The sequence below is a fragment of the Halomonas sp. CSM-2 genome (assembly GCF_002119345.1).
In the GTDB taxonomy this organism is placed as follows: domain Bacteria; phylum Pseudomonadota; class Gammaproteobacteria; order Pseudomonadales; family Halomonadaceae; genus Vreelandella; species Vreelandella janggokensis.
Genome location: NZ_NBYR01000021.1, coordinates 1 through 56,427 on the forward strand (window position 1 = coordinate 1; position 56,427 = coordinate 56,427).

General features: G+C 58.5%; 54 protein-coding genes and 2 pseudogenes. 23 read left to right on the plus strand and 33 right to left on the minus strand.

Translation table 11 applies throughout. The features are described 5' to 3' along the window. Nucleotides 1–67: 67 nt before the first annotated feature. The 4 genes from B7L15_RS16325 to B7L15_RS16345 all read right to left on the minus strand — a co-directional run bounded on the left by B7L15_RS16325 (nt 68) and on the right by B7L15_RS16345 (nt 4,727). Nucleotides 68–982, minus strand: a complete 915-nt coding sequence (locus B7L15_RS16325; RefSeq protein WP_369596870.1) for a hypothetical protein — start codon at nt 980–982, stop codon at nt 68–70. Nucleotides 983–1,593: 611 nt separating this feature from the next. Then, a complete protein-coding gene (locus B7L15_RS16330; RefSeq protein ID WP_085919994.1) occupies nt 1,594–1,977 on the minus strand; it encodes a histone-like nucleoid-structuring protein, MvaT/MvaU family in 384 nt (127 codons plus the stop codon). 684 nt (nt 1,978–2,661) lie between these two features. After that, complete coding sequence (locus B7L15_RS16340) at nt 2,662–4,074, minus strand: sensor histidine kinase (protein WP_085919995.1); 1,413 nt, start codon at nt 4,072–4,074, stop codon at nt 2,662–2,664. Then, nucleotides 4,071–4,727 (minus strand): response regulator, encoded by a 657-nt coding sequence (locus B7L15_RS16345; RefSeq protein WP_085919996.1) that lies wholly within the window; start codon nt 4,725–4,727, stop codon nt 4,071–4,073. The genes B7L15_RS16340 and B7L15_RS16345 overlap by 4 nt, the downstream gene beginning before the upstream one ends. Before the next feature lie 252 nt (nt 4,728–4,979). On the opposite strand from B7L15_RS16345, the gene B7L15_RS16350 reads away from it, so the two are divergent. Continuing rightward, nucleotides 4,980–5,645, plus strand: a complete 666-nt coding sequence (locus tag B7L15_RS16350) for a DUF5666 domain-containing protein (protein ID WP_085919997.1) — start codon at nt 4,980–4,982, stop codon at nt 5,643–5,645. 340 nt (nt 5,646–5,985) lie between these two features. On the opposite strand, the pseudogene B7L15_RS16355 reads toward B7L15_RS16350, so the two are convergent. Together B7L15_RS16355 and B7L15_RS16360 are read right to left on the minus strand one after the other, a co-directional pair. Then, nucleotides 5,986–6,208, minus strand: a pseudogene (locus B7L15_RS16355) (IS3 family transposase); the annotation flags it as partial. 244 nt (nt 6,209–6,452) lie between these two features. Next, nucleotides 6,453–7,148 (minus strand): annotated as a pseudogene (locus B7L15_RS16360) (transposase); the annotation flags it as partial. Between the two features lie 86 nt (nt 7,149–7,234). Here B7L15_RS16360 and tnpA point away from each other — a divergent pair. From tnpA to B7L15_RS16380, 4 genes are read left to right on the plus strand one after another with little or no spacing between them, the layout of a single operon-like run. Continuing rightward, nucleotides 7,235–7,525, plus strand: coding sequence for an IS66 family insertion sequence element accessory protein TnpA (tnpA, locus tag B7L15_RS16365; RefSeq protein ID WP_085918256.1), 291 nt, complete (start codon nt 7,235–7,237; stop codon nt 7,523–7,525). Continuing rightward, entirely contained in the window at nt 7,522–7,866 is a 345-nt protein-coding gene (gene tnpB, locus B7L15_RS16370; RefSeq protein WP_085918257.1) for an IS66 family insertion sequence element accessory protein TnpB, read from the plus strand. The genes tnpA and tnpB overlap by 4 nt, the downstream gene beginning before the upstream one ends. Nucleotides 7,867–7,894: 28 nt before the next feature. Next, complete coding sequence (tnpC, locus tag B7L15_RS16375) at nt 7,895–9,547, plus strand: IS66 family transposase (RefSeq protein ID WP_176243714.1); 1,653 nt, start codon at nt 7,895–7,897, stop codon at nt 9,545–9,547. Next, the gene (locus B7L15_RS16380) at nt 9,537–9,806 is read left to right on the plus strand and encodes a hypothetical protein (RefSeq protein ID WP_085919999.1); all 270 of its coding nucleotides are present in this window, start codon (nt 9,537–9,539) and stop codon (nt 9,804–9,806) included. The genes tnpC and B7L15_RS16380 overlap by 11 nt, the downstream gene beginning before the upstream one ends. Before the next feature lie 5 nt (nt 9,807–9,811). Here the strand turns inward: B7L15_RS16380 and B7L15_RS16385 are convergent, their stop codons facing one another. From B7L15_RS16385 to B7L15_RS16410, 6 genes are all read right to left on the minus strand, one after another. Then, nucleotides 9,812–10,516, minus strand: coding sequence for a type I restriction endonuclease (locus tag B7L15_RS16385; RefSeq protein WP_085920000.1), 705 nt, complete (start codon nt 10,514–10,516; stop codon nt 9,812–9,814). 20 nt (nt 10,517–10,536) lie between these two features. Further along, nucleotides 10,537–11,814 carry a restriction endonuclease subunit S gene (locus B7L15_RS16390; protein ID WP_085920001.1) on the minus strand — a complete coding sequence of 426 codons (1,278 nt, stop codon included), beginning with the start codon at nt 11,812–11,814 and terminating at the stop codon, nt 10,537–10,539. After that, nucleotides 11,807–14,329 carry an HsdM family class I SAM-dependent methyltransferase gene (locus B7L15_RS16395; RefSeq protein ID WP_085920002.1) on the minus strand — a complete coding sequence of 841 codons (2,523 nt, stop codon included), beginning with the start codon at nt 14,327–14,329 and terminating at the stop codon, nt 11,807–11,809. The genes B7L15_RS16390 and B7L15_RS16395 overlap by 8 nt, the downstream gene beginning before the upstream one ends. A 184-nt stretch (nt 14,330–14,513) precedes the next feature. Next, the gene (locus B7L15_RS16400; RefSeq protein WP_085920003.1) at nt 14,514–15,803 is read right to left on the minus strand and encodes a type II toxin-antitoxin system HipA family toxin; all 1,290 of its coding nucleotides are present in this window, start codon (nt 15,801–15,803) and stop codon (nt 14,514–14,516) included. Further along, nucleotides 15,793–16,086: a helix-turn-helix domain-containing protein gene (locus tag B7L15_RS16405; RefSeq protein ID WP_085920004.1), complete on the minus strand. Its 294-nt coding sequence runs from the start codon at nt 16,084–16,086 to the stop codon at nt 15,793–15,795. The genes B7L15_RS16400 and B7L15_RS16405 overlap by 11 nt, the downstream gene beginning before the upstream one ends. A 149-nt stretch (nt 16,087–16,235) precedes the next feature. Further along, on the minus strand, nt 16,236–16,715 hold the full coding sequence (locus tag B7L15_RS16410) for an Lrp/AsnC family transcriptional regulator (protein ID WP_085920005.1): 480 nt from the start codon (nt 16,713–16,715) through the stop codon (nt 16,236–16,238). 135 nt (nt 16,716–16,850) lie between these two features. On the opposite strand from B7L15_RS16410, the gene B7L15_RS16415 reads away from it, so the two are divergent. From B7L15_RS16415 to B7L15_RS16425, 3 genes are all read left to right on the plus strand, one after another. Continuing rightward, nucleotides 16,851–17,891: a zinc-dependent alcohol dehydrogenase family protein gene (locus tag B7L15_RS16415; RefSeq protein ID WP_085920006.1), complete on the plus strand. Its 1,041-nt coding sequence runs from the start codon at nt 16,851–16,853 to the stop codon at nt 17,889–17,891. Between the two features lie 209 nt (nt 17,892–18,100). After that, the gene (locus B7L15_RS16420) at nt 18,101–18,676 is read left to right on the plus strand and encodes a histidine phosphatase family protein (protein WP_085920007.1); all 576 of its coding nucleotides are present in this window, start codon (nt 18,101–18,103) and stop codon (nt 18,674–18,676) included. Nucleotides 18,677–18,776: 100 nt separating this feature from the next. Continuing rightward, nucleotides 18,777–19,652, plus strand: a complete 876-nt coding sequence (locus B7L15_RS16425; RefSeq protein WP_085920008.1) for a pirin family protein — start codon at nt 18,777–18,779, stop codon at nt 19,650–19,652. 8 nt (nt 19,653–19,660) lie between these two features. On the opposite strand, the gene B7L15_RS16430 is transcribed toward B7L15_RS16425, so the two are convergent. Both B7L15_RS16430 and B7L15_RS16435 read right to left on the minus strand, forming a co-directional pair. Beyond that, complete coding sequence (locus B7L15_RS16430) at nt 19,661–20,533, minus strand: urea carboxylase-associated family protein (protein WP_085920009.1); 873 nt, start codon at nt 20,531–20,533, stop codon at nt 19,661–19,663. Between the two features lie 59 nt (nt 20,534–20,592). After that, the gene (locus B7L15_RS16435) at nt 20,593–21,204 is read right to left on the minus strand and encodes a DNA-3-methyladenine glycosylase family protein (protein ID WP_085920010.1); all 612 of its coding nucleotides are present in this window, start codon (nt 21,202–21,204) and stop codon (nt 20,593–20,595) included. A 208-nt stretch (nt 21,205–21,412) separates the two neighbouring features. Between B7L15_RS16435 and B7L15_RS16440 the strand changes: the two genes are divergently transcribed. Next, the gene (locus B7L15_RS16440; RefSeq protein WP_085920011.1) at nt 21,413–22,615 is read left to right on the plus strand and encodes an MFS transporter; all 1,203 of its coding nucleotides are present in this window, start codon (nt 21,413–21,415) and stop codon (nt 22,613–22,615) included. Here B7L15_RS16440 and B7L15_RS16445 read toward each other — a convergent pair. Then, nucleotides 22,612–23,307 (minus strand): extensin-like domain-containing protein, encoded by a 696-nt coding sequence (locus tag B7L15_RS16445; protein ID WP_085920012.1) that lies wholly within the window; start codon nt 23,305–23,307, stop codon nt 22,612–22,614. The two genes, B7L15_RS16440 and B7L15_RS16445, sit on opposite strands and share 4 nt — an antisense overlap. 116 nt (nt 23,308–23,423) lie before the next feature. Between B7L15_RS16445 and gmk the strand changes: the two genes are divergently transcribed. The 4 genes from gmk (at nt 23,424) to B7L15_RS16465 (ending at nt 27,054) form a co-directional block, all read left to right on the plus strand. Further along, on the plus strand, nt 23,424–24,056 hold the full coding sequence (gene gmk / locus B7L15_RS16450) for a guanylate kinase (RefSeq protein ID WP_085920013.1): 633 nt from the start codon (nt 23,424–23,426) through the stop codon (nt 24,054–24,056). Between the two features lie 91 nt (nt 24,057–24,147). Next, nucleotides 24,148–24,408: a DNA-directed RNA polymerase subunit omega gene (gene rpoZ / locus B7L15_RS16455; RefSeq protein WP_085920014.1), complete on the plus strand. Its 261-nt coding sequence runs from the start codon at nt 24,148–24,150 to the stop codon at nt 24,406–24,408. Between the two features lie 28 nt (nt 24,409–24,436). Continuing rightward, entirely contained in the window at nt 24,437–26,566 is a 2,130-nt protein-coding gene (locus B7L15_RS16460; protein WP_085920015.1) for a RelA/SpoT family protein, read from the plus strand. Between the two features lie 98 nt (nt 26,567–26,664). Continuing rightward, entirely contained in the window at nt 26,665–27,054 is a 390-nt protein-coding gene (locus B7L15_RS16465) for a RidA family protein (RefSeq protein WP_085920016.1), read from the plus strand. Between the two features lie 68 nt (nt 27,055–27,122). Here the strand turns inward: B7L15_RS16465 and B7L15_RS16470 are convergent, their stop codons facing one another. Further along, on the minus strand, nt 27,123–28,004 hold the full coding sequence (locus B7L15_RS16470; RefSeq protein ID WP_085920017.1) for an SDR family oxidoreductase: 882 nt from the start codon (nt 28,002–28,004) through the stop codon (nt 27,123–27,125). A gap of 182 nt (nt 28,005–28,186) precedes the next feature. Between B7L15_RS16470 and B7L15_RS16475 the strand changes: the two genes are divergently transcribed. Together B7L15_RS16475 and recG are read left to right on the plus strand one after the other, a co-directional pair. After that, on the plus strand, nt 28,187–29,116 hold the full coding sequence (locus B7L15_RS16475) for a hydrogen peroxide-inducible genes activator (RefSeq protein ID WP_085920018.1): 930 nt from the start codon (nt 28,187–28,189) through the stop codon (nt 29,114–29,116). Next, nucleotides 29,113–31,191, plus strand: a complete 2,079-nt coding sequence (gene recG / locus B7L15_RS16480; protein ID WP_085920019.1) for an ATP-dependent DNA helicase RecG — start codon at nt 29,113–29,115, stop codon at nt 31,189–31,191. The genes B7L15_RS16475 and recG overlap by 4 nt, the downstream gene beginning before the upstream one ends. On the opposite strand, the gene yccS is transcribed toward recG, so the two are convergent. The 4 genes from yccS to B7L15_RS16500 form a co-directional block, all read right to left on the minus strand. Next, nucleotides 31,188–33,386, minus strand: a complete 2,199-nt coding sequence (yccS, locus tag B7L15_RS16485) for a YccS family putative transporter (RefSeq protein ID WP_085920020.1) — start codon at nt 33,384–33,386, stop codon at nt 31,188–31,190. The genes recG and yccS overlap by 4 nt on opposite strands. A gap of 202 nt (nt 33,387–33,588) precedes the next feature. Then, on the minus strand, nt 33,589–33,945 hold the full coding sequence (locus B7L15_RS16490) for a hypothetical protein (RefSeq protein ID WP_085920021.1): 357 nt from the start codon (nt 33,943–33,945) through the stop codon (nt 33,589–33,591). Then, entirely contained in the window at nt 33,945–34,256 is a 312-nt protein-coding gene (locus tag B7L15_RS16495; RefSeq protein ID WP_254902965.1) for an HU family DNA-binding protein, read from the minus strand. Before B7L15_RS16495 ends, B7L15_RS16490 begins: the two co-directional genes overlap by 1 nt. 69 nt (nt 34,257–34,325) lie before the next feature. After that, the gene (locus tag B7L15_RS16500) at nt 34,326–35,495 is read right to left on the minus strand and encodes an NAD(P)/FAD-dependent oxidoreductase (protein WP_085920022.1); all 1,170 of its coding nucleotides are present in this window, start codon (nt 35,493–35,495) and stop codon (nt 34,326–34,328) included. 156 nt (nt 35,496–35,651) lie between these two features. On the opposite strand from B7L15_RS16500, the gene B7L15_RS16505 reads away from it, so the two are divergent. The 4 genes from B7L15_RS16505 to phoR all read left to right on the plus strand — a co-directional run bounded on the left by B7L15_RS16505 (nt 35,652) and on the right by phoR (nt 39,186). Beyond that, nucleotides 35,652–36,149 (plus strand): chorismate lyase, encoded by a 498-nt coding sequence (locus B7L15_RS16505; protein WP_085920023.1) that lies wholly within the window; start codon nt 35,652–35,654, stop codon nt 36,147–36,149. A gap of 35 nt (nt 36,150–36,184) precedes the next feature. Beyond that, nucleotides 36,185–37,093: a 4-hydroxybenzoate octaprenyltransferase gene (ubiA, locus tag B7L15_RS16510; RefSeq protein WP_085920024.1), complete on the plus strand. Its 909-nt coding sequence runs from the start codon at nt 36,185–36,187 to the stop codon at nt 37,091–37,093. Between the two features lie 78 nt (nt 37,094–37,171). Continuing rightward, complete coding sequence (phoB, locus tag B7L15_RS16515; RefSeq protein WP_085920025.1) at nt 37,172–37,861, plus strand: phosphate regulon transcriptional regulator PhoB; 690 nt, start codon at nt 37,172–37,174, stop codon at nt 37,859–37,861. 2 nt (nt 37,862–37,863) lie between these two features. Continuing rightward, nucleotides 37,864–39,186, plus strand: a complete 1,323-nt coding sequence (gene phoR, locus B7L15_RS16520; RefSeq protein WP_085920026.1) for a phosphate regulon sensor histidine kinase PhoR — start codon at nt 37,864–37,866, stop codon at nt 39,184–39,186. A gap of 520 nt (nt 39,187–39,706) precedes the next feature. Here the strand turns inward: phoR and cysZ are convergent. The 6 genes from cysZ to B7L15_RS16550 all read right to left on the minus strand — a co-directional run bounded on the left by cysZ (nt 39,707) and on the right by B7L15_RS16550 (nt 45,627). Then, nucleotides 39,707–40,441 (minus strand): sulfate transporter CysZ, encoded by a 735-nt coding sequence (gene cysZ / locus B7L15_RS16525; protein WP_085920027.1) that lies wholly within the window; start codon nt 40,439–40,441, stop codon nt 39,707–39,709. Between the two features lie 82 nt (nt 40,442–40,523). Further along, nucleotides 40,524–41,252, minus strand: a complete 729-nt coding sequence (gene phoU, locus B7L15_RS16530; RefSeq protein ID WP_085920028.1) for a phosphate signaling complex protein PhoU — start codon at nt 41,250–41,252, stop codon at nt 40,524–40,526. Between the two features lie 28 nt (nt 41,253–41,280). After that, the gene (gene pstB, locus B7L15_RS16535) at nt 41,281–42,096 is read right to left on the minus strand and encodes a phosphate ABC transporter ATP-binding protein PstB (protein WP_085920029.1); all 816 of its coding nucleotides are present in this window, start codon (nt 42,094–42,096) and stop codon (nt 41,281–41,283) included. After that, nucleotides 42,090–43,487, minus strand: a complete 1,398-nt coding sequence (pstA, locus tag B7L15_RS16540) for a phosphate ABC transporter permease PstA (RefSeq protein ID WP_254902967.1) — start codon at nt 43,485–43,487, stop codon at nt 42,090–42,092. Before pstA ends, pstB begins: the two co-directional genes overlap by 7 nt. Next, nucleotides 43,484–44,596 (minus strand): ABC transporter permease subunit, encoded by a 1,113-nt coding sequence (locus B7L15_RS16545; protein WP_085920030.1) that lies wholly within the window; start codon nt 44,594–44,596, stop codon nt 43,484–43,486. The genes pstA and B7L15_RS16545 overlap by 4 nt, the downstream gene beginning before the upstream one ends. Nucleotides 44,597–44,697: 101 nt before the next feature. Further along, on the minus strand, nt 44,698–45,627 hold the full coding sequence (locus B7L15_RS16550; RefSeq protein WP_085920048.1) for a PstS family phosphate ABC transporter substrate-binding protein: 930 nt from the start codon (nt 45,625–45,627) through the stop codon (nt 44,698–44,700). Nucleotides 45,628–45,760: 133 nt separating this feature from the next. Between B7L15_RS16550 and B7L15_RS16555 the strand changes: the two genes are divergently transcribed. Further along, nucleotides 45,761–46,174 carry an acyl-CoA thioesterase gene (locus B7L15_RS16555; protein ID WP_085920031.1) on the plus strand — a complete coding sequence of 138 codons (414 nt, stop codon included), beginning with the start codon at nt 45,761–45,763 and terminating at the stop codon, nt 46,172–46,174. 89 nt (nt 46,175–46,263) lie between these two features. Here B7L15_RS16555 and B7L15_RS16560 read toward each other — a convergent pair whose 3' ends face one another. The 4 genes from B7L15_RS16560 to hexR form a co-directional block, all read right to left on the minus strand. After that, nucleotides 46,264–47,358 (minus strand): TRAP transporter substrate-binding protein, encoded by a 1,095-nt coding sequence (locus B7L15_RS16560; protein WP_085920032.1) that lies wholly within the window; start codon nt 47,356–47,358, stop codon nt 46,264–46,266. A gap of 107 nt (nt 47,359–47,465) precedes the next feature. Further along, complete coding sequence (locus B7L15_RS16565; protein ID WP_066316467.1) at nt 47,466–47,945, minus strand: phosphate-starvation-inducible PsiE family protein; 480 nt, start codon at nt 47,943–47,945, stop codon at nt 47,466–47,468. A 65-nt stretch (nt 47,946–48,010) separates the two neighbouring features. Then, nucleotides 48,011–50,209 carry a DNA helicase II gene (uvrD, locus tag B7L15_RS16570; RefSeq protein ID WP_085920033.1) on the minus strand — a complete coding sequence of 733 codons (2,199 nt, stop codon included), beginning with the start codon at nt 50,207–50,209 and terminating at the stop codon, nt 48,011–48,013. Between the two features lie 65 nt (nt 50,210–50,274). Then, nucleotides 50,275–51,129 carry a transcriptional regulator HexR gene (gene hexR / locus B7L15_RS16575; protein ID WP_066316464.1) on the minus strand — a complete coding sequence of 285 codons (855 nt, stop codon included), beginning with the start codon at nt 51,127–51,129 and terminating at the stop codon, nt 50,275–50,277. Between the two features lie 213 nt (nt 51,130–51,342). Between hexR and B7L15_RS16580 the strand changes: the two genes are divergently transcribed. Next, nucleotides 51,343–51,561, plus strand: coding sequence for a PA3496 family putative envelope integrity protein (locus B7L15_RS16580; RefSeq protein WP_085920034.1), 219 nt, complete (start codon nt 51,343–51,345; stop codon nt 51,559–51,561). Nucleotides 51,562–51,676: 115 nt separating this feature from the next. Here B7L15_RS16580 and B7L15_RS16585 read toward each other — a convergent pair whose 3' ends face one another. Further along, entirely contained in the window at nt 51,677–53,020 is a 1,344-nt protein-coding gene (locus B7L15_RS16585; RefSeq protein ID WP_085920035.1) for a sodium-dependent transporter, read from the minus strand. Nucleotides 53,021–53,182: 162 nt separating this feature from the next. Beyond that, nucleotides 53,183–54,037 carry a DUF72 domain-containing protein gene (locus B7L15_RS16590; protein ID WP_085920036.1) on the minus strand — a complete coding sequence of 285 codons (855 nt, stop codon included), beginning with the start codon at nt 54,035–54,037 and terminating at the stop codon, nt 53,183–53,185. Nucleotides 54,038–54,225: 188 nt separating this feature from the next. Here B7L15_RS16590 and hglS point away from each other — a divergent pair, with 188 nt between their 5' ends. Next, nucleotides 54,226–55,578, plus strand: a complete 1,353-nt coding sequence (gene hglS, locus B7L15_RS16595; protein WP_085920037.1) for a 2-oxoadipate dioxygenase/decarboxylase HglS — start codon at nt 54,226–54,228, stop codon at nt 55,576–55,578. A 38-nt stretch (nt 55,579–55,616) separates the two neighbouring features. After that, complete coding sequence (gene aroQ, locus B7L15_RS16600) at nt 55,617–56,054, plus strand: type II 3-dehydroquinate dehydratase (protein WP_085920038.1); 438 nt, start codon at nt 55,617–55,619, stop codon at nt 56,052–56,054. A 30-nt stretch (nt 56,055–56,084) separates the two neighbouring features. On the opposite strand, the gene B7L15_RS16605 is transcribed toward aroQ, so the two are convergent. Next, the gene (locus B7L15_RS16605; protein ID WP_254902968.1) at nt 56,085–56,237 is read right to left on the minus strand and encodes an IclR family transcriptional regulator C-terminal domain-containing protein; all 153 of its coding nucleotides are present in this window, start codon (nt 56,235–56,237) and stop codon (nt 56,085–56,087) included. Between the last annotated feature and the right edge of the window lie 190 nt (nt 56,238–56,427).

The following is a 56,427-nucleotide window of genomic DNA, read 5'->3' on the forward strand; positions in this document are numbered from 1 at the left end:
GCCCAGAAGCGCTGGAAGCGGATCAAGGGGTTCAACAAGCTGGAGCTGGTCGTGAACAACGTCCAGTTCAAGGACGGCGAACCCTTGACCGATCAGTCAGACAGGACTGCCGCCTGACCGGCCATACACAGAATTTGACAATAACTCCCAAACGCCAGGGCACTGGTGACCAGACAAGCAGGTACATGGCGATGACCTCGGCGAAGGTCATCAAGTGGTTATGGGCGTTGGCCGAGGTGAAGACCGGTTTGCGAACCCCACCAAAGAAGCGCTCACGCAGGTCAGCACTGCTCTCAACGTCTGGAAGTAGCGCTTCGCGGCGGTAATAAGTCGCCTCACTTGAATAGAGCTCTTGGCTGTCGGTGACAGTGGAACCTTTGAGCGTTTCGTCGAAAAGACCCAGGCGACGGATCAGCGAGTGAATAGCCACCAGCATGGGGCCTGACACGTCGTCGGCATAGACCTGGTCGCCAGTCATCAGAAGCCAGGCGGGCCAGGCCTCGGGGGACTCTCGGCGCTCTGCCAGCCAGGCATCGGCACGCGCCAGACCGTCTGGACCATCGTAGTGGGGACGGCGGCAGGAGCCATGGAGTAGACGACGATGATCGTTGGTGAGCACGAAGCAGGGGTACTTCGCTCCCTCCTGCAGCAGATGTGGCGCCCAGTCAGCAATGCCACTGTCGCCCTGCTCGGACGCAAGTTTCAGGTCATAGTCGATGCGCACGTCGCTGGGCAAAGGAGTCTTTAAGGGCACGTCTATCAAGTGAAGCCAAGCATGGCGGCCTAGTGGCAAGCGCCTCACTCGCTTGTCGTTCAGGTGCAAACGACGCGGCGGATGTCCATTCGGATGGAGCATCAAACTGAGGTCGAGGGGCCGCACACCTACCAGCCAAACCACCATGCGCTGGGGTGAGATACGTCTGAGCAATGGGCCTGCGAGAACATCTGTCAACGGTCCGTCTGTATTGAAACCTAACGTCATCTAGGCCTCCATAAAGGTTGGGGCAAGCTGGATATCTCCCTGGACACAGTACAGATGCAACGAAAAATCTGTACTCAAAACTGGACCTTTCTTCCAAGTCAGAACTGTTCTCTCTGCTTATCACGGCGATCTCTCATGCTGACCACAGACCCACTACGGTCTTATATGAAGGGCAACTCGTAATCAAACGTCCAGCAATGTCACTAGTCCGATGTCATGCGTGGCCGCTTGTTCAGCGAATCATTAATCGCATTGAGTTCTTCCTGGCTGCATACTGAGAAAGCAGTGCTCTTTAGCAGATAAAATGGTCATTGGGTTGTATATCTAGATCATCATGGAGTGGCTCTGCCTTTGCAGAAAGCTGCCCATAACAAGAGCCATGTAACACCTCTCCAAGTAGATCAGATATTGGATCTTGGTCATTGAGACCGCCGTCCCACTGAGATGGTGGAGGCTGAAATCAACTATACAGGGTTCAGAGGCAGCAGTAGGATCACATTTTTAGCGACAAGCTCTAGCCTAGCTAGTAGCGCTAGTGGAATTTACTGGTTAAATAAGGATTTAGCGCTTACCTGCGTTGAGAGCTAACCCTACTGCACAACAAGATAGGCCTAGCCTCGTTCGTCCACAACCCAGCTCATGACCTCTTCGTTACCATACTCAGCTTTCCACTCTTGAATAACCTTGTGATTCCCGCCTCGAGTTTCGACCACCTCACCTGTGTGGGGGTTCTTGTAGACCTTCAACAGCCGCTTTTTACGACCGCCTTTCGCGGCGCCCTTGGCACCTTTTTTGGGAGCATTAAGACTAGAAGGGTCTAATATTTCACACACATCACGCGCCGCTTTTCCGTATTCAGACATAAGCGCGTACAACCTTTCTTTGAACTCTAGCTCCTTCTTGAGCTCGCTATTACTTTCTAGCTGCTGCAGCTCTTCTTGAAGCTGCTTTAACATTTGCTCCTTCTTAAGGTAATCATTTAAAACTGACGGCATATGATTTACTCCAACGCTTTAATATTGTGCGTGATTTTCCTTCGTTCAATATATGATATCAACCCTGGGGTTGTATTTTTCGACCTTAGAGCTGTGATACGAAAGGCTATTTTCTTTGCGTCTTAACAAACAACGGCAAGACGCTTCAGCTACGAAGGGCATATACGTTTGCTTCAAAAGTACCTCCCCTCGCGAGCGTCATTGTTGGCGCACACGCTGGTATTCAGCACCTTCGAAATCATCCAGAGTCTCCCAGTGTTTCGACAAGTTCTCTGACACGAAGACGTGCCCTTCGATGGCATCCCAGCCTCGTCCAACACTAGGATTGGAAAGCCCATAACGGCACACCAGCCTGCTTCAATAAGGTGGTCTTTGATATGACCGTCTTCCCACTCCCATCCGATCTCTTACATGATGTGTTCGTTGGGACCACCCGGGCCGAGCGTCCCGTAAATGAAGAGGCGTTCCATAAGAAATTCCTAGCAGATGTTGGTAAGGGATGCAGTGATATCATCATGGCAAGACCAGCACGCGCTCCCTATTGAGAGGCGTTTGGGCTAACAGTCCCAGTATCAACAACTGGGAAAGCGTTCGAGTCTTTTGGATCGCGAACAGATCCTGTCGCATCGAGTGTTTGAAGGATGACAGCGACCGTCGGTCTTTGATGGAAGCTGAAAAGTCTCCTCAAATCGTCGAGATCGCCAAGGGCAGGTGAATTCGAAATTCGGTTCCGTCTTTGTCGGGAGAAACGACCTCGGCCCACCCACCATGGGCATTAGCGACTGCCTTAACGATCGCCAACCCCAGTCCGTTGCCACTCTTGCCCGATGCGTCGGGCTCACGATATTGGAAGGGGTCGAAGACTATCTCGCGTTCCTCCAGAGGGATACCAGGGCCCTGGTCGATGACCTGAATAACGGCCTTGTCACGCTGCCTGGTTAGGCTTACGTCAACCCTTCCCTGTGGCGGGGAAAAGCGTATCGCATTGGTCAACAGGTTAGCGATCAGCGTATCGAGCAAAGTGGGATTGCCCTGAACATAAAGGGCTCGATCAACGCCTTGAAAGCGAAGCCGGATATCGGCATTGGATGCATCGACCTCATCGACAATTTGCCGAACCAGATGGCCGAGGTTTAGGGGCTCTACGTCCGGTGGTGGCGCTGCCGGGTCGAGTCGAGCGAGCAGCAGCAACTGCTCGACAAGAGCCGACATATGATCGATAGAGTGTTGGGCCTTGTCGATGGCACCTTGCCGCTTGTCAACTTCCTGGCTTCGATGCGCGACCTGTAGCTGTGCCCGGCACCCTGCTAGCGGAGTGCGCAGCTCATGCCCGGCCGCAGCAGTGAAAGCGCGTTGACGAGTCAATACTTCCTTTACTTTCTTCATTAATCGGTCAAGTGTGATGATCAGTGGGCGCAGTTCGCTGGGAACCTGCGCCGGGTCGATATCCAGTGGGCTGGGTGCCAATGGATCCTGATCGGCGATGACTTTCTCAAGTCGTCGTAGAGGAGCCAAGCCTCGCCAAACCGAAAATACCGCCAGTATAGCGAAGACAGGCAGGAGCCAGATCAATGGTGAGGCAAACTCGCTGTACAGATTGTCGGCTCTGGTCGCGCCATTGGATTGCATGATCGCTACACGGCTGACGAGGCGCTGTCGGCGATCACCTAAGGTAAAAATTCGCCATTCCTGGTCTTCGATGAACTTGTCCTCGAAGCCCGGTGACGAGTCTCGGGCGGCACCCGGGAAGTCGGGTGTGGCTGCCAGAATGCCCTTGTCGAGCGAGATGATCTCGAAGCTAAGCGGTGTCTCCCACCCCATTGTCAGCGGGATCGACAGCACGACTTCTCGAGATGGCCTGATCGTCGGTGCTTGATCGCGGGATGCCCTATCAGGCTCTTGTCGAGTATAGAGATCCAATAGCAGGGTCGCGGTGGTTTTCAGGCGCTGGTCGATATCCTCGGATGCCGTATCCTTCACGGTGCTTGTGGTATTCGACCAGAGCACCACCCAGAGCGTACCCAGCAAAGCCAGCAGCCAAAGGATCAGCCGTGCATGCAAGCCGATAGAGATATGCCGGATGACTCGCGGCTTCATGGCACGACCCGATAACCAAGGCCGCGAACCGTCTCGATACGAGACGCACCAATATGCGAACGCAGCTTATGGATAAGGACATGCAGGCTGTTGCTTTCCGGCCCATCGCCCCAGCCATAGAGGCATGATTCGAGCTGTCCCTGGCTGACGACTCGACCTGGCCGCTCCAGCAACGCCTCAAGCACAACAAATTCGTAGGCCGATAGATCAACAGCCTCGTCACCGCACCAGACCATCTGATCGGCACGATCCAAAACCAGGGTGCCACATGACAGACGGTTATCCGCATGGCCGTTGGCACGACGTAACAACGCGCGCAACCGGGCTTCGAGTTCCGCCAGATCGACGGGCTTGACCACATAGTCATCGGCACCCAGATCCAGGGCGGCAATGCAATCCCGCGTGCCTTCACGGGCAGTCAATACGAGCACGGGCGTGAGATGCTGCGACCGACGCCAAGAAGCAAGGATATCAAGCCCAGAACGTCCAGGTAGGGACAAGTCCAGCACGATGGTATCAAAAGTATCGGTTGCCAACGCCTGTTCAGCCACACGACCATCGTTCAACCAATCGACGGTATGTCCGTCCTGCCGCAACCCCTCGCAGAGGCCATCGCCAAGAATTTCATCGTCTTCCACGACCAGAATTCGCATGTCGTTCACTCTTTAGAGCAGGAGTCTTCAGGATAGAACTTACCTTAGCACTCCAGAGGTGCCCTAGTCTGCCCAACATCGCACCGAACCACTCGCCTCATACTGATAATTCAGCTCAGCAAGCAAGAGATCTTTTTAGCGCTAAGGTTCGGTTAATGTCTGGCCCTGATGCTGTGCTCATGGGTTTTGAACAGGCCCATTACCGAAACGTGAAATCAATGCTTTGTTCGATTAACGTAATGGAGGTTTTTCATGAAAATGCTAAAGACTCGAATGACATTCATGCTCACCATCACAGCCGCGGCCACTATGGCACCGGCCATGGTACTCGCTGCAGAGTCGCCCTACACCAAGCCCGATGATACTTGGATCAACTTGAGCGGTACCGCAGTGGATACAGGCCCCAGCAGCTTCATTCTAGATTATGGCCAAGGCACTATCACGGTCGAGATGGATGACTGGAGCTGGTTCGAAAAAGATGGATATGGACTTATAGAGGGTGACAAGGTCACGGTCTACGGCAAAGTGGATGACGGATTAGCCGAAGCTGCCAAGATCGAGGCTGGAAGTGTCTACGTCGAGAGTCTCGGCTCCTACTTCTATGCCGACAGTGCCGATGAGGAAGATCTACTTTACAACGTCGTGACACCCATCGTTCCTGGATATACGGAGCTCACCGGCACCGTCACCAGTACCAGCGAGTTCGAGTTCACCATCGATACGGACCTCCAACAGATGACTATCGATACCACCTCATTGAGCTACGATCCACTCGATGAAAAAGGGTACCAGCAGATCAACGAAGGTGATCTCGTCACGGTAACCGGTGACCTAGATACCGACCTTATGGAAAACATGGAGCTGATGGCAGATTCTATTGTCATCCTTGATAATCAAGAACAGGATACCAACAGCTAAGTAATCCTCGTTTTTCCATTGAAATGCCCTGTCCATTGGTAGGGCATTTTTGTGTGTAACGCCAGATGGAGTAATGCATCCAACATCTCTCAGAACAACAAATTATGGCTTCTCGTCGTTGGATTTGAAACCTGCCCCTTCACTTGACCAGTATATCCAGCTTACCAAAAATGTAATCCCCGCATTTATAATAGGGGCGATAAGTAGAGTTTCTTTGGGTTACGTCAGTCCCATGGACTAGGAGCTCAAAAACAGCGCTTAACCGCGTGTCCGTTTTTAGCAGGGCAGATCAACCAGCATAGATGCATTACGTACGCACTGAGGTACTCTGAGAAATCTAGGCTAGGGCTTCCTTACGCAGCTCGGACTTGAGGCGTGCTTCGGCATACATTTTCTTCAACCGCCAACTTTCATCCTTGAGCTCTTTCATTCGTTTGATCATGGAGGTATCCATGCAGCCGAATTTGGCTCGCCAATAATGAAAGTTAGTACTGATCATGCAGTATTCACGAAAGAGTTCAGGCATAGGGGACACCACTTTCGGCCTGCTTCAGTATTGCCATGATCTGGCTATCACCTGAATCCGTGAAGCCGGCGCCGACACTTTCCCTATCACCGCCAGCGAGCACTTTTTGATCATTCGCCCCGTGCAAGTTGGCTTTCGCAAGCCCGTTATTGCCAAAACCCACCGTGCTGATCGGTGCTGACGGCCCGTTTTGTCATGCCTTTCCACCCGCCAGGCACGACATATCTGGCGATCGCGTGTCGCTTGGAACTGCTTGTGGATAGAGTGTCGCCGATTGACGGTCAGCATGGCGTTCCTCGTGGATAACGCAGTCGGCTCCGCAGCGTCTTGAGCACCGTCATGCGCCCGATATCCTGCCCGAAGTCGAGGATGATCTGCCGTGCCTTGTGAATCACGAGAGCCGCACGGTGCACCARCTCTTGTAGCACGGTGCGCAGCCGGCGCCGCTTGGCCGGGTGGCGAACCGGGCTCAGCTCGCCGGTCATGCCCAGCTGTCCCATCAGGCGCAGGATGTTGTAGGCCAACTGGGCGAGATGCAGGATCAGATCGTTGGTGGCGAACTTGCCGGACGGCAAGCGCTCCAGGTCGAGATCGGTCTTGATCTCGCTGTGAAACTGCTCATGGGTGGCATGCGCCTGGTAGCGYTTGATCACCGCCTCCGGCGCCTCGTCCAGGCTGGTCCACCAGCCTTCCAACTCATAGTCCGGTTCGAGCAGCAACTGGCCATCGCSATCGGCGGTGCGCTCTACCAGGCGCATCACGCGTTGGACGACGTATTCGGTCTTGTTGTCGTCGTGGATCGAGACGGTCTGCGWCCACAGCGCCTGGCGCTTGCCAGGACGCAGCTCTTCCCAGTAGTCCGCCGCCACCGCCAGCCAGGTATCTCGATCAGCCGTGGCCGAGCCRCGCGGGTTCCATTTGACGACATAGTCGAGCCGGCGCCCCTCGTCGGCAAAGACCTGGCGTTGCTGTTCGAGAGTAAGCGTTCATTCCAGGACGTCCTGCCACCCCGCTGAAAATCGCCCTACAGTAACCTCATATTTTCCAACACGAGGTTACCCCCATGAAAAAGCACCGTACGCCGGAACAGTGGCAGGCCCTGGTTGATCAGCAGCACGCCAGCGGCTTGTCAGCTCCGCAATTTTGTAAACAAGAGAGCATTGGCTATGCCAGCTTCTGCCACTGGCGCAAGCGTTTGTCCGGCCCCTCGGCCAAGGAGTCGGCAGGATCCGGTGACGCCAGCTTTCTGGATTTGTCATCGCTGATGGGGACGTCGCAAACCTCTGGCCCAGGCTGGAACATTGTGCTTAGCCTCGGCAACGGCGTCGAACTGCGGCTGAGCCAGAACGGATGATCGGGCTCGATAGCCAGGCGCGCATCTGGCTGTGCACCGAGCCCACCGACATGCGCAAATCGTTCCGGGGTTTGAGTGCCCTGGTCCGGAATCAGCTCCAACACGATCCACTCAGCGGTCAGTATTTCGTCTTCGTCAATCGCCGCAAGACCCAGATGAAGATGCTGTATTTTACCGCCACCGGTTATTGCCTGTGGGCCAAACGCCTGGAGCAGGGGCAGTTCCGGGTGCCGTTGTCCGCCTCCGGTCAGCGAGCCCTTACCCTGACGGATCTGCAACTGCTGATCGATGGCATCGAAGTGCAAAAATACCGCCAGTTCAAGCGTTTTCGAGGGGTATAGACGGTCAGCTTCCGGTATAATATTGGCCATGAATTCAACGGCCTTCACTCCTTCTTCTAACGCGCCTTCCTCCTCGGCTCTAGCCGAGGAGAATGCCGTGTTGCGGGAGCAGTTGGGTGCCCAGGCGGAGGCCATTCGTCAGCTGACGCATCAACTGGACTGGTTCAAGAAACAGCTGTTCGGCCCCAAATCCGAGAAGCTGGTTTATGATATTCCGGAACAGGACTGCCTGTTCCCGTCAGAGGATGCCCCGTTACCGAAGAAGCCTGCCGACGATGAACCACGTCCGGTTCGGGCTTATCAACGCGGTACCGCCAAGAAACAGCGGGACGACGACTGCCTGAACGACACCGGCCTGCGCTTCACCGCGGATGTGCCCGTAGAAGTCATCGAGCATCTACCGCCGGAGCTGACCGGTCCTGATGCCGATCAGTATGACATCATCGGCACCAAGATCACCTACCGCCTGGCCCAGCGGGCCGCCAGTTATGTGGTGCTCAAGTGCGAGCGCCCGGTGTTCCGACGCAAAGGAACCGGGAAGCCGGTGACGACGAGGGCGCCGTTCAACGTACTGGACAACAGCCTAGCCGATGTCAGCCTGCTAGCCGGGCTGTTGGTGGATAAGTTCCAGTTCCACCTGCCGTTGTATCGCCAACATCAGCGCATCCAGCAGGCCGGTGTCACCGTCAGTCGCAGCACCCTGACCCATCTGGTCAAGCGCGCCATCGACCTGCTTCGGCCGATTGTGGATGCGCAGACCGACAACGTGCTGCGCAGCCGGGTACTGGCCATGGATGAAACGCCCATCAAGGCCGGTCACCAAGGTCGGGCGGGCCCACAAAAAGGCAAGATGAAATCCGGCTGGTTCTGGCCGCTATACGGCGATGCGGACGAGGTGGTGTTCACCTACTCGAACAGCCGTGGGCGTGCCCACATCGAACAGGTCCTAAGCGAGTCGTTCAGCGGCACCCTGATCAGTGACGGCTACGCGGCCTATGCCCGCTACGCTGCCGCCCAGGAAAACGTCACCCATGCCCAGTGCTGGGTGCACGCCCGGCGTTACTTTATCGACGCCCAGAAGGATCACCCGGAGCAGGTCACCGAGGCCTTACAACAAATCGCCAACCTGTACCGGAACGAAGATAATATCCGCGCCCAGAACCTGAGTGGCGAGAAGAAACGGCAGTACCGGTTGGCTCACTCGAAGCCAGTCGTTAGCGACTTCTTCCAGTGGTGCCGGGATCACCTGGAGCAAGGCGGCCTGGTGCCCAGCGATCCACTGACCAAAGCCCTTAACTACGTGCTCAGCCGCGAAGCCAGCCTGACCGTGTTCCTGGAAGATCCCGAGGTGCAGCCAGACACCAACCACCTGGAACGGGCGCTACGCCCCATCCCAATGGGCAAGAAAAACTGGATGTTCTGCTGGACCGAACTGGGGGCGGAGCACCTGGGTATCATCCAGAGCCTGATCAGCACCTGCAAACTGCACGACCTGAATCCATATACCTACCTGGTGGACGTGTTGCAACGCATCAGTCAACACCCGGCCAGTGAGGCGGCGAATCTGACGCCGCGGCTCTGGAAAACCCGGTTCRCCGAGAACCCGTTACGGGCACTGATCGACCCACGTCATCCTGACCGACAGAACACACCACTGGAGGCCACCGTTCATGCGCATTGACGACATGAGCATCGACCAGTTGCTGGAACTGAACAGAGTCATCTGCCAACGAATCGATGAGCTGCGGGACCAGGAAAATCTGCAGGCGCTGAGCCAGTTGCGAGTGGGCCTGAAAGTGACCTTCGAGGGCCGGGAAGGACCGTTACTGGGGATCGTCACCAAGATCAACCGCAAGAGCGTGATCGTGTTAGCCGAGGACGGCACCAAACAATACAAGGTCTCGCCGGAGTTGTTAAGGCCTCTCCGCAACGTGAAGTAAGTCAACTACGTCCTGGAATGAACGCTTACCACCCGGCAGTCGTCAAAGCAGGTGGCGATCAAGAGCTGATTGGTGTTGAACAGCGCCGGGGCACCTTCGTGGTCGCCCGCCTCACCGCTGGCGAAGCGCTGGTCGCTATAGCGGCGCAGTTGGTCGATGGCCTCCGCCATCGGCTCGGCCAGATTCGGGCTCTTGCACTCGATCACCACCAGCGGGATGCCGTTCACCAGTAGTACCAGATCGGGGACGATATGCTGCTTGGCGGTGTCATGCCCCGGCGGGCACTTCACCTTGTACTGATTGATGACCGTAAACTGGTTGTTGGCGGGTACGTCCCAATCGATATAGCGGATCGAGCGCGAACGGCCGCCATCCCAGTCCGCCAAGCCATCGACCACGATGCCTTCGGTGAGCAGCTCGGTGGCCATCCGGTTGGCCTCGATCAGCCCCGGCGCGGCGATGCGCGTCAGCGCTGATACTGCCGTGCTAATGCGCTCATCGTCCAGCCATTCAGCGCGGCTGCTGTCCAACAGCGTGCGGGTATTGATCGCCCGAAGCCGCTCGCGCAGCACACCTTGCTGCACCACCTCGGCAAAGCGCTCGCGCCCGGTCGCCGCCGGGTCGTCCAGGCTGCCCTTGATATACGTCCAGCCCATCGCCTCGAGCTGCGCGATCAACGGCTGTTCGCTCAGTTGCCACTCCGGCCCCATCCGGCCTCTCCTTGTTCTGGTTAGCTGGCCTGGTGCTGTTGCTCGATCAGCTCGGTGACGCGCACCCGGCCGGTGAGCAGATCGTCCATTAGACCTGCTTTTTGTTTTTTGAGTTTTTGAAGCTCCAAGAGCTCGAAAGAAAGCCGACCCTTAATATTTCCAGCATACTTTTCTATTCTTCTCTGTTCTTGGGTTTCTGGAAGAGAAAACAAAAAATCTCTGACATCTCCCACCCGAACATGTCCCACTGTGGACCCCCCAGCCAAATCAAGGAGTCTGCGCTGAGTAAGCTCAAACATTATTGATAGATGCAGGAATTCAGGGCGAGCCTTTTGAAGATCAGGTCTATAAAGCATCATCCTTTGCCCCAAACACATTTTTGGCATAGTGGGCTCTATGATAAAGGACTCACCTATAGGTGCTTCACGAGTAATAACCACATCTCCAGCTTTTGGCTCTCCCCTAGCTGTCCAGATTTGATATGATCTTTCATCGGTATAAGTAAGGCCATCTTCTATCAGAACGCCCTGTTTAATATTCGACGTTTTTATCACTGCATAGTCATCTGGCGACTCCGGTGGAGTTCTGTTTTTACAGTCAATTATTCCTGTACAAAATTCAGATGCAGCCGAAACTCTCCACTCCTTCGGAATCCACCCCAGCGGCGACTCCTTATACAACTCCGGCGCCTGCTCGCAGGGCGGGCGAAGCTGGCCGTTTTCGTCGATGCCTCGGGTAAGCAGGTCGTGCAGCAGGCCCTGCTTGACCTGCTGCAGCTTGGCGATAATGGCCTCGGTCTGGCGGATTTGGGTGTCGAGGGTGTCGAGGATATTGGCGATGGCTGGCTGCTCATCCTCAGGAGCAATTGGGACTTCGAGCGCCAGCAAATCAGCAATTCGTATACCCTTAACGGTAGAGCCAACGGCTTTCTTTTCAGCCTCTACTTTTACCCAATGCAAAAGCCTTAATAAATAACGTTCATCCATGCCATCACGAGCAAACAGTGCTTTCAGATCTTGGTTGATAGCGATGGGAAGTGCGGTTATCGCTGCACGACCGACAGCCATACGAGAACAGATAACAACGGTATTTTCAGGAATAAGATTTGATGCGCTCGCTGACAGACCTTCTGGTGAAATATATTCTTCTGTCTCAGAAAGAGAAACTTGATCATCTTTGAAATCTTTTACAGAGGCCCATGGTATCGGGCCTTTCCAAAAGCTTTTCATCTGGCGACTCGGCGTGCCACCGCCAATATGCCGTTTCACAAGGCATCCAAGCGGCTGTTCTTCAAACATACCCCAGCCCCTCCAGATAACCAGCCAGCGTCTTCGCCGCGCTATCCCGCGCCTGCTCGATCTCGGTCAGCGTCACTTTGTACTTGTCCCACCAGTTTTCCACGGCGGCGACGACCTGCTGGCGCTGGTTGCCGATATAGCGCTCGACGATGGCGGTCATATCGTCGTGCAAAATGGTCAGCAATAGCTCGGCGGCCTGGGCGTTATCCAGCGCGTCGACCTCACCATTGAGCTCATCCGGCAGGGTGGCCCGCTTGGCCTTGAGCTTTTTGGCAAGCGTAGTACGCTGCTTTTTCCACTCCTTGATCTGTTTTTCCAGCCGAGCGCGCTCGACCTCGGAAAGCACTTCCTCGCCGGCGCTGGTGTCACTCTCATCATCGTCGTCGCTGCCGCCGGGCTTCGGCAACTGCTCCTCGGCGGCCTTGATCTGGCTGTCGAGTTCCGCCTGTTGCTGCTCCAGGGTTTGCAGTTTTTCGAGGAAGCCGCCGAGCAGGAACTTCACCAGCTTGTGTTCCAGCGGGTCCTCCTTGTCGAGCTTGTCTTCCAGCGCCGTGACGATGCTGGTGCGCCAGGCATCGACCACGCCGTGGGCATCCCGCGCCATCAGGGTAAGGAAGTCGTACTTCTGTTGGTGCCAGAAGCCCGCGATCATGCCGCTGACCTGAAAGTCGTCCAGCAGCCCTATCGGATGCAGGCTCTCGGTGAAGCTGTTGAGCAGCTCTTTCCGCAGTGCGGCGTATTCACGGTGTTGCGCCAGCGCGGTGATGCTTTGCCGGTGGCGCTGCCACCACGCCTCGAACGCCTCGCGCAGCGACTGCTCTTGCGCCAGTACCCCGGCGTTGTGCTCGACGGCGGGCTTGATATAGGCCTTGGTGGCGATAGCTTCGCGGAACAGCCAATAGCCGGCGTCACCGGGCTTGGGCGCGAACACCGCCGCCGGGTCGAGCCCCTGGGCATCGAGCAGCGGCCGTTTGGCCTCGATCTCGGCCTCGGGAATGCCGCCGACCAGATGGGCATGCACGTCGTGGGGTTCCGGCGGCGGGGCATTGTCGGCATAACGGCGGATATTGAGGTTGTAGCCGTTCTCGGCGAGCGTCTCGACGCTGACGATACTGGCAAAGCCGGGCACGTCCTGCCCCTGGCCCGCGGCGAAGGCCTCGTAGATGGCGGCGATCTTTTCGATATGCTCCGGCATCAGATGATTCTGGGCGCGGCCTTCGAAGTATTCGCGGTCGGCATTGATGAACAGCACCTTGCCCTGATTCTCCGGGTGCTTGCTGGCCACCTGATGGGCGCCAATGCTGTGGCGCTGACGCAGGATCAGAATGCAGGCGGGGATGCCGGTGCCGTAGAACAGGTTGGGCGGCAGGCCGATGACGGCTTCGAGCAGGTCGTCTTCGATGATGCCCTTGCGAATGTTTTTCTCTTCACCACCCCGAAACAGCACACCGTGGGGCATGACGGTGGCGACCATGCCGCCGTCGGCACACACCGCCAGCATATGCTGCAGGAACATCAGGTCGGCTTTCTTCGAGCCCAGCGGCACCTCTCCGTACTTGAAACGTTCACTACGCAGCTCAGGCTGAAATACCGGCTGGCCGCTGTCGTCCGTGTCCTTGCTTCCGAAGTTATAGGAGAACGGCGGATTGGTCAGAACGCGGTCGAAGCGCTGCAATTCGCCGTTTTTCACGTGGCGAGGGTGTTCCAGCGTGTCCTCGTTTTCCAGGCTCGATGACGTGATGCCATGCAGCAGCATGTTCATCTTGGCGATCGACCACACGGTACCGGCGTTCTCCTGGCCGTAGCAATCCAAACGGTAGCCCTCAACGCCGTGCTCGTCGACCCACTCTTTTGAAGCGATCAGCATGCCGCCGGAACCACAGCAGGGGTCGTAAACGCGGTGGTTCTGCTGCGGGTTTAGTAGCCGCACCATCATGCGCACCACCGAGCGGGGTGTATAAAATTCGCCGCCTTTCTTGCCCGCCGAGTCGGCAAATTCGCCGATCAGGTATTCATAGGCTGCGCCCAGCAGGTCGGGGAACTCGAAATCCCGGTCGCGCAGCCGGTGGTTATTGAAGTGGTTGATCAGTGAACGCAGCTTGGCATCGGAGATCTTGCTCTGGCCGACCTTGCGGTTGAAGTCGATATGCTCCAGCACGTCCTGCAGGCTGGTGTTGCCCTGCTCCAGGCCACCGAGGGCGGTGTTGAGAAAATCGCCCACGTTCTTGTGGGCTTCGTTGAGCAGATAGCGCCAGCGCGAGGTTTCCGGCACGTAGAAGCTTGTTTTGTACCAGATGCGATTCTCGGCGATCTGGGTCGCATCCGCCTCGGTCTTGCCCTTGGCCATCTGCTCCTTGACGACCTGCGCATAGCGCTCGTCGAACACGTCCGAGCAGCGCTTCAGGAACAGCATCCCGAAGATGTACTCCTTGAACTCGGAAGCATCCATCTTGCCGCGCAGGATATCGGCGGCGCTAAAGAGATGGCGCTCAAGCTGGGGAAGGGTCAGGGGCATTACGCTATTCCTTGGTAATTCAATAGACTTAATCTCATGAGCGGAGTCTAAAGAACGAAATTTAAATACTAAGTAGTCTAACGAATCACAGGCGACCAAGGAAAAAATCAAGCAGGGACAGCGCGTAACATCCAAGGGTGTCTGGTTCAGAATTTCGCCATTTCTCATCTTCAAACAGCTATCTTTAACTGGACAATAAACCTTTGTTCTCCCGCCACGCTTGATTCAATCGCTGGGTGATCAGCTTGACCGTGCTGGCTTTCACACCAAGGTCTTTTGCCACAGCCGGGAAGGTGCCAATAACGTCCGCGATCTTCTGAACGTGCGGCTGAGCCTGTTTCCAGTTGGCAAAGCCTGCATGGGTGGCGAGCTGTTGGATGGCTTTTAGCGAAGGCTGCTTGCCAAAGCCCATATAGGCAGTGGCGTGTACTGCAAAAGGGTGGGGGCTAAAGGTCACATCATAAAACGGTGCTGGTTTCCATTGGCCGTGATCATCCTGCAGAAACGCCCAGTTTTTACTGTGGTCGTCCTGGTTGCAGGCAAATAAGTTGAACAGTGCGCGTCGGAATTGCAGTTGGCCTACGGCGGGGGATTGACACAGCTGGCGACTTGCCTTGATCAGGTCGGTGTAATCAAGGCTAGGGGTTCGGAAATCGGCATCCAGCAGCCCGCAGGCGCTGTGCATATGGAGGCGCCCCGCAGGGTTTGTCTGATGGATCCAATCAAACCGTTTGATGGCAAGCCAGGCGCGCTCACCCTGTGGCGTAGGTATGCGTAGTAACTGCCATTCGGGCGGCTCAAGGCCTGCTGTTTTAGCCATTTCCAGGTATGCCGCTTCGCATAGCCCCTCTTCATGACCCAGTGGCAAGTGTTGAGAGGTAAACTTGACCAGCCAGGCGTCATCCTCTGGCTGGGCATAGGTTCGGCACTTTTTCGATTGGCCAGGCGGCATGAAAAGCTGTGCCTTCGGCCTTGCCCCGCCGGCGCTACCCGCTGCGACCAAGGCGCTGAGCACATCTTCCGTTTGCCCATCAAAAACGGCCTGTGCCTGGAGGCCGAGTGTCGCCAGGTCTTCGTTATCGCTCTGTGTCGGCGCTGCCTCCGATGCTGGCTCAAAGGTCAGTGCACCGATGCCGCGCTGGCCAACAAATGCCAGCCGGTCCATCGCCGTCAGCTGCGTAGGTGCTATGCCATGCTGACGAAAGACGCGATCTTGTAGCAGCAGTCCCCAGCCGTCGGGTAAACAGTCGCCAAATACGCCATGAAGCCCTTGATGCGGCGCTCTAGGGGCGGGTTGAAGCATCAGGCCGTGCTGTAACGTAAAAGGCGATAGATTGCCATGTTGTTCTAGATAGCCTTCCGCGTACTGAAAGAATACCCCTTGGCGGTTTTGTGCCAATACGCCAGCCGCGACCTGTTCACCGGTTGATAGCGTGCGCGTCACGTTCAGCCGTTGCGTCGGCTTAAAGGTCATCTCTGAGTACCTCATCAATTGAAGAAGGTATCTTTGTGTTGAATGCGTCGTGATGGGTCAGCGCGTATAGCCGCGCCAAGTCGTCCAGGCTTTGCCATAGCAACAGCAGCTGGCGAAACGAGATTTGCCCGGTGAGCTCAAATTTTTTGATGGTGGGGGCGGGCACACTGCTGCGCTGCGCCAGTGACGCCCGGGATATCTTGGCCTTTTCGCGTAACCGACGCAGGTGAGCAGCAAAGGCTTGCTGTACATCGGTATCGTCTAACAGCAGAAAACGGTGCATAAACTAACATCCTTGGAATGGATATCTATGTATCCATTATAGCTGTTTCTGGCTTTTTTTGGATATTATTGTATCTATTATTTTGTTAATTATCGTACTGCAGTCTGCTGCTGAAGTTGTTCAGTTGGCCCCTTTCCCAACCACCCCGCTCACAGCCCCAGCAATTCCCCAACCGGCAAATGGCTTGTCGCCTTCATTTCCCGCAGGGAGATATTGGAGCGGATGCTCGATACTCCCGGCAGCTGGCGTAGCACCTTTTCCACGAAGCGGCTGTAGTCATCGAGGTCCTGGGCGATGACCTGCAAGAGGAAGTCCGCCTCGCCGGTGGTGTTATGGCAACTGAGCACCCGGGGGCTGGCCTGGATAATGCGTTCGAACTCCGCGGTGGCCGCCTCGCTGTGCTGCGTACAGGTGATCTGCACAAAGGCCAGCACGTTGCCGCCAAGCTTTCGACGGTTCAGCGTGGCTTGATAGCCTTCGATCATGCCCAATTCTTCCAGGCGTTTATGACGCCGCCAGCAGGTGGCTTCACTCATTCCCAGCCGCTCGGCCAGCTTGGCGATGGATAGCCGACCATCGGCTTGAAGGCTATCGATTAGTTGGGCGTCTATTTTGTCCAGTCGACTCATTTGAAAATCTCTTTCAGATTTATGCGTTTAAAAGAAAGAATGATTCAAAATTAGTCTGTGTGTCCATCCATCAGAAAAGTAATTTCAGGGGCGGTTGGTTATAGTAAAACAATGGATACCGCGCAGGAGTCGTTTATGAAAGCCGTTGTTTTTGAGCAGTTTTCCGCCCCTCCCCATATACAGCAGTTGCCAGATCCGGCGCCAGAATCGCATGGCGTGGTGGTAAAGGTAATGGCGAACGGGGTATGCCGCAGCGACTGGCATGGCTGGGTGGGGCACGATACCGATATCCAGCTCCCTCATGTGCCGGGGCACGAGCTGGCAGGCGTTGTCGAAGCGGTTGGCAAGGACGTCAAACAGTGGCGCATTGGCGATCGCGTCACGGTGCCGTTCGTCGGTGGTTGTGGCAGCTGCCCTGAGTGCCACGCCGGGAACCATCAGGTGTGCGATAGTCAGTTCCAACCCGGCTTCACGCACTGGGGATCCTTTGCCGAGTATGTGAGTATTCACTACGCTGATGTCAACTTGGTCGCGCTACCCGAAACGCTCGACTTTGCCACGGCAGCCAGCCTGGGCTGTCGGTTCGTCACCTCGTTTCGGGCGGTGGTCGATCAGGGTCAAACCTCGGCCGGGCAGTGGGTGGCGGTTCATGGCTGCGGGGGTGTGGGTCTATCCGCCGTGATGATTGCCAACGCCATCGGCGCTAACGTTGTCGCTATCGATATTTCGGAAAAAGCGCTTGCTCTGGCCCGCCAATTGGGCGCGACTGCCACCGTGAATGCCGCCAAGGTGGCCAATGTGGTAGAGGCGGTGGCGGACATAACCCGGGGAGGTGCTCACGTGTCGCTGGATGCGTTAGGGCACCCGACCACCTGCTTTAACTCTATCAGCAACCTGCGTAAACGGGGCAAGCATATTCAGGTCGGGCTGATGTTGGCGGAGAACAGCACACCGGCTATTCCCATGAGCCAGGTGATTGCCAACGAGCTTGAAATACTCGGCAGTCACGGCATGCAGGCGCATCGTTACGGCGCCATGCTGGCGATGATCCAGTCTGGCAAGCTGGCGCCTGAGCAACTTATCGGCAGGCGCATCACCCTCGAGCAGTCCATTGAGGCGCTGATGAACATGGATAAGTTTGAAGGGGCGGGCGTGACGGTAGTGACGGCGTTTTGAGAAAGCGTGCTTAGGCGTTGCGGCTGATGAGGAAGCTATCCTTGCGTTGAATGGGGCTGGCTGGGTCAGCGCGTATCGCCGCGCCAAGTCGTTTAGGCTTTGCCATGGCAAATGCCTGCCGCGTCTTGAATCGGGAAGGTTGGTGAATATCACATGCCTATTGCCGTTAGCTTGGCCAATGCTTCATCAATGATTGAAGGACAATCCCCATGCCCACCCTTCGCCACATAATACTAACCCTACTCCTTGCCATAGTGGGCGCGCTGCCGCTCGGTGTTCAGGCAAACGAGGCCATCTGGCAGTCGCTCGAAGAAGGCGGTCTGGTGATGCTGATGCGCCATGCGCTGGCGCCGGGCATCGGCGACCCGCCCGGGTTCGAACGTGGCCGCTGCGAGACCCAGCGCAACCTGTCTGGGGAGGGGCGTGCCCAGGCGCGGGCGATTGGCGAGGCGTTTCGCGAGCGGGATATTCCCATCGGTGCGGTGTACGCGTCGCGCTGGTGTCGGGCGCTGGATACCGCCGAGCTCATGGAGATTGGCGACGTCGAGCCTGCGCCGTGGCTGGACTCGTTCTTTCGCGGACGCGGTGATCGGGACGTCATCACCCAAGCTGCTCTTGAGCAGATAGCCGCCTGGGAAAAGTCAGGCAACATGCTGCTGGTAACCCATCAGGTGAATATCTCGGCGCTGACCGGCCGCGGCGTGGGGTCAGGCGAGATGGTGGTGGTGCGCCCGACCGCGGATGGGCTGGAGGTGGTGGGCCGACTGGACGTTCGCGCGCCGTAGCCGGTTTCTACCAATTTCCTTCAATGAATCGGGCCAAATTATTCGCTCCTCATGGGCGCGCTGGGGTTTTACGCTGGGGGATATCGATAAGGAGTTAGCTATGTCATCCGATAAGACCCCCACAACGCGTCATGTCATCGCCCAGCACCCGGCCAGGCGCGACGATATCGGCGATCTGGTCACCCGGCGGCCCTTGCCGGGACCGCAGCTCGAGCAGCTCGATCCGTTTCTGTTTCTTAACCACCACGGCCCCCAGACGTATCCGGCCCATAACCAGGGCCTGCCGTTCGGCCCACACCCGCACCGGGGCTTCGAGACGGTCACCTTTATTCTGGAAGGCTCGCTGGCCCACGCGGACAGCACTAGCCATCAAAGCGTGATCCATGCGGGCGGCGTGCAGTGGATGACGGCGGGCAGCGGCATCGTGCATGCGGAAGTATCGCCGCCCGAGTTCATGCGCGAGGGCGGTCCGCTGGAGATCCTCCAGCTGTGGGTCAACCTGCCGTCGCGGCTGAAGATGAGCGAGCCGCGCTACGTCGGCCTGCAGCAGCCGGACATACCGGCCATCGCGTTGCCGGGCGGCGGCGAGCTGAACCTGATCGCCGGGCAGTGGCAGACGCACACAGGCCCCATCGACACGCTGACCGGCGTTTTCATGTCCACGCTGTGGCTGTCGGCCGGTGGCCACGAACGGTTACCCGTGGCGCCGGGGCGGCAGGTATTTCTTTACGTGGTAAGCGGCGAGGTCACGGTGGGCGGCGCCGCCGTCAAGCCGCACCACCTGATCGAAGTGGATCGCGATGGTGACAGCCTCGATATCGACGCCGACAGCGACGCGCGCCTGCTGTTTGGCCACGGCGAGGTGATCGACGAACCGGTGGTGTCCCACGGGCCTTTTGTGATGTCGAGCCGTGAAGAGATCGTTCAGGCGGTGGAGGACTACCAGAACGGCAAATTTGGCGGCCTCGATGCCTGACAGCCGCGTCAGCAGCACGAACGGCGTTTGGCGCTCCAATCCGCTTCGGGCGGACGCACGCCGTGGTTGCCTCGATAGTCGGGCGGCATCGGCGGCGACCAGCCTTCTAGCAGCGAGTCATCGAGCGCGTAGATCTCGATGCCGATGGGATGGCAGGTGGCCAGCAGGTCGTCATCGGTGGCATCGCTGCCCCACAAATCCACCGAGAGATCGCCGCCTGGGCAGCACGAGAGTGCGCAAAGCAAGTCAATCTCTGCAAACAGTTCCAGGTAGTCGCCTTCCTGCGCCGGGCAGGCTTTCATGAAGTACTGGTCCTGTTCGTTCAGGCCGGTGCACTGGAAGACGTTGAGCACGTCGTGGATATCGAATTCGGTGAGACCGAACGGTGCCACGGCCCGGGTCAGGTTGGAGTGGCAGTGGAAGTCGAAATCCTCACCGGTCAGCAAATGGTTCACGTAGGGGTCGCAGCGCGTCCCTAGTAGATCGTGAACACGCCCGCCGTCCTCGTCGACACCGTAATGCTCGAGCGTGTCGGCGGTGATGGTGGCCATGGGCCGCAGATAGGGCAGGGTCGACCATAGACGGTCTTGGACGCTGACGTGGGCGCGCTGCAGTTGGCGAGTGCGCGAGGCCCAGAAGCGCTCGCGGGGATTATGCAGCGACCAGAGGTTGAAATCGCCCACCTGAGGGCCCTGGCGGGTACAGATGCGCATCACGTGACCGGCGGGCACTTTCCAGGCACGCGCGTCGCGAATCGGCACCTCCAGCGTTTCTACCAGCCTTCGCTGGTCCGTGGCGTTGGCAATACGGTTGTAAAACGCCGGGTCAACGCTCAGGGGAGATCCAGGTTTGGCGCGGTAGGCGGGGGCTGGGTTGGCCATGGTGAGTGACTCCTTGGGATGGCGATAAAGTGAGCACCGGGTGCTCAGCGGCGGCGTCCCTACAGCGGTTCGCCACGATAGTAGTGCCACAGGAACAGCGAGCCCACGCTGCGCCAGGGCGACCAGTGTTCGACCAGCTGGCGCGCCTGCCTGGGCGTGGGTTTGTCGTCCATGCCTTTCAAGCGACCCAGCGCCACGCGCAGGGCGAGGTCGTCGGCGGGGAAGATGTCCAGGCGTTTGAGCGAAAACATCAGGTAGATCTCGGCGCTCCAGCGGCCAAAGCCGCGCAGCTGGGTGATGGCGGCAATCGCCTCGTCGTCGCTGAGCGCGGCGAGACCATCGGCGCTGAACGTTCCGGCCAGTTCCGCCTCGGCCAGCCCCTTGGCGTATTCGATCTTGCGCCAGGAGAGCCCGGCATCGCGCAGCGCCTGCCCCTCCACGTCCATCACGGCCTGGGCATGCAGTTCGGGCAGCAGCGTGTTGACGCGGCCCATGATGGCGCGGGCGGCCTCGGTGGAAAGCTGTTGGCTGACGATGGTACTGAAAAACGTCGCAAAGCCCTGATCGCGCTGGCGTGGGGCAGGGGCGCCCACCAGTGGGTAAGCGCGGCCGATGTCCGTGTCGGCGCTGGCCAGTACCTGCATGGCCTCTTTGATGGTGTCGGGCGTCATGGCAACCTCGCGCGGCTTGATTGTGCCGTATTGTGGGCAGACTCGTCGTCAAAGCTCAAATCATGGTCGGGTGGTTGACTAACCATAGGCCATTTCTTCGCGCGCTAATTTTTTTGCCGCGTTATATTTATACTTTCGTCTAGTCCTGCGATCATTCCACTCTAAAGGCCGTTTTGTCAGCGGGTGCCGAGGTACCCGGGGGAGTGTTATGCAGGCATCGTCATCGGGGCTGGCGCGAAATCCGCGGCTGGCCGAATTTGTATTGGCGCTGGGTGGCTTTGGTATCGGCACCAGCGAGTTCGTGATCATGGGACTGATGAACCGTGTGGCGGGAGACCTGGCGGTCAGCGTGCCCCAGGTGGGCTACGCCATCAGCAGCTACGCGCTGGGCGTGGTGGTCGGCGCGCCGCTGATCTCAGCGCTGGCGGCACGCGTCCCCAAGCGCGCGCTGCTGATCGCACTGATGCTGGTATTTGCGCTGGGCAATATTGCCAGCGCCCTGGCCCCGGGGTTCTGGTCGTTTGTGGGCCTGCGCTTTATCGCCGGGCTTCCCCATGGCGCCTACTTTGGCGTGGCGGCGCTGGTTGCCGCCGGGGCGGTGCCGGTCGACCAGCGCGCGCGGGCCATTGCCCGGGTGATGATGGGCCTGACGGTGGCGATCCTGATCGGTGCGCCTCTGGGCACCTGGGCGGGCAATCTGTTTGGCTGGCAGGTGGCCTTCGGGGCGGTGGGCGGCATTGCGCTGATCACCGCGTTGTTGATTCGCCTGTGGGTGCCGGTGCAGCCGTTCGATGCCCATGCGAGCCCGCTTCGCGAGCTCTCGGCGCTGGTCAAGCAGCGCGTGCTGGTCACGGTGGCCATTGCGTGCATCGGCTGCGGCGGCATGTTCGCAATTTTCAGCTACGTGATGCCGACCCTGACGCATCAGGCGGGCATGAGCGAGGCGCTTGGACCGCTGGTGCTGGTGATTTTCGGGTTGGGCTCGATTGCCGGCAACCTGGTTGGCGGCCGCGCGGCGGATAAAAATCTGATGCGGACGATTCCTGCCACCCTGGTGTGGTGCGCGGTGATTCAGGGGCTTTTCTACTTTGCGGCCGACAATGTGTGGACCGGGCTGCTGTTCGTGGGGCTGGTGGGCTCCAGCATGGCGCTTGCCCCGGCGCTCCAGACCCGATTGATGGATGTCGCCGAAGACGCCCAGACCATGGCGGCATCGCTCAACCATGCGGCGTTCAACGGCGCCAACGCATTGGGCGCATGGCTTGCCGGGCTTGTGATCAGCGCGGGTTTCAGCTGGTCTAGCACCGGTCTGGTGGGGACCGGGCTGGCGCTGTGCGGGCTGGTGCTGTTTGCGGCCGGGCGATGGCTGGAGAAACGTTATCCCCCGGCCCGCCTGGCGGACGCCACCTAACGGCAGAGGCGAAAGCCGCGCATCCCGAAATGAAAGTGGTCGGCGTGGGCGGCGTTGTAGTCTGGGCCCAGTGTGTTGCCAAAGAAGTCGCAGGCATCATCGCGTATGTCGCGCAGAAACGCCCCCGCTGGCCCACCGTTGCCCCAGTCCTCAAGCAGGGTAATACGCTCACCGTTGGCGAGGCGAAAGCCGGTTACATCCAGCGCCTCGGCAGTAGCATGCTCGCTGCGTCGTCCGCTTTCGCGACCGTACACATTGCGGCAGGCAAAACTTCCCACATGGTCGACTTGGCGTACCCGGGTGCCGAGAAGGGTCTCGGCGCTGGGTTGCAGCGCGTGGCGCTCGAACATTACCCAGGCAAGCGCCAAGGGGCAGCTGGCTACAAACGATTGGTTGAAGGCGACGCTGCTGGCTTCAAGGCGCACCACGTTCTCAAGCGGGCAGCTATCGACGGGGGTGTAGTCGGCCAGAGGGGAATAGTGCAGCGCATCATCCGGCACGCTGTCCAGTGCGGCCAGGCAGCCGTCACGGTCATGTTCCAGGCGGCTCAGTTTTAGCGACGTGACCGGTGTTATCGGGTCGTCGACGTATAGCGGTGCCCACGGTGACCAGTGGCGGGGAATGTCGATGACGCCCTTTTGCAGGGCAACGGCTAACGCGATCAGTGCCAGTATCAGCCAGCTACTTCGCATCGTGACCTCCCTGTTCTGCGAAACGCTACAGTCGTCGCGACGGGTGTGCGATACTGCGTCCCTTTTCTACACTGCTCTAATTGCATGAGTTTACCTCGCCAACAAGGGAAGCGCGTATGTCCCAAGGTACACTGTTTATCGTTTCTGCCCCATCGGGGGCGGGTAAAACCAGCCTGGTGCGCGAGCTGATCGAAAGCCTCGATGGCATTCAGGTGTCGGTATCGCACACCACCCGGGCCAAGCGCGAGGGGGAGGTCGATGGTGTGAATTACCACTTCACCGATGCGGCAACCTTTGAGGCGATGATTGCGCGTGGCGAGTTTTTTGAGTACGCCAAGGTTTTCGATAATTATTACGGTACCTCGCGCCTGGCCGTCCAAACGGTACTTGATGCCGGCCAGGACGTGATTCTCGAAATCGACTGGCAGGGCGCGCGCCAGGTGCGCGAACAAATGCCCGAGGCCGTGTCGATTTTTGTCCTGCCACCGTCGCGCAGCGAGCTGGAGCGTCGCCTGGCCAGCCGGGGAACCGATGAGCACGCCATCATTGCGCGACGCATGCGTGATGCGATCAGCGAAATGTCGCACTACGACGAATACGACTACCTGGTAGTCAACGATGACTTCACCACTGCCCTGCAGGAATTGCAGTCGCTGGTCATTAGCCGCCGCCTGGCGCGCCCGTTAATGAGCGAACGCCACGCGCCCTTGCTGGCAACGCTCTTGTCACAGGCGCCCGGCGTCGAGTAATCTACACGGTTCTACTACCCTCTTTAGCTGGATCGGCCCGTTTGATCTCTCTCGGACGCGATTCAGCATCGTTATTACAGGAAGGCACCCCATGGCTCGCGTCACCGTTGAAGATTGTCTTGATCATGTAGAAAACCGTTTCAAGCTCGTGATGATTTCCACCCAGCGTGCCCGTCAGCTGGCGCGGGGCACCCGTGACTCACAGTTACCCTGGGAAAACGACAAGCCCACGGTCATGGCGCTGCGTGAAATCGCAGCGGGTCTGGTCGATCACACGGTACTGGACGAACCGGTTGAAGCACCTGTTCGCGCTCGTCCAGCAATGGCTCCCAGCGCACAAATCGACGAATAGGATTCACGACCGATTAGAGGCGCGGTGAATGTTTACCATTGATGACCTGGCCGACCGACTCGGCGGCTACTTACCCCCCGACGAGATCCAACAGGTCAAACGCGCCTTTTATTACGCTGAACAGGCCCACGATGGCCAGCGGCGTCGCTCCGGTGAACCTTACGTTACCCATCCGCTGGCGGTGGCCAACATCCTGGCGAACATGCACATGGACCATCAGAGCCTGATGGCCGCCATGCTGCACGATGTCATTGAAGATACCGGGGTGTCGAAACAAGCCCTCGGCACCCAGTTCGGCGAGCCGGTGGCGGAACTGGTCGACGGGGTTTCCAAGCTGACCCAGATCACCTTCGAGGATAAAGCCGTCGCCCAGGCGGAAAACTTCCAGAAGATGGTCCTGGCGATGTCCCGGGATATCCGCGTAATTATCGTCAAGCTCGCTGACCGGCTGCATAACATGCGCACCCTGGGCGCGCTGCGCCCCGATAAAAAGCGCCGCATCGCCCGCGAAACCCTGGAAATCTATGCCCGCATCGCCGGGCGGTTAGGCATCAACACCATCCGCGTCGAGCTCGAGGACCTGTCCTTTCAGGCGATTCATCCGATGCGTTCGGAGCGTATCAAGCGCGCTGTTTCCAAAGCGCGTGGGCATCGGCGCAGTGCCATGCGGGAAGTCCAGGCGACGCTGCAACAAAGCGTCGACGACGAAGGCTTGAGCGGTACGGTCGTCGGCCGCCAAAAGCATCTGTTGTCGATTTATCGCAAGATGCGCGACCAGCGCAAACCCTTTGTCGAAATCATGGATGTGTTCGGTTTTCGCATCATTACCGACGATGTGGCCAGCTGCTACCGCATTCTGGGTGTGGTGCATAACCTATATAAGCCGGTGCCGGGCAGGTTCAAGGACTACATCGCGATTCCCAAGGCCAACGGCTACCAGAGTCTGCATACCACCCTGTTTGGCGCACGGGGGATGCCGATAGAGGTGCAGATTCGCACCCGCGAAATGGAGGCCATGGCCAATAACGGCATTGCCGCCCACTGGTTGTATAAAGCCGGGCAAACCTCGCACCCGATCGCCGAAGGCAGCCACGCCCGCGCCCGCGCCTGGGTGAAAGGGCTTCTGGAGATGCAGCGCCACGCCGGGGATTCCCTGGAGTTTATCGAGCACGTCAAAAACGATCTGTTTCCCGACGATATCTACGTGTTTACCCCCAAGGGCGATATCATGGAGCTGCCCCAGGGCGCTACGGTGATCGACTTCGCCTATACGGTGCATACCGATATCGGCAACCACTGTATCGCCTGCCGTATTGATCGCCATCTGGCGCCGCTTTCCACGCGTCTGGAGAGCGGCCAGACGCTGGAAATTATCACGGCGCCGGGGGCGCGCCCCAATCTGGCGTGGCTGAACTTCGTCACCACGGCCAAGGCGCGCTCGGCCATTCGTCATGCCCTCAAGCATCAGCGGCATACCGAAGCGGTGATGCTCGGGCGGCGGTTGCTGAACAAGGCACTGGCCCCCTTCAATACCAGCCTGGAAGAGCTGGAACCGACGGTATTAAACCGCGCCTTCGAGCAACTCGACGTGGCGTCAGAAGAAGCGCTGCTGGAGTCGTTGGGCCTTGGCAACCGCGTTGCCCACGTCGTGGCACGACGGCTGGTGGATGTGGCGGACGGCCATCCCAACGAGCTGATCAATGAGGGCACCAGCCAAAAGGCGGTGGTGATAAGCGGCAGCGAGGGCATGGTGATTAACTTTGCCCGCTGCTGTCACCCGCTGCCCGGTGATAGCATTATTGGCCATCTTTCGATGGGTAAAGGGCTTGTGGTTCACCGGTCTGAATGTAAAAACCTGCTGGACAGAGACGACCCTGACAAAGTCTTTGCGCTGGAATGGTCAGAGAACATCGACGAAGACTTCCCGGTTGTCCTGCGCATTGAAATCGAAAGTCGCCGAGGGATCGTGGCGCAACTCGCCGGGCTGGTCACCGATGCGGATGCCAACATCGAGCGCATCGGGATTGAAGAGCGCGATGCGCGCCTTGCCACTGTGAACCTCACGCTTTCGGTAAAGGGTCGCGTTCACCTTGCCCGCATCATGAAACGTATTCGCAACCTGCCTAACGTCAGCAAAATAACCCGCATGGCCAATTAAGTGCCCGCTGTGGCAACCTGCTGGCCCATGGCTGGCAGCGTTAGCGATGGCGAGACCACCATGATCAACGTTGAGTGCACCAAGGAGCATGACATCCAATGAGCAACAAAGCTGTTATCAACACCGAGAAAGCCCCCGCCGCCATCGGCCCTTACTCTCAGGCGGTTAAAGCAGGCAATACCGTGTACCTGTCGGGCCAGATTCCGCTGGATCCGGCCACCATGGAAATCGTGTCAGACGATTTTGAAATGCAGGCTCGTCAAGTATTTACCAACCTTCAGGCGGTCTGCGAAGAAGCTGCCGGGACGCTTGGCGATATCGTCAAACTGAACCTGTACCTGGTCGAGCTGGATAACTTTGCGATCGTGAACAAGGTGATGGAAGAGTTTTTCGACATGCCGTTCCCGGCCCGCGCCGCGGTAGGGGTAAAAGCGCTGCCGAAGGGGAGCCAAGTGGAAGCCGAAGCCGTCATGGTCATTGGCGATTAAGGCAGAAAAAACACCTGCCATGAGCAAGCTGGAGACTCATGGCAGTGTTGTGAGCATGTGGCGGACGGTTAAGCCTTTTGCACGCGCCAGAAGCCACCTTTTTTCAATACCTGAGCGTAGCCCTCGCGGAACGTTGGGTAGCGGAATTGATACCCGGTTTCCAGGATACGCCGGTTATCGCAACGCTTGCTGGTGCGACGACGCAGCGGCGATTGCATCGTGTCAGTGGACGTGACTTTGAGTTGCTGGGCAATCCAGTCCATCACGTTGTGCATCGTGACCGGTTCGCAATCGCTGCCCAGATAGAGGTCCGCCAATGGCTGGCTGTTTTCCTGGCAGTGAATCAGATGGGCCAGAATGCCGGTACAGTCGTCGCGGTGAATGCGGTTGGAATAGATCACCGGGGTGACAGCGGCGATCCGACCTTCGGCGACCTGGTGGATAAGCCGGTCGCGGCCAGGACCGTAGATGCCCGAAAAACGCACCACGGTGCCGGGTAGCGGGTGGTTGATAAGCGCCTGCTCGGCTTCGCACATCAGGGTGCCGGAGAAGCTTGTCGGTTCGGTTGGGCTTTCCTCGTTGACCACCTCGCCTTCCTGCTGGCCGTAGACGCTGGTCGACGACACGAAAAACACGCGGCGGGGCGGCGTGGCGTGTTGTTCCATGACGCTCAATACCCGCTTCAAGCCCTCGGGGTAAGCACTCTGGTAGGCACTTTCTTCAAAGTGGTCGGCGCTTACCGTGTAAATGACGTAATCCGCCTCGGGGAGTGCCTTGGCGTCGGCGTCTTCGAGCTCATTGAGATCCAGTGCCAAGGGCTCGATACCGGTATCTTGTAGAGCATCGACATGGCGACGAACCCCAATCACGCGATGTCCTTCGCTAAGCAGTTCGCGACCGAGCGTTATGCCGATATCGCCACAGCCAATAATCAGTACGGTTAGCGTCACTTGCTCGCTCCTGTTGATAAATAATCCCTATTAGATACAAGGTCCCTGATCTACAATTCCTTATATATAGAAGCAATCGTAGAGACGACATCGTCAGCAGGGCTTGTTTGTCCGTTGCCTACCCGCTAACTGTCGCGATCGCTAGTCACAAGCTGCTACGAGAGGATGCCACTGGCACCACTATGACTTTAACAGAACTTCGCTACATCGTAACCCTTGCCCAGGAGCGCCACTTTGGCCGTGCCGCCGAGCGCTGCCATGTTTCCCAACCCACCTTGTCGGTGGCCGTCAAAAAGCTCGAGGATGAACTGGAAACGCCGTTGTTCGAGCGTTCCAAGGCGACGGTCCAGGTAACGCCGTTAGGTGAAAAGATCATTGCCCAGGCACAGCGTGTGCTTGAGCAGAGTAGCCTTATCTTTGATATGGCCAGTGCGGGTAAAGACCAGCTTGCCAATCCACTGCGGATCGGGGCCATTTACACCATCGGCCCCTATCTGTTTCCGCACCTGGTACCCGAGCTTGCCAAGGCTGCGCCGCAAATGCCCCTGTATATTGAAGAAGGGTTGACCGGCGGGCTACGCACCAAGCTGCGCAGCGGTGAGCTGGATGTCATCATCGTGGCGTTGCCGTTCACCGAGACCGACGTGGTGACCAAGCCGATTTACGATGAAACCTTTGAAGTCCTGCTGCCTGCCAAGCATCGCTGGGAAGCGCGGAAGGCGATCCATAAAGAAGAGCTATTGGAAGAGCGCCTATTGCTGCTGGGCGAGGGCCACTGCTTCCGCGACCAACTGTTGGAAGCCTGTCCCGCGATCACGCAAAAGCTCAATAACCCCGATAACACGCTTATCGCCGAAGGTGGCTCGCTGGAGACAATCCGTCATATGGTGGCTTCCAAGCTGGGCATCACCGTACTGCCTCAGTCGGCGCTGGGTACCGACCAGTATGAAAACGCCATGCTGGTCAGTCGCCCCTTTGTCAGCCCCGCGCCTTCGCGAACGGTCGCGATTGCCTGGCGGGCCAGCTTTCCGCGCCCCAAAGCCATTGATGCGTTGATCAACGCCATCAATCATTGTCGTCAGCCAACCCAGGCGTCGACGGTTGCCTCATGACGGCGCTTTCGGCACCGGTCACCGCCCTTAAAGGCGTTGGTGAAGCACTGGCGCTGAAGCTCGGCCGCCTGGGGATCGAGCAGGTCAGCGACTTGATGTTTCATTTGCCATTGCGCTACCAGGACCGCACCCGGCTGACACCTATCGGCGAGCTACGCGCGGGCAGCGAGGCGGTCATCGAGGGCGAGGTCACCGCCTGCGATGTGGTCAAAGGGCGCCGACGCAGCTTTCTGGTGAGGCTGCGCGATAATAGCGGCATTTTAAGCCTGCGTTTTTTTCATTTCTCCCCCGCCCAGCAGCAACAACTTAGGCCCGGGGCCACCGTACGAGCTTTTGGCGAAGCGCGCGCCGGGGCGACGGGTCTGGAAATCTATCACCCCGAATATAGGCTGAGCGGTGGCAGCGAAACGCCGGTCGACGAGTACTTTACGCCGATTTATCCCACCACCGAAGGGTTGCATCAAACGCGCCTGCGCGCGTTGACCCAGCAGGCGCTGGGACTGCTGGAAAATCAGCCCAAGGCGCTGCCCGACGTTATTCCCGACGCCCTGCGCCAGCGCTTTCAGCTACCCAGACTGCACGCCAGCCTGAAGCTTCTCCACCAGCCGCCGCCGGATGCCGACCTGGAGCAACTCACCCACGGCCAGCACCCGGCGACGCGGCGTCTGGCGTTGGAAGAGCTATTGGCTCACCAGCTAAGCCTGCGCGAGGTACGTTTGCGCATTCAGTCAGATGGCGCCCCTGAGTTACCTTCCGGGCGAAGCCTTCAGGCGCGTTTTCTTGCCCAACTGCCTTTCGCCCTGACGGGTGCCCAGGGGCGGGTGCTGGAAGAAATTGCTCTGGACCTTGCCCGTCCTGCCCCCATGTTGCGATTGGTACAAGGCGATGTGGGCTCGGGCAAGACCGTGGTCGCCGCCATGGCGGCGTTGTCGGCGTTGGCAGGGAACTGCCAGGCGGCCATCATGGCACCCACTGAAATCCTCGCCGAGCAGCACTACCGCTCGTTTAAAGCCTGGTTTGAGCCACTGGGCATCGAAGTGGCCTGGCTGGCGGGAAAGCTCAAAGGCAAAGCGCGGCTGGATACCAAGGCGGCGATTGCCGATGGCCGTGCGCGCATGGTGGTGGGTACCCATGCGCTGTTTCAGGACGATGTGCATTTCCAATGCCTGGGGCTGGCGATTATCGACGAGCAGCACCGTTTTGGCGTGCACCAGCGCCTGGCGCTGCGTGAAAAAGGCGAAGCGGGCGGGCTGACACCCCATCAGTTGATCATGACCGCCACGCCCATTCCCCGCACGCTGGCCATGAGTGCCTACGCGGACCTGGATGTCTCGGTGATCGACGAACTGCCTCCCGGCCGCACGCCGGTAAAGACCGTGGTGGTCTCCGACGAGCGCCGCCCGGAAGTGGTCGAGCGTATCCGGCGCGCCTGCAGCGAAGGCCGCCAGGCCTACTGGGTGTGCACACTGATCGAAGAGTCCGAAGCGCTGCAGTGCCAGGCGGCGGAAGTCACCCGCGACGAGCTTACCGAGGCGCTGCCGGAGCTTGCCATTGGCCTGGTGCACGGGCGCATGAAGTCCAGCGAAAAAGCCGAGGTGATGGCGGCGTTTAAAGAAGGCGAGCTGGACCTTCTGGTCGCCACGACCGTGATCGAGGTGGGCGTGGACGTCCCCAACGCCAGCCTGATGATTATCGAAAACCCCGAACGCCTGGGGCTTTCCCAGTTGCACCAGCTGCGCGGCCGCGTGGGGCGCGGCAGTACCGAGAGTTTCTGCGTGCTGCTCTACCACCCGCCGCTGTCCAAAACCTCCCGTCAGCGTTTGGCGGTGATGCGCGAAACCACCGATGGTTTCCGCATCGCCGAGAAAGACCTGGAAATTCGTGGCCCCGGCGAAGTCCTCGGCACCCGCCAGACCGGCCTGGCGCAGATGAAAATTGCCGATCTGGAACGCGATGCTGACCTGCTGGACCAGGTCACGGCGCTGGCCCAGGCGCTGCAAGGCAACAAGGACATCACCACCGTGCTGGTGCGCCGCTGGCTGGGCGAAGCCGCCGGGCGCTATGGGCAGGTTTAACTCAAGCCAGGGTCGTCAGTTCCGTTAGTGCTGATAAGACGACTCGCCGCGTCGCTCAGCGGTGCCAACTGGTTCGCAATCAGGCGCAGTTGGCTCTGGATCGGCCGGTAACGTGTGACGGCGTTTTCCTCTTTGGGCGGGCCTTGCTCATCGAGCTGCGCGATCAGCGCCTCGGCCTGGGCCGACAGCGGGGTTATTGGCTGGCGGTTTTGTAGCTGCTCGGCGAGTTGGTCGAGCAGTTCGCACATGCGCTTGGCGGCGGGCACGGACGCACTGTCGTCCTCGTCGTCGGCTAGCTGGTGGCGATGGGCGCCGAGGGCCGAAAGGTGGCTCAGCAGGGTGTTGGAAAGCACCAGAAAGCGCAGCCCGTTGTCGGCATCCTGCTTACGGTAATGCCCCGGCTCGTGAAGCATGTTGGTCAGCAGCGTGGACAACGCCGCATCGGCATTATGCGCATTGCGTCGTGCCAGGCGATACGCTAAATCGTCCTGCTTGCCTTCTTCGTACTGGTGAATGATTTCTTCCAGGTAGCGGCGATGGTTGGTCAGCGCATGTGCAGCCTCACGGTTAAGCCGGCGCCCTTGCCAATCGGGCAGAATAAAGAACACCGCCAGGCCGGCTATCAGGGCGCCAATCAGCGTATCGAACAGGCGCGGCCAGATAAGATCGAAGCCGTCACCTACCTGATTGAAACTACACAGCACCAGCAGGGTGATCGAGGCGGTGGCGATCACGTAGTGCTTTTCACGATTGGCAAAAAACGACACCCCCGCCGCCACCGCGATCATGCTTTGCACCAGCGGGTGGGGAAACAGGCTGATGGATGCCCAGCCGACGACTAACCCCAACACCGTGCCGATGATCCGCTGAGAAAGAAACCGTCGTGTGGTGGCAAAGTTGGGTCGGCAGACAAACAGCGTGGTCAAGAGGATCCAGAAGCCCTGCTCCGGATCAAGCCAGTGCAGTAGCCCATAGCCTGCCACGAGCGCGGTACTCAGCCTGACGGCGTGGCGAAAGGTGGGCGAGCCCAGGGTAAAGTTGAGCCGCACTCGTCTCCAGGCTTCCAGCAGGCTAGAGGGTGAGCGGTCGTAAAGCGCACTGTCACGGCGTTCGCTGCCGGTATCCGGATTGTGGGCGCTGGCAATCTGCGCTTCCAGGGTGGTCAGGTTATCCGCCAGGGCGTTGAGCGGGCGCATAAGCGGTTGCCACTCGGGTTTCCCTTGGTCGCCCAGGTTATCGATCGAGGCGCGCAAGTCGGCCAGTGCCTGTTCGCTCTGTTCGTGGCCGAACGGGCGGTTGAGCAGCAGCGACTTAGCTAACTGACGGCAGGCACGACCCTGTTGATCGAGCAGCCGCTGGCAGCGAAATAGCACGTCATGGTGAAAGAACGCATCGGTCAGGGCGCTATACGGGTAGTGGGTTGAGCTTGCCCGTTCGTGGATATCCTGGGCGATAAAGTAGATGCGTAGATACCGGTTGAGCTTCTGGTCACCCCGCTGGCCTTCCAGGCGGCGAAAGATCATCTCCTTGGCCTGATTAAGCGCGGTAACGACCTTACCGTTCTGGCGTGCCAGCGCCACGCGGCGGGCTTCGACATCCACACCCCGGACCGGCTCGAACAAGGCCGACTTCAAGATCAGAAATTCGCCCAGTGCCTTGTATACCCTCGCCATGCTCTGCTTGACCGGCTGGCGCGAAAAAAGCGCGCACCAGATGACCGAAATGACGCCGTACCAGGCAGCACCCGCCAGGAGCAGAAGCTGGCGGTAGGCGACGTCTTCATCCACCCCGCCATGCTGTTCAATGTTGATCATCGAATAGATCGACAGAATCAGCGTACCCGAGGCTATGGTGGCGTAGCGTTGGCCAATGGCCCCGAGCATGATCAGGGTAAACGTCGAAATCGCCAGCCCCAGGGCAAACAGCCACGGCCACGGGAACAGCCACTGCACGATGAACGACGCCGAGGCAAAGCAGGCAAGTGTGACCAGCAGGGCCTGGAAACGGCCCTCCCAGCTGTCGTCGGTTTCCGACAGTGCGCAGGCGATAATGCCCAGAAACAGCGGGATGACCAAGGCGACATCGCCCAGCAGCGCGCTGAGCAGTAGCGCACCGCTGAAGGCGATAAACACGCGCACGCTGTAGGCGAACTTATCCAGCGTCCAGAGGCGGCGCAGCGGTAATGCAATGGGCATAGGGTCTCTTGGTGGTCGCTTTTATTAGACTTTAGTCGAGACCATAGTATAGAGGGTTTGGGTAGCGCCTGTCTGCAACGCTGATCTATCAGTGACCGGCGAGGGGGTAACCTAGCAGCGGGGTGGGCGAGTCACCGGCGGTATCCGGACAGGGTGACGTGACTGGCCCCTCGAGCGCTAGCAGTGCTGTCGGGGCCGCAAACTACAAATGCTTGAGCAGTTTCTGTAGCTTGTTCATATCGGCAGAGTCGCCTACCAGGCGGACCTCGCCGTTGATCATGCCGTCGAGGAAGGCTTGCTGCGTGGGCTTCTTGAGGATGCGTAAAGCGGCCTCGTCGTCGCGAAAGCGCAGTTCAAGGTCCAGGTCGACCGGCAACCCTTTACCACTGGTAACGCTGGTTGGCGTCATCCGGTAGTAACGGGCAGTACTCAAATCTTCTGTGGCAATGCCCCAGTCCAGGCCGCGCATGCGTTCCAGCTGTTCGCGAAAGCGCGGCTTGCGGCGCAGGGCACGTTTGAGCAAGAAGCCCAATAGCCACAGCGTCAGTTTGAGCTTCATCAGGAAACAGCGTCCTTGAGCGCTTTACCCGGCTTGAAGGCGACATTTTTGCTGGCCGGAATCTGCAGCGGCGCACCGGTCTGTGGGTTTTTGCCGGTACGCGCAGCGCGTTCGCGGACGGTAAAGGTGCCAAAACCGATCAGGGCAACGTCTTCGCCTTTGGACACGCTGTTGGTAATTTCATCAAGAATGACGTTGAGGACTTGGCCCGCTTTATCTTTGGACAGATCAGCATTTTCCGCAATGGCGGCTGCAAGTTCAGGTTTACGCATAAGGAAACTCCCTTTGTTTAATGATCGTGCAATATACACTGTCGTGTTGTTGGTAAGGACACTGTAGGCGCGGCCGTCGTTTCAGCCAAGCCGCGAGCGCCGCGGAATTCAGCCTAGCAGCGTAGGGGCTGCTCTGGAAAGCTCCACTTTCCTTCTCACGCAGTTGCCTGTCAATGCAAAACCAATCAAACGTCTGTCTTTATCTTCAGCGATTGCCGTCATATCAACGCCTTCGCCTTCGATCCGCCAACGTTCAGGGGCCTCGACCGGTGGGTAGGCAACCACCGGTAGCAGGGGCGTTTTGACGATCACCGGCCAGGCCCCGAAGCTGACCTGTGTGGGTGTGCCGACCAGGGTGGCGGCGAGCGCCTGGGCGCTGGCTTGCAGGGGCTGAACGTACATGGCGTTGATGCCGTCGACGCAGGCAACGTCGCCCAGCGCATCGATATCCGGGTGAGAGGTGCGCAGTTGCCGGTTCACCAGGATACCGCTGGCGGAAACCGTGAGCCCTGCTGTCTCAGCCAGAGCGGTACGCGGGGTCAACCCCGTCGCCATCAAGATGACATCGACGTTGAACGTGTCGTCGTTATCCAGCGTCAGCGTCACGCCGGGGTCATCATTAAGGGCCATGGTCTTGATGGTTCTGCCCAGGGCAAGGTGGATGCCTGCGTCAACAAACGCCTTGCCGAGTGCTCGGCCAAGGGGGGCAGGCAGCAGGCGGGAAAGCGGTGTGGCATCGGGGGCAATAACGGTGACGTCATGACCGCCCGCGTGCAGATCATTGGTAAACTCGCAGCCGACGAGGCCTGCGCCGATCACCGCCACGCGAGCAGGCGCTGTCCCCAGCGCATGATGAAAACGGCGATAGTCGTCAAGATCGTTGACGGTAAAGCAATGCGCTTTGACGGGATCGGGTATCGCCATGGGCACCCTTGGTTCGGCGCCGGTGGCTAACACCAGGCGGTCGTAGCCAAGCGCTTGGTCATCTTCCAGCCGCAGCGAGCGGTTAGCCACGTCAATCTGGCGGACAGGGGTGTGGGTGATCACTCGAGCGTCAAGCGATTCGGCAAGCGCCGCGGCGTTGCGCTGTGCGAGCTTTTCGGGCGGGAGGCGTTTGGCGAAGCCGGTAGACAGCAGTGGTTTGGTATAATCGTCGCCGCTATCGGCGCTGATCAAGTGCAGGGTGCGCGTATCGCCTTTGCGGCGCAGCGCACGGGCAAGACCAACGCCCGCCATGCCAGTGCCAACGATAACGAGCTCAGCGTGTGATGAGGGCATCCGGGTATCCAGTGGTCAGTGGGACAAAAGCCTGTAAAGCCCACATGTTACACTAGGTGATCGTTTAATTGCCTGGAGGCTCTGGTGTCGCGTCACTGTGTTGAAACTGCCCCTGACTTGCCATGTTGGCGTCCCATTAGAGCGCTGCGTCCGGCGATGAGCGCGCCGTGGTGGCAATGGGTTGCCTCCACGGACTCACTCACGGCGCGTATTGTGTCCGCAGGGGGCGAGCGGCCTTTCCGCGTGCGTCTGTTACGCCAGGGGGTTGGCTTTCCACACCCGCATGAGGCCCTGGCGCTGGGTATGGCCGCCCGGCGCTATGCGTGGCGCCGGGAGGTCGCCCTGTGTGTGGATGAAACACCATGGGTAGTGGCGCGTTCGGTGGCTCCCCTCAAGGCGCTCAGAGGCCAGTGTCTGGAAAACCTGGGTGAGCGTTCATTGGGCAGCTGGCTGTTTCTTCAGCCGGACCTGGTGCGTGGCCCGCTGTACGCCACGCGTCATGCGCCTGGTTTTACCTTCCCTGGCGATGCCAGCAGCCTGTGGGGGCGCCGCTCGGTATTTCAGCACGGCTGTCAGCACGGCGGGTTATCGCTGCTGGTACAGGAATACTTTTTATCGACCATGGCGGATGATCTTGCGCTGCCTTCGCGCTAGGCTAACGCTGCGTCTCTTGGATGGGTGAGGTAAGCATGGATCGTTCTTTATTACGGCCAACCGGGTTGAGTCGGCTGGCGGATTTTATACAGCTGATGCGTCTGGATCGGCCGATCGGTACCTGGCTGCTGATGTGGCCAACGCTGTGGTCCTTATGGGTCGCCGGCGAAGGGGTACCCGGGCGCAACGTACTGCTCATCTTTATCGCCGGGGTATACGTCATGCGCGCAGCGGGCTGCGTGGTCAATGATTATGCCGATCGTCACGTCGATGGACACGTCAAACGTACCCGACAGCGCCCGCTGGCTACCGGGCGGATCAGTGAAACCGAGGCCCAACTGCTGTTTATCGGGCTGGTGACGGCGGCCTTCATGCTGGTGCTGTTGACCAATTGGTTTACCGTGTTGCTGTCGGTGGGCGGCGTGGTATTGGCGTTTATCTACCCGTTCATGAAGCGCTACACGCATTTTCCCCAGGTAGTGCTAGGGGCGGCGTTTTCCTGGGCGATTCCGATGGCGTTCGGTGCGGTCCTTGGCCATGTGCCGGTAGAGGCATGGCTGCTGTTCTTTGCCAATGTGCTGTGGACGGTTGGCTATGATACCCAGTACGCCATGGTTGATCGTGACGACGATATCAAGATTGGCATTAAATCGACGGCCGTGTTGCTGGGTAATGCCGACCGGCTGGTGATCGGGCTGCTTCAGCTGGCCACGCTGGCATTGCTGGCCTGGGTGGGCGCGCGCCTCGGGCTGGGCGGTTTTTTCTGGCTCGGCCTGGCGGGGATGGCGGCGACGTTTATTCACCAGCAGCGCTTGATCCGTCACCGTGAGCGGGATGCTTGTTTTCAGGCGTTTCTGAATAATCACTGGTCGGGCCTGCTGGTGTTTGCCGGTATTGCGCTGAGTTGGTGGCCAGCGGCTGGCGAATCTCTGTCAATGTCATAGAATTGTCATCAAGTCATGGTGTGATCGTCATGTACCTGTCACTGGATTACTTTCTATCGGACACCGTGAGGCTCTGGAATGACCGCCAAGACCGTCTTGATCGTCGATGATGAAGCATCCATTCGCGAGATGATCGCGGTGGCGCTGGAAATGGCCGACTACCGTGTTCTTGAAGCGGACAACGCTCAGGATGCCCACGCCATGGTCGTTGATCATCAGCCTGACCTGCTATTGCTCGACTGGATGATGCCCGGTACCAGCGGCATCGAGTTGGCTCGGCGCCTCAAGCGCGAGGAAACCACCGCCGAACTGCCGATCATCATGCTCACCGCCAAGGGTGAAGAAGACAATAAGATACAGGGGCTTGAAGCGGGGGCCGACGATTACATCACCAAGCCGTTTTCGCCCCGTGAACTCGTGGCACGCCTCAAGGCCGTGCTGCGTCGTGCGACCCCACGTGGCGTGGAAGATCCCATCGAAATTAATGGGTTGCTGCTTGATCCGGTGGGCCACCGGGTAAGTGCCTACGGTAAAGCGCTGGATATGGGGCCGACCGAATACCGGCTGTTGCAATTCTTCATGACCCATCAGGAAAGGGCCTACACACGTAGCCAGTTACTCGACCAGGTGTGGGGCGGTAATGTGTACGTGGAAGAGCGCACCGTGGATGTTCATATTCGTCGGCTACGCAAAGCCCTGGGCGACGGACATCAGAACTTGATCCAAACGGTACGCGGTACGGGCTACCGCTTCTCCGCTCGAGCTTAACCGTGCGTTTGTGGAGCCGTGAGCTTTGGCGTTTGCTAGGTTGGGCGGCACTCGGCATCTGCCTGGGATGGCTACTTGGCCTGCCGGGCCTGGGGTTGGCCGGTGGCTTCGCGATGTGTCTGGTCTACCACTTGCGGCAATTGCGCGCCGCTTACCGCTGGCTGACGCAACGCCCGCAGGATGAACCGCCGGCCGCAGGAGGACTGTGGGGCGAATTGTTTGATCGTTTGTACCGATATCAGAAAAGCCAACGGATTACCCAGGGCCGTCTCCGCTCGACGCTTGCCCGCATTCAAGAATCCTCGGAAGCCATGCGCGATAGCGTGGTGATGCTCGACCGTCACGGCGACCTGGAGTGGTGGAACAGCGCTGCCAGCAATATGCTGGGGCTACAAACCGCTCACGACCGTGGACAACATATTACCAATCTGCTTCGCGATCCGCGTTTTATCAGCTATTTCAATGCCCGTGACTACAGTGAGCCGTTGACGCTCACGTCGCCGATCGATGAGCGTCGCATTTTGCAGTACCAGATTACCCTTTATGGTGACGACGAGCGCCTGGTCATGGCGCGCGATATTACGCGCTTGCATCAGCTAGAGCAGATGCGCCGCGACTTCGTTGCCAACGTCTCCCATGAGCTGCGCACACCGTTAACCGTGTTATCGGGCTATCTCGAAACCTATGGCGAAATGGCGGACCAGCTTCCACCCCGATTGGGGCGCAGCATTGGGCAGATGCAGGCTCAGACACAGCGCATGCAAAATCTGGTCAACGACCTGTTGCTGCTGTCGCGATTGGAAATTGATCAGGGCGGACAGGATCATCAGCCAATGGACGTGACGTCCCTGCTAAACAGTGTCGGGGCCGATGCGCTGGCGCTTTCCGAGCATCAGCACACGCTCACCATTGAAGGCGACTACCCCGCGCAGTTGGTGGGCAGCGAGCAGGAAATCCGCAGTGCCATTTCTAATCTGGCTTTCAATGCGGTGCGCTATACGTCTGCTGGCAGCGAGATTACGCTGCGCTGGAAAGCGTTTGGCCAAGGTGCCTGTATCGAAGTGTGTGACGATGGTGAAGGGATAGACCCTGTGCACATTCCCCGCCTCACTGAACGGTTTTATCGCGTCGATAAAGGCCGCAGTACCGCTACCGGGGGCACCGGGCTGGGCCTTGCGATTGTTAAGCATGTGCTGTTGCGCCACGATGCTCAGTTGCAAATCGACTCGCATCCGGGTGAAGGTGCCCGTTTCCGCTGTGTTTTCCCGGCGGCCCGCCTTAGCACGCCTTCCACGCCCCCGCGTAGTGTCTCTTCGGTTACATAGCTGGCTGTGTCACTGAGTAACGGCGTCACATGTGCCATTGCGACACATGTCCAGCGTATCCAAATGATACCTCCTGGCGATCAATTGGCATAGTGAGTGTAATTTAACTCATTGTTATTAATGGCTAATAAGTGAAATAGCGAAAAGCTGGCATAGAGGATGCCCCTCTATAGACAAGACAGTATCTGACACTGTAAGGTGCAGAAAACTGTTGATACTTTTCTTTACGAAATGAAGAAAAGTAACTATGCTTAGACAGTAGCCCAATGCAGGGCAAGGATGTCCTGCATTAGCAGGGATGATTAGAGATTCATTGGATGAGTCTAGAAGGCGGTCACACTGTCAGTCAGGGTAACGTCCACGGTTGGAGTCCCGCAAAAGGATTGGAAGCTGATAAGTACCACCGCCTAAAATGATCACTGTCGAAGACCCTGCCAAGGCAGGGTCTTGTTTTTGTTAGCCTTTCAACAACGTCAGCTTTCCCTTCTTCCAGCCTTCATATACTGGCCTTGCGTATACTTCAAGAGCGCTGGGTCACTGACTGAACATGGCGATAATGGTAATCCCACATCAGTACGGCACCTGCCACAGCGCCCGGGATCAGGAACAGGTTGGCCAGCGGAATCCACGTCAACAGCGTGACCAGGCCGCCGTAGCTTAAGCTTTGCCACCAGCGAGCCGATAGGCGGCCACGCATATCGCGAAACGCTACCTTATTGTTATCCATCGGGTAATCCAGATAGGTGATGGCCATCACCCAGGCGGAAAACAGCGCCCATAGCAGGGGTGCCAACAGGTTAAGCCCTGGAATCCAGCCAATCACGAACAGCAGCGCGGCACGGGGCAGGATATAACCCAGCTTGACCATTTCGCGACCCAGCGCATCAATGGTCGTTTTTGCCAGCCCCCGGTCATCCTGGGGTTCGCGACCGGTGACTTGAACTTCAACTTTAGCGGCCAAGAAACCGTAAAAGGGGGCTGCAATCAAGCTGGTCACCAGCGTGAAGGTAAAAAACACCACGACCAACAGGCTAAGCACGAAAAGGGGCCAGATAAGCCACGACAGCCAATCAAGCCAGTTGGGTATCATGCCCATCCAGTGAGCCAACCAGCCATCAAAGCGGTTTAGCACAAAGCTGAACATGCTGACGTAGACCAGCAGGTTGACCAGAATGGGTAAAAAGACATAACGCCTCAGTCCAGGCTTATAGACACAACGTGTACCCCGGCTGATGGCAGTGAATGCATCTAGCATGAAAACATGTGACTCCTCAAAGATGACAATGCCCTGGCTGCCGTGCAGCCAGGGCGTATTGCATGAGGAATCGGGGGGCAGGTCAAGACTTTTTCGGTGCTGCCTGCTGGTCCAGTGTCTCAGGGTCGGTATGGCGAATATCCAGCCCCTTGACAAGGTAGACGACGTGCTCGGCCAGGTTATTGGCGTGGTCACCCACCCGCTCCAGCGCGCGCAGAACCCACATGATGCTGAGTACCGAGGTGATCGAGCGCGAATCTTCCATCATGAACGTCATCAGGGAGCGCATGGCGCTGCCGTATTCACTATCGACATACTCATCCTCACGCACGACCTGCATGGCAAGTTCGGTGTCGAAGCGGGCAAAGGCGGTCAGTGAATCGCGCAACATTTTACGCACGTGCTCGCTGATGTGGCGCACTTCCACCAGCCCGCGAAGGGGGTTGCTGCTCTCGCTCAGGCTTAGCGCATTGCGGGCAATTTTGCTGGCTTCATCGCCAATCCGCTCCAGGTCGGAGGTGGCGCGGATGACGGCGAGCACCAGACGCAAATCCGAAGCGGCCGGTTGACGACGCGCTAGAATACGCGTGCACTCGTCATCAATCTGCAGTTGAAGATCATTCACCTGACGGTCGTTATCGCGGACTTTCTCGGCCAGCCGCGAGTCACTTTCCAGTAGCGCAAAGACGGCGTCCTGCACCTGTTTTTCCACCATGCCGCCCATGGCCATCAGGTGGGTTTTGAGTTCTTCCAACTCATGGTTGAATTGGCGCGAGATATGCTGGCTGTGGGTATCGCTGGTAATGTCCATGGAGCCCTCCTGACGGGGTTGCTTCAACCTAGGCCATACGGCCGGTTATATAGTTTTCGGTTCGTTGTAAACGAGGGTTAGTGAAAACGTGGTCGGTGGGGCCGTACTCCACAAGCTCACCCTGCTGCAAGAAGGCGGTGTAATCGGACACCCGGGCCGCCTGCTGCATATTGTGAGTCACCAACACTAACGTTAGCTGAGATTTCAGGTTACGAATCAATTCTTCGATCTTGAGCGTCGAAATCGGGTCGAGCGCCGATGCCGGCTCGTCGAGCAACAGCACGTCGGGCTGTACCGCCAACGTTCGTGCAATCACCAGGCGTTGCTGTTGCCCGCCTGACAGCTGCCAGGCGGAGCGATGCAAGCGGTCCTTGACTTCATCCCACAGGGCCGCCGAAGTGAGCGCCCACTCGATGATGTCATCCCGCTGGCGCTTGGCGAGCCGCTTCTGCAAGCGCAGGCCAAAAGCGACATTTTCGTAGATCGACATCGGAAAGGGGTTAGGTGTCTGGAATACCATGCCCACCCGACGGCGCAGCTCGGTTACGTTCATTTCCGGCGCATGAATGTTATGTCCCTCAAGGCTGATCTCACCGCTGTGGCTGACCGATTCATTAAGGTCATGCAAGCGATTGATCGCTCTCAAGAAGGTCGACTTGCCACACCCGGAAGGGCCAATGAAGGCCGTGACCCGATGGCGCGGCACCTGCAGCGTGAGCTGCTGCAAGGCTGGTTTCCCTGCGTAGGCCAGGCTGAACTGGTTGATGTCCAGACAGCACTGATCTGCTGGGAAATGCGCCACATGTGCTTGCGTGGCGTGGTCGACGTGTCGAGATGCTAGCATTCGCTTCCTCGCTGACGACGTAGATGATGACGCAATAATATGGCAGTTAGGTTAAGCACCAACACAATCAGCACCAATAACAGCGCTGTGGCATAGACCAACGGGATCGCCGCCTGGACGTCCTCGCCGTGAAAGGCGGTGTCAAACAGATGATAGCCAAGGTGCATAAACTTGCGTTCCAGATGCAGGTAGGGGAATTCTCCGTCGAGGGGCATCTGTGGTGCGAGCTTGGCGACCCCGACCAGCATCAACGGCGCGACTTCACCAGCGGCCCGGGCCACGGCCAAAATGACCCCGGTCAACATCGCCGGGGTGGCCATGGGTAATACGATACGCGTCAACATTTCAAACCGGGTGGCGCCAAGGGCCACCGCGCCTTCACGTTGGGCATCGGGAATGCGCGCCAGCCCTTCTTCGGTCGCGACAATCACGACCGGCAGCGTCAGCAGGGCAAGGGTCAGCGATGCCCATAACAGGCCACCGGTACCAAAGGTGGGCGACGGCAGGGCGTCGTCGAAGAACCACGCATCCAGCGTGCCACCAATGCCATAGACAAACACGCCCAGCCCGAAGACACCGTAGACAATCGATGGTACCCCCGCGAGGTTGCGGACGCCAATGCGTACCAGGCGGGTGAGGGGCCCCTGATGGGCAATCTCATTGAGATAGATGGCGGCCAGCACGCCAAAAGGCGTGACGATCACCGACATTAGAATCACCATCAGCATGGTACCGAAAATAGCCGGCCACACCCCCCCATCGGTATTGGCGGCACGCGGTCCCTGGCTTAAAAACTGCCAGACGTCCGTTGCCCAGCGCTGCACTTTTTGGCCAACGTGCATGGCATTGGGCGCTTCAATGCTCAGCACGGTGGCAAGCGGCTGGCGCAGGGTTTGCCCCTGGGGCGTACGCAAGGTGAGCTGATAGCGAGCGCGCTCGGGCGCTGACAGCTGGAGCGCCTGCTTTGCTTGCTGCAGGGCAGTATGGCCGCTAAAGCGCTCGCCGTTTACCTCAATGGCTTCCAGATAGCCGATAAAGTCGCCCCAGGTGCGCCGTTTCAGACGCAGCAGTGCCGCGGGCTGGGTCTGTTGTGCAATGGTGTCAATCGCCACCCAGCGCCAGCGGGCGTCGTCGATGTCACGATTGCCCGTAAAGTAGAGGCGTTCGCTACCTGCCCGGTTGGGAAGCGGCATATCGCGGACTGCCTCGCCTGCCACCACATCGCCATTGTGCAGGGTGATTTCGTCCAGTGTTGCCGGCCAGAAATGGCCCAGGCCACGTGTCAGCAGTAACGCCAGCAAGGCGCCCAGCATGAGCAAGGAGAGGGCTACACAGCCCGCGCACAGCCACGGCCAGATGCCCTGCTGTACGGCACTTTTCAGCCACTTCACGAAGCCCCCCCCAGTCGCTGGTAGCGACGGCGCAGCCGTTGGCGAACCAGCTCGGCCAGGGTGTTGACTAAAAAGGTGAACAGGAACAGCAACAGGGCTGCGAGCACCAGCATGCGATATGGAGTACTCCCCGCAGTGGCTTCGGGCAGCTCAATGGCGATAGCGGCGGCCATGGTACGCATGCCTTCGAAGGGACTGGCGCTGAGCAGTGCCGTATTGCTGCTGGCCATCAGTACGATCATGGTTTCCCCCACCGCTCGGCCTGCGCCGATCATAATGGCGGAAAACAGCCCCGGCCCAGCTGCGGAAAGCGCGACTTTAACGACCGCTTGCCAGCGGCTGGCGCCGAGCGCCTGAGCGCCTTCCATCAGCGGGCGAGGCACCTCGGTGAGCGCATCTTCGGCCAGCGAATAGACGCTGGGAATCACGGCGAAGCCCATTGCCAGGCCGACAATCAGGGCATTACGGGTGACGTAATCGAGTCCAAACACGGCATAAAGATGCTGGCGAAGGTCGCCATCCCAAAAGGTCTGCTCCACCAGTGGCGTTAACCACAGGGCGAGGATGAACATGACAATGAGCCACGGAATCAGCCACAGAGCTGCCCACGAAAGCGGCAGACGACGCTGCCAGCGGCGGCTTGCCAGGTGCCAGACCAGACCGGCGAGCCCGGCACTAAGCGGCAGCCAGACGATGACCACCAGGGTGCTGGCCAAGTGGCGCTCGACCCAAGGGGCGAGCAGCATACCGGCGATAAAGCCGATGACCACCCCAGGGATGGCTTCCATCATTTCCAGGGTTGGTTTGATGCGGCTGCGTAGTCGGGTCGACATGAAAAACGCTGAATAGGCGGCCGCCCCCAGTGCGAGCGGCAACGCAAACAGTAATGCCATCAGGGCGGCTTTCAGCGTTCCCCACGCCAGCGGCGAGAGCATGGCAAGCGAGGCGTTGTCGCCATCCAGCAACAAGGGGGCTGCTTCCCAGACCAAAAATACCCCAATACCCAATATCGCCAGCAACACACCGATACCACCGGCGGTGATGAGTCCGGTGGCGATGCGGTCCTGCAAGTGGCGAAGCGGCTGATGAAAGAGCCGAGCGCGAGTCATTTGACTATCATGGGCAAGTCAGCGGTAGGGTCAGCGTTTGGGGGTACATGCATGCTCCTTACGTTACGTGACCAATGTGACAATTAAATGACAGATTCCGGCTACCATGCCCGCTGAGCCTCCAGATCGTCCAGGGGCAGGGGAACGAAACCCGACGCCCGGGTAATTTTCTGACCTTCAGTCGACATGATGAGATCCAGAAACGCCCGCTCGGCGGCAGGTAGCGATTCGTCAGGCGGCAGGTTGACGTAGATATACAGGTAGCGGGAAAGCGGATAGTCGCCGCTTTGAATGGCGGTTTCGCTGGGCGGCACGGCGTTACCCTGCGTAGTGGTCAGTGAGAGTGCCTTTACCGATGGCGTCAAGTGGTTATGACCAGAATAGCCCATTGCTCTATAGGACTCGCCCACGGCCGCGACGACCGCCGATGCGCCCATGTACTCGCTGATATCGGGGCGGAACTCACCGTCGCACAGCGCGCGTTGACGAAACAGGCCGTAGGTGCCCGAGGCCATATTCCGTCCGTGCAAGGCGATGCGACCGCTTGGCGCCGTCGCGTCCTGGGTCAATGTTTCCCAGCGAGTGATCGATTGTTCGCCACCACAGGCCTGGGTGGTCGAAAAAACCGCATCCACGTCCTGACGTGAGATCGCCGACAGAGGGTTGTGACGATGTACAATCACGATAAGCGCATCGCGTGCCACGCGCAGTTCCAGCGGTGGGTAGCCATAACGCTCGATAAAGGCGTTGCGTTCCTCGTGGGTCATGCGCCGGGACATGGGGCCGATGCGGGTAGTGCCCGCCAACAAAGCCGGTGGTGCGCTGGCAGAGCCGCTGGCTTGAAATTGCACGTTGATTTCCGGATATTGAGTGGTAAGCGCTTCGCCCCAGCGCAGCATCAATCCGGCCATGGTGTCGGACCCAACGGCGCCCAGGGTGCCGCTCACGGAAGGCTGCTGGGGCTGTGCCCAGCCAACAAGCGGCAAACTCAAGAGCAGCCAGGCCAGGCCCAGTGCCGCGCGATATTTCATGCGAAAAGCGAAACCGTTACTATTCAATCGGAAGCTCTCTTGTGATTAACTCGTTATTTATTGCAATGCAGCAAGGCGCGCCTCAGATGGCGACCTGATTTTCACAATAATAAACCGACAAAGCGACCGACACATGACACTGCTGGATACCGATTTGGACGATGTGCCTGCCCCCCAAGGGCAATTGACCCTCAAATTACTGGCTTCGCGCCAGGATACCAATGTTTACGGTGACATTTCCGGCGGATGGCTGGTGAACCAGATGGATCAGGCGGCCGAGCTGGCGGCTGGCCGTGAAGCCGGCGGGCGAACCGCCACCGTGGCCATTGAGGCAATGGATTTTTTAAGCCCGGTGCGGGTCGGGTCGATGGTGAGCGTGTACACCCAGCTTCAAGAGGTGGGGCATAGCTCGATGAAGATCGATGTGGAGGTGTGGGTACGTGCCCTACACGAACAGCATCTGGACGAGCGCCAAAAGGTGACCGAGGCACGCTTTGTGATGGTGGCGCTGGACGACAATGGCCGCATCCGCGCGGTGCATGACTAAACAGGCCCTATAGCGACTCTAGAAACATGACTCTAAACATCAAGGGCGCTTGAGTCAGCGCCCTTGATGCCTGTCTGCGATCTAAACGCCTATGAACCTACGTTATCACGGCTTTTCAAATAGGCGTATTCGCCAACATCGCTGAAGGGACGGACGATTTTCTGGAACGCCGAATAGGACTCATACACCCGGCGTGATGCTTCGTCGTCTTCGACCTGACGCTGGATGGCTTTCTGAGAGCTTTCATAGAGCGCCGCCATGACCTCCTCGGGGAAGGTGCGTAACTGTACATCGTGTTCGTCCACCAGGGCTTCCAGGGCCTGGGCGTTACGAAAGGCAAACTCGCTGTACATCGCCAGATTTGAGGCGCGTGCGGCTTCGGTGACGACGGCTTTCAGGTCGTCGGGCAGCGCGTTCCAGGCGTCGAGATTGATGGTGCCCTCAAGCGCGGCTGTTGGCTCATTCCACACCGAGGTGTAGTAGTAGTCCGCCACCTGATGCAGGCCGAAGGCCAGGTCGTTATAGGGGCCGACCCAGTCGGCGGCATCCAGTACGCCGGTTTGCAGCGAGGTGAAGATCTCCGACCCCGGCATGTTGACGGTGCTCACGCCGATGCCGTTCATGGCTTCACCAGCTAGTCCCGGCAAACGCAGCTTGAGGCCCTGCATATCGTCCAGCGAGTTGATCTCTTTCTTGAACCAGCCCGCCATTTGCGGCCCGGTATTGCCGACAGCAAAGGGCTTCAGGTTGTGCTGAGCGTAAATCTCATCCCACAGCGCCTGGCCATCACCGTGGTAAAGCCAGGCGTTCATTTCGGTGGTCGTCATGCCGAAGGGCACGGCCGTGAAAAACTGCGAAGCGGCGACTTTTCCACGCCAGTAATATGACGCCGAGTGGCCCATTTCCGCAGTGCCCGCCGCCACAGCATCGAAGACTTCAAGCGCAGGTACCAACTCGCCCGCGCCGTGGACGGTAATTGTCATGCGGCCGTTGGAAAGCTGCTCCACCCGACGGGCGAAGTCATTGGCACCGGTGCCAAGCGCAGGAAAGTTTTTCGGCCAGGAGGTGACCATGTCCCAGTTGTAAGTTTCGTTGGCGTGGGCCTGGGAGGTGGACACGAAAGGGGCGGCGGCGGCCCCTGCGACGCCAAGGCTGGCGGTTTTGAGAAAGTGACGGCGTTGCATGATGAGCAAGACTCCAAACGTAATGTTGCTATTTTTTATGGGGCGCACGGGCACCGATTCCGCCCGTCAGTATGCGTGAGGGCGAATTTTGCCCGCAAGTTTTCCGATCAATCGTCGCTGGCATCTTTCATGCGGTTGGCATGGCGAACCAGCCAGTAGCAGCCCCCAAGCGCCAGCACTGCCGCGGCCAGCGAGGCAATCTGCCAGGGATCGATGGTTTCCATGTCCAGCACCATGAACTTGCGCACCAGTGCCATGATCGCAATCAGCACGACAATCTCGACATGAATAAAGCCTTTGCCACTGGTCATCGTCCGTACAATGGAGTTGTTGAACTCCATGGCAATCAGCACGGTAAGAATCATGTCGAATAGCGCTTGAAACACGCGGTAGTCAAAGGGGTCACGGCTTTGAATGAATAACAGCTGGACTACGTGAATGACCAGGTAGTACATGGCAACCAGCACGGCCCCGGCGATGGCCAGGGTCAGTATCAACGAGATGATGCGTTCAAAACGGTGGTAGCCGCTCAAGGCTGACCAGCCGTTGCACACTTCGGGAAATAGGCGTTTCAAGCGTTGTTTCATAAGGTTCTCTGTGGGGCAGTCGGTGCGCGCACGCAAAGATGCGTCAGTAATGCGTCGCGAGTCGTTTAAAGCGGTGTCAGCTTGGCGAAACCTAACACCAGCCATTTAACACCCTCGCCTTCAAAGCTGACCTGGACCCGGGCGCGGGCGCCTTCACCTTCCGCGTTAAGGATTATCCCTTCACCGAAGACCGGGTGTTCTACCCCCTGGCCAACATGCAGGCTGGGCAGGTCGTCGCTGGCCTCGACACTTTGTTGTGCGAAGGACGTGCGCGAGGCGGTGACCGGGCGGGAAATATGTCCGCGGAGGCGCACTTCTTCGAGCAGGTGCGGCGGCAGTTCGCGCAGAAAGCGCGACGGGCGTGGAAACACCTCTTTGCCATGCAGGCGGCGGGTTTCGGCGTGGGTGAGGTAAAGTTTCTGCATCGCGCGGGTCACGCCGACGTAACACAGGCGACGTTCTTCCTCGAGCCTTCCCGGCTCCTCCAGTGACATCTTGTGGGGGAACAGGCCTTCTTCGACGCCCGCAATAAATACCACGGGGAATTCCAGGCCCTTCGCCGAGTGCAGCGTCATCAGCTGCACGCTGTCCTCGAACTCTTCGGCCTCGTGATCCCCGGCATTGAGGGCGGCTTCTGACAGGAACGCCTCCAGTGCCGCCATGCCTTCGCCGGCTTCCGGGGTTTCAAAGGCATCGCCGTGGGTGAAGGCCCGCGCGGCGTTGACCAGCTCCTCGAGGTTTTCCACCCGCGCCTGGCCTTTCTCGCCACGTTCGCTCTTGTGGTGTTCGATCAGGCCCGTGTGGGCGGTTACGTGGTCGATGATCTCGTGCAGTGGGAGCCCGGAGGCGTCGTTATCCAACTGCTCGATCAGGTTGGCAAAGGCCTGCACCGCGTTGCCCGCGCGGCCTTTCAGCGTGCTGTCGTGAATCGCGTCGTGCAGTGCCTGCCACAGCGGGATGTTTTGCTCGCGGGCTCGCAGGCGAACGATTTCCACCGTACGGGTGCCAATGCCCCGCGTCGGCACGTTGATCACCCTTTCCAGAGAAGCGTCGTCGTCGCGGTTGAGCAATAGTCGCAGGTAGGCCAGGGCGTTCTTGATTTCCAGCCGTTCGTAGAAGCGGTGGCCGCCGTAGATACGGTAGGGCATTCCCTGGCGGATCAACGTCTCTTCCAGCAGACGCGATTGCGCGTTGGAACGGTAGAGAATCGCCATATCGCGGCGGTTGAGGCCTTCATCGACTTTTTCCTTGATGGTGTCGACGATAAAGCGCGCTTCTTCGAGGTCGTTAAAACCTGCGTAGACGGATATAGGGTCACCCTCGACGCCGTCGGTCCACAGCTGTTTGCCCATGCGTTCGCTGTTGTGGCTGATCAAGGCGTTGGCCGCATCGAGAATCGCGCTGGTGGAGCGGTAGTTCTGCTCAAGGCGGACTGTGTGCGTCTGGGGGAACTCCTGCTCGAAACGGCGGATGTTTTCGACCTTGGCCCCGCGCCAGCCGTAGATCGACTGGTCGTCGTCGCCGACCACGGTCATGGGCGTCTGCATGCCGGTGAGCAGCTTCAGCCAGGCGTACTGGAGCGTGTTGGTGTCCTGAAATTCGTCGACCAACAGGTGGCCGAAGCGCTCGCGGTAATGGGCCAGCAGTGCGGGGTTGTCGCGCAGCAGTTCAAGGCTTCTGAGCAGGAGCTCGCCGAAATCGACCAGCCCGCCGCGTTCACAGGTCAACTGGTAGCGTTCGTAGAGCTCGACCATCTGCCCCATATAGGCATCGCCGTCCACGTTGACCTGATGCGGGCGTAGGCCTTCTTCCTTACAGCCGGAAATGAAATGCTGTACCTGGCGGGGTGGGTAGCGTTCGTCGTCGATGGAGTAGTCTTTCAGCAGGCGTTTTACAAGCCGTAGCTGGTCGTCGGCGTCAATGATCTGAAAGTGCTGTGGCAGCCGCGCATCCTGCCAGTGGGTGCGCAGAAGGCGATGGGAGATCGAGTGGAAGGTGCCCACCCAGACATGGCGCAACGACAGCCCCAGCAGCGCTTCCAGACGGGTGCGCATTTCTCGCGCGGCCTTGTTGGTAAAGGTCACGGCCAGCAGCGCATAGGGGGACAGGCCCTCGGCCTGCATCAGCCAGGCAATGCGGTGCACCAGCACGCGGGTTTTGCCCGAGCCGGCACCCGCCAGTACCAACAGATTGCCTTGAGGGGCGCTGACCGCTTCGCGCTGGTCGGAGTTAAGCTGATCGAGTATCGCCGTGACGTCGTCCATATAAGCCGCTGCCGGGTCGAAAAATGGGCCGTCAGTTTAGCACAGCCACAACGATAACTTGGCGTTCACGAGTCTTCCGGGAAACGCAGTGAGTTAAGGCTCTTCTTCACCGACTTGAGCTGCTCGGCGAGTTTCGGGCCACGGGTCTTGGCGACGCCCACCGCCAGCACGTCGACCAGTACCAGGTGGGCGATGCGCGAACTCATTGGCGTGTAGATTTCGGTGTCTTCGTGCACATCGATATACAGCGGCAGTGTCACCTCTTCTGCCAGCGGTGAGTCGCTGGGGCACAGGCCAATCACCGTTGCACCCGCCTCCCGGGCCAGGCGGACGCTGGCGACCAGCGCCTTGGTGCGCCCGGTTTGCGAAATCGCTACTACCACATCGCCTTCCTTTAGCGTCACCGCGGACATGTTCTGCATGTGGGGGTCGGCATAGGCGGAGGTGGAAATCTGCAAACGAAAAAACTTGTGCTGGGCGTCGAAAGCCACGGCCCCTGACGCGCCGAAACCGTAAAACTCGACCCGATTGGCCATCGCCAGGGCATTGACTGCGCGGCCCAGGGCATCGTTATCCAGGCGATCCCGTACCGATAGCAAGGTGCCCACCGTCGAATCGAAAATGCTGTGCGAGAACTCGGCGACGGAATCGCTATCGTTCATCGAGAACTGGGCAAACTGGCTGCCGGTGGCCAGCATCTGGGCGAGCTGGAGTTTAAAGTCCTGGAAGCCATTGCAGCCCAGAGCGCGGCAGAAGCGCACCACGGTGGGCTCGCTGACCTTTGCCTCGGTGGCAAGGTCGACGATCCGCATATGGATGACTTCCTCGGGATTGCGCAGTACAAACCGCGCCACTTTCTGCTCGGAGCGGCGAAAGTGCTCCATGCGGCGTCTCATTTCATCGAACAGGGCGCGACTCACGTTTAGCTCCTTAAAATAAAGCCGAGTAGCTCACTATATGGGCAAGCAAAGCATGCGGCCACCGTTGGGGTGACGTTAGACGGTTCTTTTTTCTAAGTGGTCATCATTTTGTCAAGTAGGTTATAGTAAAAACTGAAGTGCCGCACTGCATCATCTATCAGTCGTCACGGATGCAGGTGGACGTAGGCATATTCACCTGGAGGAACGTCGATCATGCGTAATGTCGAACGCATCACCTCGGTCAAGAGCGAATTGCTCGATATCTTCATGAGCATGGAAGTGGATGAACATGTCCAGCGTCGGCGTAGTGCCGCGCAACGCAACCTACGAGCACGGCGGGGAATCGAACTGCATCGGGAATTTCAAGCGTTATCGCGGGATATTGCTCCCTTACCGGACGAAGACGAACGGCAAGAGAGCGAACTGCACTGAGAAGCTAATTTCACCAGGAGAGGTGCTCAACGGCGATGCTTGACGTGAGTCTCGCCGTATAAAGCACGGTCATGGGCGTTTGGCTCTGCTAAGCGCAGAGCCAACTTGACCCGACTTAAAGGATACCCGCGAGGAACACCACAATAACGCCAATCGGCGCGATAAAGCGCGCGATGATGTTCCACACGCTGAGCCCTGTGCCGGACAGCGCCAGCTCCTGCTCGACGCTCTTGCGATCCAGGCACCACGCGACAAACACGACGGCACCGAGGCCGGTGAGCGGCAGCAGAATCTTCGCGGTGAAGGTGTCAAGCAAGTCGAAGATATTCAGCCCGAAGAACAAGACATCCGACCACAGGTTGAACGACAGCAGCGCTGCGACACCCAATAGCCAAACCACAATACCGCTGACCAGCGTCGCGGGGACCCGTGACAGCGAGGTGCGTTCTTCAAGCATCTCCACAGTGGGTTCGAGCAACGAAATTGCCGAGGTCAGCGCGGCAAAGGTCAGCAACAGGAAGAACATCAGCCCCAGAATGACACCGCCGGTCATGTTGCCGAACGCAATAGGCAGGGTAACGAAGATCAGCCCCGGCCCTTCGCCAGCGCTCAAGCCATTGGCAAACACGATGGGGAAAATGGCCAAACCGGCCAGCAACGCAATGGCGGTATCAATAATGATGACCGTGCGCGCTGTGCTCAGCAGGTTGACGTCTTCGCCCAGGTAGGAGCCGTAGGCCATCATGATGCCCATGCCCAACGACAGCGTGAAGAACGCCTGGCCCATGGCGGCCAGCACCACACCGCCATTCAACGCACTCCAGTCCGGGCTGAACATGAACGCCAGGGTTTCGCCGAAGTGGCCGGTGGTCATCCCATAACCCACCAGAATCAGCATTAAAATGACCAGCGCGGGCATCAGCGAGCGCACGGCGCTCTCAAGCCCTTTGGTCACGCCGCGGGCCACGATGCCGATGACCAGCAGCATAAAGGCGCTGTGCCAGAGCAGTAGCGTGCCGGGGCTGGCCAGCATGCCATTAAAGATCGCGCCAATGCTGTCGGCATTCTGACCGCTGAAGGTGCCAATCACTGAACTCAGCGTATAGTTGAGCGACCAGCCGCCAATCACGCTATAGAACGACAGGATCAGGAAGCCTGCCAGGACACCGCTGATACCCACCAGTGCCCATCCCTTGGACTTGCCGCTTTGGCTGGCCAATTCTTTCATGCTGTCGATGGGATTTTTCTGCCCGCGTCGGCCGATCATCCACTCGGAAAGTAGAATGGGCACGCCGACCAATGCCACGCAGGCAAGGTAGACCAGCACGAAGGCCGCACCACCGCTTTCGCCGACCAGATATGAGAAGCGCCAAATATTACCCAGGCCTACTGCCGAGCCGGCGGCTGCCAGCACAAAGGCCATTTTCGATGACCACTGTGCATGTGCAAGTTTTGCCATACATCACCTGTTGATTAATTGATTGTAATAAGTCGTTGTCGGCGCGTTGCACCGTTATTCGAAAAAGGACTGACAGAAGATTGCCAGCGTCGTTTTTCGAAAGTATGCGCAATTTATCCGATCAGTGACCTGCATGCCAGTCAGCACCGCTAAAAAACCAGGTTAAAACAGTTGGCTCTGCTTTTCATTGGCAAACGGACCAAGCGGCGGTAGTGCCGTCATATTTTGAAGGTCGTTATAGAACATGCGGGCGAGCATCGGGGACTCCCGATTATCCGCGGTATGCACAAATAAGAAAGGGGTTTTCCCCTGATTTATCCACAGGGCTAGGCGTGACTTCCAGGCACTGAAATAGTCAATATTAATGGCTTTGTCAACATGGCCAATAAAGCGAATGACAGGATGATTCGCTGTTGAAAGCACGTGTAATGGGAGTTTCGGCTTTTCTTGCTGGGCGTGGGCCAGGCCTGGGTGGTCATTTGCCGGGGTCGAGAACAGCGGGCGCACATCGAGCATCACACGGTTTGCCCGATAAGTTATCAACAACCGGTTAAGGGCCTTCTCGGCCGCGCCCTTGTGGAAAAAGTCATGGTGACGCACTTCAACCGCGCAGGGTAAATGCGTGGGCCAGCCTGCCAGCAAGGTTTCCAACCGGGGGAGTTCATCAGGGCCAAAATCGCGAGGCAACTGGACCATGGTGGGCCCCAATCGGTGGTGAAGTGGGGCGAGGGCATCTAAAAAGGCCCAGGCCTCGTCCAGGCGTGTCAGGCGCTGGTCGTGAGTAACGCTTGCAGGGAGTTTGAAGCAAAAACGGAAATGGGCAGGCGCCTGGCGTGCCCAGCCCGCGACTGTTTCCGGTTTCGGCGCACCGCTGTAAAACGTGGTATTGCCCTCGACGCTGGAAAACACCGCCGCATAATCGCTGAGCAGGTCGGTTTTGGCGTAACGCGGATAGAGCGTGCCCGACCAATCCTGATTGGACCACATGGGCAAGCCGATATAGAGCGGGCACGTCATGGCGTGGCGTTAACCTCAAGAAATATGGCCATTAATGTAACAGCCGGACAAGTGACGCTGCCAATGCTAGTTGGAGCGCCTGGCAGGTGCGGGTGGTATTTTGATGAAGCTAAGGGAAGAAAATATGCAATTGTCGGCGTAACAGGCGCGTTACTATCTATCCAGGCTTTATGATCAAGGAGCGCACGATGAGCGCAGCGCACGTCAGCAGCGATGATATTCGCGACCAATTTTCCAAGGCCATGTCGGCCATGTACCAGCAGGAAGTGCCTCAATACAGTGCCCTGCTGTCGTTGGTCGCGGCGGTTAATGAAGAGGTGCTGGCGGCGTCGCCGGCGCTGCGTGAGACGCTCGCCGCCAATAATGCTCTGGAGCGCCTTGACGTGGAGCGTCACGGGGCGATTCGCGTCGGCACGCCCGAGGAGCTCGCGCTGCTGCGGCGCATGTTCGCGGTGATGGGCATGCTGCCCGTCGGCTACTACGATCTGGCACCTGCCGGCGTGCCGGTTCACTCCACGGCGTTCCGCCCGGTCGACGATGCAGCGCTGTCGCGCAATCCCTTTCGGATTTTCACGTCGCTGCTGCGCCTGGAACTGATCGAGGATACCGAGCTGCGTCAGCAGGCTCGCGAGATTCTGGATGCACGGCGTATCGTGACCCCGCAGGCCGAGGCGTTGATTGAAACCTTCGAGCGCCAGGGCGGGCTGACTGCCGATCAGGCGGCGCAGTTTGTCGATCAGGCGCTGGAAACATTTCGCTGGCACGACCAGGCCACGGTCGACCTGGTCACCTATCAGCGCCTGCAGCAGGAGCACCGCCTGATTGCCGATGTAGTTTGCTTCAAGGGGCCGCATATCAACCACCTGACCCCGCGCACCCTGGACATCGATGAAGTGCAGCGGCGCATGCCACAGGTAGGCATCGACCCCAAGGCGATTATCGAAGGGCCACCGCGCCGTCGGTGCCCTATTCTGCTGCGCCAGACCAGCTTCAAGGCGCTGGAAGAGCCGATTGCGTTTGCCGATGCCGCTCAGGGGCATCACACCGCACGCTTTGGCGAAATCGAGCAGCGCGGTATTGCGCTGACGCATAAAGGACGGGCACTGTATGACCGCTTGCTGGGCGAAGCAAAAAGCGCGACGGTAGCGGATAACGATGCTCATCAAGCCCGTTTATCGGCGGTGTTTGCAGCCTTCCCGGATGATGAGGCCACCCTGCGCCGCGAAGGCTTGGCATTTTTTCACTACCACGCCGCGCCGGGCGCGAAGGTGCCTGAATCTAAACACGCAGGCGTCGTGGAAGCGTTACTGGAGCAGGGCGTGTTAACGACCACCCCAATGATTTACGAGGATTTTCTGCCGGTCAGCGCGGCGGGCATTTTTCAGTCGAACCTGGGTGACAAAAGGCATGGTGGCTACGCCCGCGATGCCAACCAGCGACAGTTCGAGCAGGCGCTGGGCGTTCCGGTGATCGATGAAGTCGCGCTCTACGCACAACGTCAGCAGGCATCGCTTGAGCAGGCACTTGCGCAATTGCGTTGAGCGGGAGACAGTATGTCGCTAAAAGAGGATATTAATGAATGAGCCAGCCAAAAGTTACGGTGCTTCATGGGCCGAACCTAAATCTATTAGGGGCGCGTGAACCAGAAGTTTATGGGTACGAGACACTGGATGATGTGAATAACGCGCTGCGTGAAAAAGCGCGCATCGCCGGCTGGGCTATTAACTGTTTTCAGAGCAATCACGAAGGCGAGCTGATCGACGCCATTCATGCGGCTCGTCTGGATGAAACGCTGGCCATCATCATCAACCCTGCGGCCTATACGCATACCTCTGTCGCTATCCTGGATGCGCTTAATGCTTTCGAAGGCAAGGTGATCGAGGTGCATATTTCAAATGTCCACAAGCGAGAAAGCTTCCGCCATCACTCCTATGTATCGTTGCGGGCAGACGGGGTGATTGCGGGGCTTGGGACGCAGGGATACCAAGCGGCGCTAAAGGCAATTCTTGCCACCTAATTATAGATTAAATGTGCCTTGACCAAGCTATTAATGCAACAGGGAGCGGATTTGATAACTTTTTCGCTGCAGTACCGGCAGGTAGTCGCGCAGCAGAGTTTCCAGTTCCACGCGTGCGGCGTTGGTGCTGACATTTATGGCGCCCAGCAGTTCGCAGTTCGCATCGAAGGTAGGTGCCGCCATGGAGCGCGCGCCCTGTCATCTCTTGGTCTGAAATGGCATAGCCTTGTTGATCGTTTACCTGAAGTCATTCGAGTTGCAAAAAATACGGACGATATTATTTTTTCATTTGGCAAAGTCGCTGCATCACAGAATCGACACAATGTCTAAAGCAGTCAATTTCTCTAAATTTTGAGATATAACACTACGAGAG

Coding starts and splice junctions, on each gene's coding strand:
- B7L15_RS16325 (WP_369596870.1), bottom strand. CDS start 982: ATGACGTTAGGTTTCAATACAGACGGACCGTTGACAGATGTTCTCGCA.
- B7L15_RS16330 (WP_085919994.1), bottom strand. CDS start 1,977: ATGCCGTCAGTTTTAAATGATTACCTTAAGAAGGAGCAAATGTTAAAG.
- B7L15_RS16340 (WP_085919995.1), bottom strand. CDS start 4,074: ATGAAGCCGCGAGTCATCCGGCATATCTCTATCGGCTTGCATGCACGG.
- B7L15_RS16345 (WP_085919996.1), bottom strand. CDS start 4,727: ATGCGAATTCTGGTCGTGGAAGACGATGAAATTCTTGGCGATGGCCTC.
- B7L15_RS16350 (WP_085919997.1), top strand. CDS start 4,980: ATGAAAATGCTAAAGACTCGAATGACATTCATGCTCACCATCACAGCC.
- tnpA (WP_085918256.1), top strand. CDS start 7,235: ATGAAAAAGCACCGTACGCCGGAACAGTGGCAGGCCCTGGTTGATCAG.
- tnpB (WP_085918257.1), top strand. CDS start 7,522: ATGATCGGGCTCGATAGCCAGGCGCGCATCTGGCTGTGCACCGAGCCC.
- B7L15_RS16380 (WP_085919999.1), top strand. CDS start 9,537: ATGCGCATTGACGACATGAGCATCGACCAGTTGCTGGAACTGAACAGA.
- B7L15_RS16385 (WP_085920000.1), bottom strand. CDS start 10,516: ATGGGGCCGGAGTGGCAACTGAGCGAACAGCCGTTGATCGCGCAGCTC.
- B7L15_RS16390 (WP_085920001.1), bottom strand. CDS start 11,814: ATGTTTGAAGAACAGCCGCTTGGATGCCTTGTGAAACGGCATATTGGC.
- B7L15_RS16395 (WP_085920002.1), bottom strand. CDS start 14,329: ATGCCCCTGACCCTTCCCCAGCTTGAGCGCCATCTCTTTAGCGCCGCC.
- B7L15_RS16400 (WP_085920003.1), bottom strand. CDS start 15,803: ATGACCTTTAAGCCGACGCAACGGCTGAACGTGACGCGCACGCTATCA.
- B7L15_RS16405 (WP_085920004.1), bottom strand. CDS start 16,086: ATGCACCGTTTTCTGCTGTTAGACGATACCGATGTACAGCAAGCCTTT.
- B7L15_RS16410 (WP_085920005.1), bottom strand. CDS start 16,715: ATGAGTCGACTGGACAAAATAGACGCCCAACTAATCGATAGCCTTCAA.
- B7L15_RS16415 (WP_085920006.1), top strand. CDS start 16,851: ATGAAAGCCGTTGTTTTTGAGCAGTTTTCCGCCCCTCCCCATATACAG.
- B7L15_RS16420 (WP_085920007.1), top strand. CDS start 18,101: ATGCCCACCCTTCGCCACATAATACTAACCCTACTCCTTGCCATAGTG.
- B7L15_RS16425 (WP_085920008.1), top strand. CDS start 18,777: ATGTCATCCGATAAGACCCCCACAACGCGTCATGTCATCGCCCAGCAC.
- B7L15_RS16430 (WP_085920009.1), bottom strand. CDS start 20,533: ATGGCCAACCCAGCCCCCGCCTACCGCGCCAAACCTGGATCTCCCCTG.
- B7L15_RS16435 (WP_085920010.1), bottom strand. CDS start 21,204: ATGACGCCCGACACCATCAAAGAGGCCATGCAGGTACTGGCCAGCGCC.
- B7L15_RS16440 (WP_085920011.1), top strand. CDS start 21,413: ATGCAGGCATCGTCATCGGGGCTGGCGCGAAATCCGCGGCTGGCCGAA.
- B7L15_RS16445 (WP_085920012.1), bottom strand. CDS start 23,307: ATGCGAAGTAGCTGGCTGATACTGGCACTGATCGCGTTAGCCGTTGCC.
- gmk (WP_085920013.1), top strand. CDS start 23,424: ATGTCCCAAGGTACACTGTTTATCGTTTCTGCCCCATCGGGGGCGGGT.
- rpoZ (WP_085920014.1), top strand. CDS start 24,148: ATGGCTCGCGTCACCGTTGAAGATTGTCTTGATCATGTAGAAAACCGT.
- B7L15_RS16460 (WP_085920015.1), top strand. CDS start 24,437: ATGTTTACCATTGATGACCTGGCCGACCGACTCGGCGGCTACTTACCC.
- B7L15_RS16465 (WP_085920016.1), top strand. CDS start 26,665: ATGAGCAACAAAGCTGTTATCAACACCGAGAAAGCCCCCGCCGCCATC.
- B7L15_RS16475 (WP_085920018.1), top strand. CDS start 28,187: ATGACTTTAACAGAACTTCGCTACATCGTAACCCTTGCCCAGGAGCGC.
- recG (WP_085920019.1), top strand. CDS start 29,113: ATGACGGCGCTTTCGGCACCGGTCACCGCCCTTAAAGGCGTTGGTGAA.
- yccS (WP_085920020.1), bottom strand. CDS start 33,386: ATGCCCATTGCATTACCGCTGCGCCGCCTCTGGACGCTGGATAAGTTC.
- B7L15_RS16490 (WP_085920021.1), bottom strand. CDS start 33,945: ATGAAGCTCAAACTGACGCTGTGGCTATTGGGCTTCTTGCTCAAACGT.
- B7L15_RS16500 (WP_085920022.1), bottom strand. CDS start 35,495: ATGCCCTCATCACACGCTGAGCTCGTTATCGTTGGCACTGGCATGGCG.
- B7L15_RS16505 (WP_085920023.1), top strand. CDS start 35,652: ATGAGCGCGCCGTGGTGGCAATGGGTTGCCTCCACGGACTCACTCACG.
- ubiA (WP_085920024.1), top strand. CDS start 36,185: ATGGATCGTTCTTTATTACGGCCAACCGGGTTGAGTCGGCTGGCGGAT.
- phoB (WP_085920025.1), top strand. CDS start 37,172: ATGACCGCCAAGACCGTCTTGATCGTCGATGATGAAGCATCCATTCGC.
- cysZ (WP_085920027.1), bottom strand. CDS start 40,441: ATGCTAGATGCATTCACTGCCATCAGCCGGGGTACACGTTGTGTCTAT.
- phoU (WP_085920028.1), bottom strand. CDS start 41,252: ATGGACATTACCAGCGATACCCACAGCCAGCATATCTCGCGCCAATTC.
- pstB (WP_085920029.1), bottom strand. CDS start 42,096: ATGCTAGCATCTCGACACGTCGACCACGCCACGCAAGCACATGTGGCG.
- B7L15_RS16545 (WP_085920030.1), bottom strand. CDS start 44,596: ATGACTCGCGCTCGGCTCTTTCATCAGCCGCTTCGCCACTTGCAGGAC.
- B7L15_RS16550 (WP_085920048.1), bottom strand. CDS start 45,627: ATGAAATATCGCGCGGCACTGGGCCTGGCCTGGCTGCTCTTGAGTTTG.
- B7L15_RS16555 (WP_085920031.1), top strand. CDS start 45,761: ATGACACTGCTGGATACCGATTTGGACGATGTGCCTGCCCCCCAAGGG.
- B7L15_RS16560 (WP_085920032.1), bottom strand. CDS start 47,358: ATGCAACGCCGTCACTTTCTCAAAACCGCCAGCCTTGGCGTCGCAGGG.
- B7L15_RS16565 (WP_066316467.1), bottom strand. CDS start 47,945: ATGAAACAACGCTTGAAACGCCTATTTCCCGAAGTGTGCAACGGCTGG.
- uvrD (WP_085920033.1), bottom strand. CDS start 50,209: ATGGACGACGTCACGGCGATACTCGATCAGCTTAACTCCGACCAGCGC.
- B7L15_RS16580 (WP_085920034.1), top strand. CDS start 51,343: ATGCGTAATGTCGAACGCATCACCTCGGTCAAGAGCGAATTGCTCGAT.
- B7L15_RS16585 (WP_085920035.1), bottom strand. CDS start 53,020: ATGGCAAAACTTGCACATGCACAGTGGTCATCGAAAATGGCCTTTGTG.
- B7L15_RS16590 (WP_085920036.1), bottom strand. CDS start 54,037: ATGACGTGCCCGCTCTATATCGGCTTGCCCATGTGGTCCAATCAGGAT.
- hglS (WP_085920037.1), top strand. CDS start 54,226: ATGAGCGCAGCGCACGTCAGCAGCGATGATATTCGCGACCAATTTTCC.
- aroQ (WP_085920038.1), top strand. CDS start 55,617: ATGAGCCAGCCAAAAGTTACGGTGCTTCATGGGCCGAACCTAAATCTA.
- B7L15_RS16605 (WP_254902968.1), bottom strand. CDS start 56,237: ATGGCGGCACCTACCTTCGATGCGAACTGCGAACTGCTGGGCGCCATA.